This window comes from Agrobacterium rosae, assembly GCF_002915175.1.
Taxonomy (GTDB): domain Bacteria; phylum Pseudomonadota; class Alphaproteobacteria; order Rhizobiales; family Rhizobiaceae; genus Agrobacterium; species Agrobacterium rosae.
The window spans coordinates 1-56677 of sequence record NZ_NXEJ01000006.1; the positions used below are offsets into that span (position 1 = coordinate 1).

General features: G+C 56.5%; 58 protein-coding genes, 1 tRNA gene and 3 pseudogenes (1 of these 62 cut by a window edge). 29 read left to right on the forward strand and 33 right to left on the reverse strand.

The features are described from left to right. The 10 genes and pseudogenes from CPJ18_RS27630 to tssI form a co-directional block, all read right to left on the reverse strand. Positions 1-745: pseudogene (locus CPJ18_RS27630) on the reverse strand (integrase core domain-containing protein); the annotation flags it as partial. Between the two features lie 217 nt (positions 746-962). Continuing rightward, positions 963-1187 (reverse strand): hypothetical protein, encoded by a 225-nt coding sequence (locus CPJ18_RS27180; RefSeq protein WP_245445410.1) that lies wholly within the window; start codon positions 1185-1187, stop codon positions 963-965. Between the two features lie 20 nt (positions 1188-1207). Beyond that, a pseudogene (locus CPJ18_RS27450) lies at positions 1208-1507 on the reverse strand (toll/interleukin-1 receptor domain-containing protein); the annotation flags it as partial. Positions 1508-1714: 207 nt separating this feature from the next. Then, positions 1715-2287 carry a PIN domain-containing protein gene (locus CPJ18_RS11090; RefSeq protein WP_103658313.1) on the reverse strand — a complete coding sequence of 191 codons (573 nt, stop codon included), beginning with the start codon at positions 2285-2287 and terminating at the stop codon, positions 1715-1717. A gap of 330 nt (positions 2288-2617) precedes the next feature. Next, positions 2618-3337: a hypothetical protein gene (locus tag CPJ18_RS11100; RefSeq protein WP_146258675.1), complete on the reverse strand. Its 720-nt coding sequence runs from the start codon at positions 3335-3337 to the stop codon at positions 2618-2620. A 153-nt stretch (positions 3338-3490) separates the two neighbouring features. Next, the gene (locus tag CPJ18_RS11105) at positions 3491-4648 is read right to left on the reverse strand and encodes a hypothetical protein (RefSeq protein WP_103658319.1); all 1158 of its coding nucleotides are present in this window, start codon (positions 4646-4648) and stop codon (positions 3491-3493) included. A 102-nt stretch (positions 4649-4750) separates the two neighbouring features. After that, a complete protein-coding gene (locus CPJ18_RS26990; RefSeq protein ID WP_103658321.1) occupies positions 4751-5887 on the reverse strand; it encodes a hypothetical protein in 1137 nt (378 codons plus the stop codon). Between the two features lie 12 nt (positions 5888-5899). Further along, a complete protein-coding gene (locus CPJ18_RS26805) occupies positions 5900-7381 on the reverse strand; it encodes a DUF4150 domain-containing protein (RefSeq protein WP_167397882.1) in 1482 nt (493 codons plus the stop codon). Beyond that, on the reverse strand, positions 7378-8496 hold the full coding sequence (locus CPJ18_RS11120; RefSeq protein ID WP_103658323.1) for a DUF2169 family type VI secretion system accessory protein: 1119 nt from the start codon (positions 8494-8496) through the stop codon (positions 7378-7380). The genes CPJ18_RS26805 and CPJ18_RS11120 overlap by 4 nt, the downstream gene beginning before the upstream one ends. 129 nt (positions 8497-8625) lie before the next feature. After that, positions 8626-10847 (reverse strand): annotated as a pseudogene (gene tssI, locus CPJ18_RS11125) (type VI secretion system tip protein TssI/VgrG); the annotation flags it as partial. 195 nt (positions 10848-11042) lie between these two features. Here tssI and CPJ18_RS11130 point away from each other — a divergent pair. Next, on the forward strand, positions 11043-11990 hold the full coding sequence (locus tag CPJ18_RS11130) for a hypothetical protein (protein ID WP_146258676.1): 948 nt from the start codon (positions 11043-11045) through the stop codon (positions 11988-11990). Between the two features lie 33 nt (positions 11991-12023). Here the strand turns inward: CPJ18_RS11130 and CPJ18_RS11135 are convergent, their stop codons facing one another. The 4 genes from CPJ18_RS11135 to CPJ18_RS11150 form a co-directional block, all read right to left on the reverse strand. After that, a complete protein-coding gene (locus CPJ18_RS11135; RefSeq protein ID WP_103658325.1) occupies positions 12024-12647 on the reverse strand; it encodes a histidine phosphatase family protein in 624 nt (207 codons plus the stop codon). Between the two features lie 72 nt (positions 12648-12719). Continuing rightward, positions 12720-13151, reverse strand: a complete 432-nt coding sequence (locus tag CPJ18_RS11140; protein WP_103658327.1) for a type II toxin-antitoxin system VapC family toxin — start codon at positions 13149-13151, stop codon at positions 12720-12722. A gap of 6 nt (positions 13152-13157) precedes the next feature. Beyond that, the gene (locus tag CPJ18_RS11145) at positions 13158-13553 is read right to left on the reverse strand and encodes a hypothetical protein (RefSeq protein ID WP_146258677.1); all 396 of its coding nucleotides are present in this window, start codon (positions 13551-13553) and stop codon (positions 13158-13160) included. 87 nt (positions 13554-13640) lie between these two features. Then, positions 13641-14246, reverse strand: coding sequence for a hypothetical protein (locus CPJ18_RS11150; RefSeq protein ID WP_146258678.1), 606 nt, complete (start codon positions 14244-14246; stop codon positions 13641-13643). Between the two features lie 366 nt (positions 14247-14612). Here CPJ18_RS11150 and CPJ18_RS26995 point away from each other — a divergent pair, with 366 nt between their 5' ends. Next, a complete protein-coding gene (locus CPJ18_RS26995; RefSeq protein ID WP_197710899.1) occupies positions 14613-15134 on the forward strand; it encodes a kinase in 522 nt (173 codons plus the stop codon). A gap of 276 nt (positions 15135-15410) precedes the next feature. On the opposite strand, the gene CPJ18_RS11160 is transcribed toward CPJ18_RS26995, so the two are convergent. Continuing rightward, positions 15411-15878, reverse strand: a complete 468-nt coding sequence (locus tag CPJ18_RS11160) for a recombinase family protein (RefSeq protein WP_320188293.1) — start codon at positions 15876-15878, stop codon at positions 15411-15413. Positions 15879-16499: 621 nt separating this feature from the next. Between CPJ18_RS11160 and CPJ18_RS11175 the strand changes: the two genes are divergently transcribed. The 3 genes from CPJ18_RS11175 to CPJ18_RS11190 all read left to right on the forward strand — a co-directional run bounded on the left by CPJ18_RS11175 (position 16500) and on the right by CPJ18_RS11190 (position 17734). Continuing rightward, positions 16500-16847 carry a glycoside hydrolase family protein gene (locus CPJ18_RS11175; RefSeq protein WP_407026459.1) on the forward strand — a complete coding sequence of 116 codons (348 nt, stop codon included), beginning with the start codon at positions 16500-16502 and terminating at the stop codon, positions 16845-16847. Continuing rightward, positions 16844-17224 carry a hypothetical protein gene (locus CPJ18_RS27190; protein WP_245445392.1) on the forward strand — a complete coding sequence of 127 codons (381 nt, stop codon included), beginning with the start codon at positions 16844-16846 and terminating at the stop codon, positions 17222-17224. Before CPJ18_RS11175 ends, CPJ18_RS27190 begins: the two co-directional genes overlap by 4 nt. A 219-nt stretch (positions 17225-17443) precedes the next feature. After that, on the forward strand, positions 17444-17734 hold the full coding sequence (locus CPJ18_RS11190; RefSeq protein WP_103658340.1) for a hypothetical protein: 291 nt from the start codon (positions 17444-17446) through the stop codon (positions 17732-17734). A gap of 414 nt (positions 17735-18148) precedes the next feature. On the opposite strand, the gene CPJ18_RS11200 is transcribed toward CPJ18_RS11190, so the two are convergent. Further along, positions 18149-18223 (reverse strand) — tRNA-Thr (locus tag CPJ18_RS11200). 153 nt (positions 18224-18376) lie between these two features. On the opposite strand from CPJ18_RS11200, the gene CPJ18_RS11205 reads away from it, so the two are divergent. From CPJ18_RS11205 to yacG, 9 genes are all read left to right on the forward strand, one after another. After that, positions 18377-18601 carry a hypothetical protein gene (locus tag CPJ18_RS11205; protein WP_103658343.1) on the forward strand — a complete coding sequence of 75 codons (225 nt, stop codon included), beginning with the start codon at positions 18377-18379 and terminating at the stop codon, positions 18599-18601. A gap of 181 nt (positions 18602-18782) precedes the next feature. Beyond that, positions 18783-20075: a UDP-N-acetylglucosamine 1-carboxyvinyltransferase gene (murA, locus tag CPJ18_RS11210; protein ID WP_103658345.1), complete on the forward strand. Its 1293-nt coding sequence runs from the start codon at positions 18783-18785 to the stop codon at positions 20073-20075. Positions 20076-20185: 110 nt separating this feature from the next. Further along, the gene (locus tag CPJ18_RS11215; RefSeq protein ID WP_103585020.1) at positions 20186-20623 is read left to right on the forward strand and encodes a DUF2948 family protein; all 438 of its coding nucleotides are present in this window, start codon (positions 20186-20188) and stop codon (positions 20621-20623) included. Positions 20624-20776: 153 nt separating this feature from the next. Continuing rightward, positions 20777-22075, forward strand: a complete 1299-nt coding sequence (gene hisD, locus CPJ18_RS11220) for a histidinol dehydrogenase (protein ID WP_103658347.1) — start codon at positions 20777-20779, stop codon at positions 22073-22075. Between the two features lie 4 nt (positions 22076-22079). Then, entirely contained in the window at positions 22080-22553 is a 474-nt protein-coding gene (locus CPJ18_RS11225; RefSeq protein ID WP_077101676.1) for a UPF0262 family protein, read from the forward strand. Between the two features lie 2 nt (positions 22554-22555). Then, positions 22556-23035 carry an arsenate-mycothiol transferase ArsC gene (locus CPJ18_RS11230; RefSeq protein ID WP_245445393.1) on the forward strand — a complete coding sequence of 160 codons (480 nt, stop codon included), beginning with the start codon at positions 22556-22558 and terminating at the stop codon, positions 23033-23035. 105 nt (positions 23036-23140) lie between these two features. Next, positions 23141-23359 (forward strand): translation initiation factor IF-1, encoded by a 219-nt coding sequence (gene infA, locus CPJ18_RS11235; protein ID WP_027673809.1) that lies wholly within the window; start codon positions 23141-23143, stop codon positions 23357-23359. Positions 23360-23389: 30 nt separating this feature from the next. Further along, positions 23390-24013, forward strand: a complete 624-nt coding sequence (locus CPJ18_RS11240) for a Maf-like protein (RefSeq protein ID WP_103658349.1) — start codon at positions 23390-23392, stop codon at positions 24011-24013. 4 nt (positions 24014-24017) lie between these two features. Further along, positions 24018-24248, forward strand: a complete 231-nt coding sequence (yacG, locus tag CPJ18_RS11245) for a DNA gyrase inhibitor YacG (protein ID WP_103658351.1) — start codon at positions 24018-24020, stop codon at positions 24246-24248. Positions 24249-24347: 99 nt separating this feature from the next. Here yacG and CPJ18_RS11250 read toward each other — a convergent pair whose 3' ends face one another. Further along, complete coding sequence (locus tag CPJ18_RS11250; protein WP_103658353.1) at positions 24348-26525, reverse strand: DUF1217 domain-containing protein; 2178 nt, start codon at positions 26523-26525, stop codon at positions 24348-24350. A gap of 283 nt (positions 26526-26808) precedes the next feature. Here CPJ18_RS11250 and flhA point away from each other — a divergent pair, with 283 nt between their 5' ends. Genes flhA through CPJ18_RS11280 form a run of 6 tightly spaced genes read left to right on the forward strand, consistent with a single transcriptional unit; the run spans position 26809 to position 31576 of the window. Then, the gene (flhA, locus tag CPJ18_RS11255) at positions 26809-28899 is read left to right on the forward strand and encodes a flagellar biosynthesis protein FlhA (RefSeq protein ID WP_077118747.1); all 2091 of its coding nucleotides are present in this window, start codon (positions 26809-26811) and stop codon (positions 28897-28899) included. Next, on the forward strand, positions 28896-29648 hold the full coding sequence (gene fliR / locus CPJ18_RS11260; RefSeq protein WP_077101687.1) for a flagellar biosynthetic protein FliR: 753 nt from the start codon (positions 28896-28898) through the stop codon (positions 29646-29648). Before flhA ends, fliR begins: the two co-directional genes overlap by 4 nt. 9 nt (positions 29649-29657) lie before the next feature. Further along, positions 29658-30065 (forward strand): hypothetical protein, encoded by a 408-nt coding sequence (locus CPJ18_RS11265; protein WP_077101689.1) that lies wholly within the window; start codon positions 29658-29660, stop codon positions 30063-30065. Positions 30066-30105: 40 nt separating this feature from the next. Then, positions 30106-30660, forward strand: a complete 555-nt coding sequence (locus CPJ18_RS11270; RefSeq protein ID WP_077101691.1) for a rod-binding protein — start codon at positions 30106-30108, stop codon at positions 30658-30660. Positions 30661-30680: 20 nt separating this feature from the next. Continuing rightward, positions 30681-31046 carry a hypothetical protein gene (locus CPJ18_RS11275; RefSeq protein WP_067648636.1) on the forward strand — a complete coding sequence of 122 codons (366 nt, stop codon included), beginning with the start codon at positions 30681-30683 and terminating at the stop codon, positions 31044-31046. After that, positions 31043-31576, forward strand: coding sequence for a hypothetical protein (locus tag CPJ18_RS11280; protein WP_103658355.1), 534 nt, complete (start codon positions 31043-31045; stop codon positions 31574-31576). Before CPJ18_RS11275 ends, CPJ18_RS11280 begins: the two co-directional genes overlap by 4 nt. A 164-nt stretch (positions 31577-31740) precedes the next feature. Here the strand turns inward: CPJ18_RS11280 and fliP are convergent, their stop codons facing one another. From fliP to flgB, 10 genes are all read right to left on the reverse strand, one after another. Beyond that, entirely contained in the window at positions 31741-32478 is a 738-nt protein-coding gene (fliP, locus tag CPJ18_RS11285; protein WP_103585012.1) for a flagellar type III secretion system pore protein FliP, read from the reverse strand. Further along, complete coding sequence (locus tag CPJ18_RS11290) at positions 32475-33008, reverse strand: flagellar basal body-associated FliL family protein (protein ID WP_103658357.1); 534 nt, start codon at positions 33006-33008, stop codon at positions 32475-32477. The genes fliP and CPJ18_RS11290 overlap by 4 nt, the downstream gene beginning before the upstream one ends. A gap of 69 nt (positions 33009-33077) precedes the next feature. Next, entirely contained in the window at positions 33078-33803 is a 726-nt protein-coding gene (gene flgH / locus CPJ18_RS11295; RefSeq protein WP_103658359.1) for a flagellar basal body L-ring protein FlgH, read from the reverse strand. Then, positions 33800-34330, reverse strand: coding sequence for a MotE family protein (locus tag CPJ18_RS11300; protein ID WP_103658361.1), 531 nt, complete (start codon positions 34328-34330; stop codon positions 33800-33802). Before CPJ18_RS11300 ends, flgH begins: the two co-directional genes overlap by 4 nt. Further along, positions 34327-35415, reverse strand: a complete 1089-nt coding sequence (locus CPJ18_RS11305) for a flagellar basal body P-ring protein FlgI (RefSeq protein WP_103659070.1) — start codon at positions 35413-35415, stop codon at positions 34327-34329. Before CPJ18_RS11305 ends, CPJ18_RS11300 begins: the two co-directional genes overlap by 4 nt. Before the next feature lie 32 nt (positions 35416-35447). After that, positions 35448-35936 carry a flagellar basal body P-ring formation chaperone FlgA gene (gene flgA / locus CPJ18_RS11310; protein ID WP_245445394.1) on the reverse strand — a complete coding sequence of 163 codons (489 nt, stop codon included), beginning with the start codon at positions 35934-35936 and terminating at the stop codon, positions 35448-35450. Positions 35937-35953: 17 nt separating this feature from the next. Continuing rightward, a complete protein-coding gene (gene flgG / locus CPJ18_RS11315; RefSeq protein WP_077118757.1) occupies positions 35954-36742 on the reverse strand; it encodes a flagellar basal-body rod protein FlgG in 789 nt (262 codons plus the stop codon). An 18-nt stretch (positions 36743-36760) separates the two neighbouring features. Continuing rightward, positions 36761-37105 carry a flagellar hook-basal body complex protein FliE gene (fliE, locus tag CPJ18_RS11320; RefSeq protein ID WP_077118759.1) on the reverse strand — a complete coding sequence of 115 codons (345 nt, stop codon included), beginning with the start codon at positions 37103-37105 and terminating at the stop codon, positions 36761-36763. A gap of 2 nt (positions 37106-37107) precedes the next feature. Then, a complete protein-coding gene (gene flgC, locus CPJ18_RS11325; protein ID WP_077101711.1) occupies positions 37108-37521 on the reverse strand; it encodes a flagellar basal body rod protein FlgC in 414 nt (137 codons plus the stop codon). Next, positions 37522-37911: a flagellar basal body rod protein FlgB gene (gene flgB, locus CPJ18_RS11330; protein WP_077101713.1), complete on the reverse strand. Its 390-nt coding sequence runs from the start codon at positions 37909-37911 to the stop codon at positions 37522-37524. 229 nt (positions 37912-38140) lie between these two features. Here flgB and CPJ18_RS11335 point away from each other — a divergent pair, with 229 nt between their 5' ends. Together CPJ18_RS11335 and folD are read left to right on the forward strand one after the other, a co-directional pair. Further along, the gene (locus CPJ18_RS11335; protein WP_146258679.1) at positions 38141-39904 is read left to right on the forward strand and encodes a GumC domain-containing protein; all 1764 of its coding nucleotides are present in this window, start codon (positions 38141-38143) and stop codon (positions 39902-39904) included. A gap of 82 nt (positions 39905-39986) precedes the next feature. Next, on the forward strand, positions 39987-40886 hold the full coding sequence (gene folD / locus CPJ18_RS11340) for a bifunctional methylenetetrahydrofolate dehydrogenase/methenyltetrahydrofolate cyclohydrolase FolD (protein WP_103658365.1): 900 nt from the start codon (positions 39987-39989) through the stop codon (positions 40884-40886). Between the two features lie 5 nt (positions 40887-40891). Here the strand turns inward: folD and CPJ18_RS11345 are convergent, their stop codons facing one another. Continuing rightward, positions 40892-41914, reverse strand: coding sequence for a LacI family DNA-binding transcriptional regulator (locus tag CPJ18_RS11345; protein ID WP_103658367.1), 1023 nt, complete (start codon positions 41912-41914; stop codon positions 40892-40894). A gap of 281 nt (positions 41915-42195) precedes the next feature. On the opposite strand from CPJ18_RS11345, the gene CPJ18_RS11350 reads away from it, so the two are divergent. From CPJ18_RS11350 to CPJ18_RS11375, 6 genes are all read left to right on the forward strand, one after another. Further along, entirely contained in the window at positions 42196-43557 is a 1362-nt protein-coding gene (locus CPJ18_RS11350; RefSeq protein ID WP_103658369.1) for an ABC transporter substrate-binding protein, read from the forward strand. A 114-nt stretch (positions 43558-43671) separates the two neighbouring features. After that, the gene (locus CPJ18_RS11355) at positions 43672-44685 is read left to right on the forward strand and encodes a carbohydrate ABC transporter permease (protein WP_077101720.1); all 1014 of its coding nucleotides are present in this window, start codon (positions 43672-43674) and stop codon (positions 44683-44685) included. 1 nt (position 44686) lies between these two features. Further along, on the forward strand, positions 44687-45847 hold the full coding sequence (locus CPJ18_RS11360) for a carbohydrate ABC transporter permease (RefSeq protein ID WP_103658371.1): 1161 nt from the start codon (positions 44687-44689) through the stop codon (positions 45845-45847). 6 nt (positions 45848-45853) lie between these two features. After that, complete coding sequence (gene bglA, locus CPJ18_RS11365) at positions 45854-47530, forward strand: beta-galactosidase BglA (RefSeq protein ID WP_188348514.1); 1677 nt, start codon at positions 45854-45856, stop codon at positions 47528-47530. Positions 47531-47550: 20 nt separating this feature from the next. Then, complete coding sequence (locus CPJ18_RS11370; RefSeq protein WP_103659073.1) at positions 47551-48639, forward strand: ABC transporter ATP-binding protein; 1089 nt, start codon at positions 47551-47553, stop codon at positions 48637-48639. Between the two features lie 300 nt (positions 48640-48939). Next, entirely contained in the window at positions 48940-49296 is a 357-nt protein-coding gene (locus CPJ18_RS11375) for a hypothetical protein (RefSeq protein ID WP_103659074.1), read from the forward strand. A 64-nt stretch (positions 49297-49360) separates the two neighbouring features. Here CPJ18_RS11375 and edd read toward each other — a convergent pair whose 3' ends face one another. From edd to CPJ18_RS11400, 5 genes are all read right to left on the reverse strand, one after another. After that, positions 49361-51178: a phosphogluconate dehydratase gene (gene edd, locus CPJ18_RS11380; RefSeq protein ID WP_103658373.1), complete on the reverse strand. Its 1818-nt coding sequence runs from the start codon at positions 51176-51178 to the stop codon at positions 49361-49363. A gap of 87 nt (positions 51179-51265) precedes the next feature. Continuing rightward, positions 51266-51964 carry a 6-phosphogluconolactonase gene (gene pgl / locus CPJ18_RS11385; protein WP_103659075.1) on the reverse strand — a complete coding sequence of 233 codons (699 nt, stop codon included), beginning with the start codon at positions 51962-51964 and terminating at the stop codon, positions 51266-51268. A gap of 10 nt (positions 51965-51974) precedes the next feature. Further along, positions 51975-53450, reverse strand: coding sequence for a glucose-6-phosphate dehydrogenase (zwf, locus tag CPJ18_RS11390; protein ID WP_077101730.1), 1476 nt, complete (start codon positions 53448-53450; stop codon positions 51975-51977). 155 nt (positions 53451-53605) lie between these two features. Beyond that, on the reverse strand, positions 53606-54892 hold the full coding sequence (locus CPJ18_RS11395) for an NAD(P)/FAD-dependent oxidoreductase (protein WP_103658375.1): 1287 nt from the start codon (positions 54890-54892) through the stop codon (positions 53606-53608). Between the two features lie 10 nt (positions 54893-54902). Then, positions 54903-56339, reverse strand: coding sequence for a glutamine synthetase family protein (locus CPJ18_RS11400; protein ID WP_077118782.1), 1437 nt, complete (start codon positions 56337-56339; stop codon positions 54903-54905). A 128-nt stretch (positions 56340-56467) separates the two neighbouring features. Between CPJ18_RS11400 and CPJ18_RS11405 the strand changes: the two genes are divergently transcribed. Further along, positions 56468-56677, forward strand: partial view of a BaiN/RdsA family NAD(P)/FAD-dependent oxidoreductase gene (locus CPJ18_RS11405; RefSeq protein WP_103658377.1) — the 5' end (the start) only. Its footprint extends 975 nt past the window's final position; the window shows 210 of its 1185 coding nt (coding positions 1-210); the start codon lies at positions 56468-56470; its stop codon lies off the right edge, out of view.

Consider the following 56677-nt stretch of genomic DNA (forward strand, 5'->3'; position numbering starts at 1 on the left):
AGGTGTCATCCAGCCGAGCCCAGAGTGTGGTCGATGTTCGTTGTAATCTCCTCGCCAGGCTGAAAGCGAAGATCGAGCATGGGTCAGTGGCGAGAAGAGGGTCTCATTCAGGAACTCGTCTCGTAGCCGTCCATTGAAGCTTTCGATAAGCAACTTCCTGAGGCAGAGCGAGCGTGGTCTCGACATCGACCCGGGTCCCACCCTCGCCCAGCTCGACAGTCAGCGTAGACGTCGCGCCTGATGAAATGGTCGACGGCTGTTCAAACGCTCGTTCAAAGATCTCTGCCGCGTTCAAAATTGCGGCATCGACCTCCTGGCGCTTTCTAGTTATCCGGTGACCATGCAATGAAATAAACTGTGCTGACGCGCCGGAGACGGCTTTCTCCAGCCAATCTGCGGCCTCGCAAAGTGACGTAACAATAGCGTCGCGGTCTGGAAATGCCGCTATAGCCGTGGCGATGGAAGTATCAGCAGCTCGCAAGGCCTCCGCAGCCTAAGCGCCAAGGCTTGGTGTATCGGCGACGAGAGCCAGGCATTCTCTTGTGCAATCATCGACGATCGTAAGCACCCGGAACCTGCGGCCATCGGTGAGCTGATCTGACACGAAGTCCAGCGACCAGCGATCATTGGCAGCCGTCGGGATCAACATCGGCGCTCGGGTGCCTATCGCCCGCTTACGCCCGCCACGCTTGCGTACCGTCAGCTTCTCTTCCCGATAGAGCCGGAAGAGTTTCTTGTGGTTCACAAGATGGTCGGCTGCCACTCCGGTAGATGTCGCAGACCGCGAAGATGATGATCCGCGCGAACTCGTCCATGAAGACGCTCACGTGGGCCTCGGCGTCGTAGTCGCCCTTCTCGTGAACGGACGCGAAGGTCCGTCCGTCGAGGAATTGTGTGATCAGCGGACCGATAATACCGAACAGCCTCTCGATAAAAGGACGACGCGCTGGATCGCCCGCGGGCTAGCGCACAATCGTTACTCCGATCGACTGAGCGCCCGTGATAAAGTGGTCGGAGACCTGCGCGGCACCGTTGTCCATCGACGCGAGATCGGGTTTGACGCAGGCCGACCAGTCGGTCTCCGCGCCGACCATCCGCGACAGATCGGTCTTGTCGACCATGGCCATGCGCAGCACGCCGGCGATCGCCTCCGCCGAAGGGGTCGGCGTGATCTTGATGCCGAGCACGTACCTAGCCAGTCACACGGCTCCAGGATAACAGGAACTATGTGAAGTTCACCGACCTCCGCCCGCCGTAATGCTTCTTGAAACTCTTTTTCGTAACAATAGTTGGATGCCAGATAGTCCGGGCTGACGAGAGCGATAAAAAGATCGCTTGTCTCAAGCGCGGTCATCACGGAATCATTCAGTTTCGCGCCGGGAACGATCCGGTGGTCAGTCCAGGTTTCGATGTCGCCATCGTGCTGTAATAGAGACATATGCTTGTGGAGCCTATCGAGATACCGCTCGTCGGCATGCGAGTACGAAATGAATGCGGTTAGGGCCAAGGCAGATTTCCTCCCATACGGAATCGGACCCCAATTTAGAATTGAATAATATTCTAAGTAAACTGGTTTTTCGTCGGCGTGCGAAAGGGAATACAGTGTATGGAAGCCAACAGTATCGCTGTCTCAAACCATTCCGTCATCTTCCAACCTATGGCGTTGACGGCGACCTGCCGTTGAGACCTCAGATAGACTATCCAAAACCACGGACTATTTCAGAAATCTAAAATCGCGACCGCCTGAATCGGTGTCAGTCCGATTTCTTTTGGGCGGTGTTGGCGCCAACGACGACGGGCAATTGACGTACCAGACATTCTCAATCGGCTGGTAAAGCCCCGGAAGGGGAAAGTACCCGCTGATCGACATGAAATCTCTGATGTTCATCGTCGCGATGGGCATCTGGTGCGCGATGGAAAGTGCTGCGAAATGCAGATCGTGTCCCAGCTTGTCTTTCTTTTGCTCCGGAGGCTGTTTGTAGAAATGCCTGAGCGGTCCGATTGTCGTCATCTCCGCATATAATGACGCGGCCGTTGGCGTGAAGTCTGCGAACCGAAAATCGACCGATAGAATGTCCTCTATCCAGGCATGAAGTCTCGCCGCTTTCTGTGGATCGTGTCTCTGCGCGAGATGGGCACCTCGTCTCAACTCTGTTATAGCGGGGTACGAGAGTGCCAGTGATTTCGCCCCGACGGTTTGCATCCAGGTCCGCAGGCCCGGTGGTGGACGCTGCAGGCCGGCGTTGCTAAGTATATTAGTACCCATTAAATAAACTAGGTCAGCCATGGTGGACCTCGGGGAAACGAATCACGAGAGCCTAGCCGGTTGTGACCGGTATTCGTTAAAATCCATGGCTTCAAAAGTTACGAGTCAAAAATCGGAGGTCGAGGTGGATGGCGGGTAATTGGACGATCGAAGAAGCGAGCGCGGACCTGGTTTCACTGTTGGAGGCGGCGCGAGCGGCGACGCAGTATACATCATGGACGGTGACGATAGCTTTAGCGTGTCGATCGTGCGCAGTGGCCGTTCTCTCGAGAACCTGCTCGACAACGAGGGCCCATTTAAACCCGAAGACATCGAGGACATCTGACACGCCGGAACGGCCATCGACAATTCTTATAGGTAGGACAGCATTATGTCCGGGCTGGGAAGTCGAGGGGTTCTGGGACTGTAGCATTCAAGTGCAGAGCAGGCATTCTGGAAACTCTGTTCGTCTTGATATTCGTCCCTCATCGTTTTCAGGTCCGCTTCGGTCATGGGGTGGTGCATCCGGTTCCACACATCCGATCCCAATCGCCAAACAAGCCGCTTCTGATCGGGAGAGAGGCTCGCGGACGCGTGTTTCCAAAAACGGCAAAGTCGAAGCCTCTCGGCACCGACGCTGAGCGTCGTGAAAAACTCGGCTTTAGATGACAGGTCCGCAGTCGCGTATCGACCGAAGCATTCCTCGTCCCATTTGCTTAGCGGAGACGCGAGACGCTTGTCTAGTTTTTGGCCAAAGACGTCGTTTCGCAACGCCGCACGATAGTCCAAAGCGAGATTGTCGCCCCACGGAGTGGTGGATGGATGCGAGCGGAGGCTGTTCGCGAGATCGGGCCAAGTTCGTTCCCAAGCGTCGAGCTCACCTAAAACGGTATCGGAGTCGCATGGAAATCGGATGCCCCATTGCTCGAATTCGATACGAACCCGCCGCCCAAGCCTGGCATCGATCCTATGCAATGCCTGGTTCCACAGAGCGTACGAAGCACTCGGATCGAGATCGCTCTCCATCATGGTGTTTCGCAGCTCGGTTTTCAGCGCAGAATAATCCGCGCTCCGGAAGGCGATTTCTTTCATCAAGTCATCACTGATGACATCCATGCTCGGCAAGACTATCAGGTTCCGCCAAGCCAAACTTTCAGGTGGCCTTATATTCAACGCTGTGCGCGAAACAGTGAACGAGGTCGGCACTCTAGGCGCACCTCCAAACCAACCTCGTACAGCCGTCAATCATTTAAGATCGCATTTGAATGGACGCGCCGTCAACTCTCCGGGGATGACGTACTCTTTCCATTCGCCGTCAACGAAACTGAAAATACGGTTGCCATAGTCGAAAACATGCAGCCTGTTCTCTCTGGCAAAAATCGAGGATGGCTGAACTCGATTACTGGCAAGCTTGAGCTTCACCTTCGGAGTGAAGGTCTTTGCCAAGTGTCCGTCGAAGCGGAACAACTCGGAATCGGCCGTGAGGACAAGCTCACTGTTGAAATGCGCTGCGTCAGAATAGTTTTTCTCACGGTCTGGCAGTGACGAAACTTCTACAAAGCCGCTCTCAGGCGTGCCGAGCATCACCAAACCGTCGGAGCCGACAATGTAGTCGTTACCATTGCCGTCGGAGGTAAGGCCCGACAACCAGGCATAGGCTGGCAGAGATTGCGCAATACGTTGCGGCAGTTCATGGCGTTTCCATTTGCCAGGCACACCTGTAAACAGGAAGTTCAAGACGGGGTAGGAAGACTGCTCGGCCTGTAGCTTCTTTTGTAGTTCAAAACGTTCGTCCCCAGACATGTCTTCGCGGTAGAGAGGATGGCCCGGATAGAGATTGAACGACCGAGGGCTGGGCCTTTGGGTTGCGATCAGGTAAACAACACCCGCGTCGTTCGCGCCGAGAATGGACCATTCGCTCTCCGAGTAGGGATGTCGCACTTCCAGTTCAGGCACCACATCATTCCAGACATCGTCTCTTCCGACTTTAAGGAACCCGTCGCTTCCAGCTACTAGCCATTGCTCTCCGTAAGGCAATATCGAATTGAAATCTATTTCCGGCGCGTCTTCTGATGCGGCAAGGGTTCCGGGAATTACTGTGTGTTTAGAGCCTTCTGGTCCGACCAAATAGATGTCACCCTGAAGACTGATCGTGACGTAAGACGGCGGGGCGTCGGCTTCAGTCGACCGTAACGCTCTGATATCGCGCAATTCCCTGCGGACATCCGATCTTGAGAAGGTTTGCTCCACAGTGTCTCGAGTGAGAATGATCGTGTACGGGTCATCCCACCGCGGTCCGCCGACTAAAACCGCGAAGTGACGGTCGATGTCCGACATTGCGGCATGATAAAGTTTCGGCTCCCATTTCCCGTACAGTTCTTCGAAATCTTCGTCGTCGTTCATGTGTCGTTCGACCAGAGTTTAAAAATCAGGATCGTTGCATTCGCTACAGAGCCGGGAATACCGGGAGTGCCTACCGTCGAAAACGAAGGTATCTCTCCGCGGTCATTTTCTAATGCCCTTAAATTCCCGTTCCAGCAATTCAGGGGGGATTTGTATCTCAGTCCATTCGCGTCCGTCGAATGTTTGAACACCGTGTTTTGAGTCGAAATAGAAGAGAATGTTGTCCACCGCCTGTACCTTCACGGGGTTTGGCACATTGTTGTTGATGGCTGGGTCGAGATTGGGTTTGAGTGGTGACAGCATATGTCCATCAAACCAGTGCAAAGCGTAATCCGATGCGATGACCATTTTGTCCCTGAACTTTGTGATCGATCTCAAACTCTCGCTGTTGCCTTTGAACGATACATCTTCAAAGCCATATTCCGCATTGCCCATAAGGATGACCCCGTTGTCGCCAACGGCCCAGACCCTGTCCTTGTTTTCAATGAAAATATCCGACAGCGTCGCTGGCTCGGGGTAGTATTTCCCACCGCGTGGCGCAGCAACGATACGCCATTCGTCGCCGTTCCAATGATAAAGTCGGCCCTCGTAGACACGGGATGGACCCTCCGCTGCTTCGCGGATGGCTATTGCCTCTTCATTTCGCCCCTCTTCGAAAAGCTTCCTCCTCCGGTTTTCTTCCTCCTCGGTCAAAGGTCTGTTCGTACTTGTTGGAGAGTAAGTGACACTCATGTAGATGTCGTCTTCCGAGAGGCCAGTCAGGCGCCCGAATATCAGGTAGTCGTATGTCGCTGGAGTTTCAGGAAGCTTCTCCCGTTGAAACCATTCGATGTTCTCATCAGCCAGCCTGTAAAGCTGCGAGTGGTATCCCATGACGAACAACGCGCTATCAATCTGCGCAATCGCGTTTACGTATCCGAGGTCGGTCGCGTCCTCTGAGTAAACACCCGCTCCTTTGATCTTCGTATAGGTCGAATCTCTTCCCATATGTAGCGTGTAAAGATCGCCTTCATCGCTCAATGCATGAATGACGGGCCTGCCGTCTTCACCCAATCCGCCAGTCAAACCATCGATCTTGCGTGGTACATCCGAGCGGCTCCAAGGTTGCTCCAACTTTCCCTCATACGTCAGGATGTACGAATACATATCCTCGTTGTCCTTCCCGCTGAACACGATACAGAACGTATCGGAATTCAGCGCCAGGGCTTTGTCCATTCTAAGTGGATCATAGGATTTCATGGTTTCCTCGCTTCAATATTTTCCAGCCTTGAGAACGTCTATGACATCCCGTCCGCCCGGCAGTTTAGGAGGCATCATTGTGGTACGACCCGGCTGCAAGTCGTTCGCGCCGACCTGAATATCAGCAGCATCTTTTGCCATTTTACGACATTTTTCCGGGAGGTCTCTAACTCTGTCCAGCGCCTTGTGCGCCTCATCTCTGATTTTTCCGAGTGGAGCAGTGCCGGTGGGATTATAGTTTAAGCCTAATCTCGCCAACGCCGGATTTAGGGATTTATGAACCGCATCCTCGTCGGTGCGATGCATCGCCTTCGTCAGGCAAATAGCTTGGCCTTTATTATATGTAGGCGATCGTGGAATTCGGTTTTCGGTCGAATCTTTGTCCGCCGCGTATTCTGGCGCATTCCCGACACGGTATACCATGTCTGGTATAATATGGTGAGCCTCGCCAGGGCATATCATGTTCACAAATTTGTATTCGCCGACGACGCAGGGCCAATCGTCTTTCTCGTCGGTATAGACACGCACACCGTTTTCCAGTGCCTTCGCTAGCTTTCTATTTCTCTCGATTTTGATCGACGCCTCGAGATATTCCTTCTCTTTGTCCAGATACTCTTCATCTACTGCGGAAAAAGGAAATTCATAATAATCCCGATAATACGAAGCGATTCTTTCCTTAGTTTGGTCGTAGAGTGCAGTCTCAGTCGGCCCCATTGGCACTATGCCTTCAAGGATTTCTTTGGCCCGCTTGTTTGCTATGATGGCGTTATCGAGATCGGGTGTGCCGCCGCTCGTGATGATCGAAAGGGGGCCTGCGACTTTCCCAAGGACTTTTCCGAACATTCCAAGGCGGCGCATAATAACTGAGCCGCTTTTTGTCGGCGTCGGTACCCCAGTTGGAATGGATGGAGGCTTCGGCGACGCTTTCCGCAAAGCTTCACGCAAAATTTCTTGAGCTTCCGGACTGCTGGAGTCGAGCGCGAGTTGCACTGGCTTTGCAACGAGTGACCCCGGAACCGGATCATCGTCCTTCGGAGGATCGTAGGTCTGGGTGCTGCGGACGAAAACCGCTTCGCCTTCGGTGTTCCTGTTGTTCATGTAAAAACGGTCGAGGTGACGAATGACGTGCGAACCTTCGGCTCGGACCTGATCGGCGTGACCGATAGGCTCACAGACGTTCTCTACTGTGCCGGACTTTCGGCCCTTTCTGATACCCGGCGCGTCGCCATGCACGTGCGTCGTGCAGGAGCGCATCACCATGGCTTTCTTGCGCGTGAAGCGGACCGACGGTGTGTAGTTCTTGTCATGACCGCAGAAATCTACGACCGGGTACGGAATGGGCACCACTGAGGAACCGACGGGGGTCAAGCATACATCCGGTGCCAGAGATACAATCCGGGCCTCGTCGATGTCGCGCAAGCCCTCACGTGGTGTATTCGTTGTCCAAGGCTCGGGATATTGTGGCTCGCCAGCATAGTCACGAGGGATGCTCATGCCATCTCTCCCTCATTGACCGTGGCAGTCTCGACTTCCGGCGGCTTTAACCGGACACGCGTCAAAGTGAGGGTCGTCTCACCTGCGTCTGGTAAAGGAAACCTCGCTCGCCAGGTCAGCAGGACCCGCCCATCGTCGCGCCAGTCGAACTGGACACCATCGAGTTCGAGTACGTGCCAGTCGTCTCGATCCTCGCGAACGCAGTGAACCCCGAGCGTGAGACCGGGCAGCTTGCCTCGGGCGACCGAGTGGTGCGGATGCAGGTTTGAGAGCTCATATGCTTCATCACCCCGAAGATACGGAGCTGCTATCAAGTCGGGATGTGCGGATTGCCAGAAGCGACGATCGAAATCGCGCGGCAAGAGAGGGTGACGTTTTTCCACCCAGTCGTCGTCGTAGGTTCCCGCATGTTGCTGCCGCGAACGCCACCACGGCGACATGAGACCCAGCCCTTGAGGCTCTGGCGTTTGCCGCCAGTCCAGCGGCTCATCGGGTACGGTGATCTGAGGCGCGGGTACAGGGCGGGTGTCGGATGGCATATCGACGTTGACGATGCCGCACCCGAGCGGGTTCCTGCGTTCAACGTCAAAAGGCGTCTCCGTTTCGGTATCACCAGTGCCGGGGATCGCTCCGCCATAGGCGTTGCGCCAGCAGACACTTACGCTCCTTGCTGGTTCGGGTTTCGTCAGCGTCCAGTCTGCGATAACGCGTTTTGGCTCCTTTGCGGAAAACCCGGCCCACTTCTCCTTGATCACAGGTTCCCAGAAGCGTGGCCCAGAAACATCGATCTCCTTGAACACCAGTCCCAGCTTCAACGATGCTCGCCAGGACTGCTCAGGCTCTCCCGAGGGAGACCAGGCATTCCCGAGAAACGTGACGTCAGTTCCAGGTTTGTCGGGGCTGAGATCGCTCTGGCGAAGAAGGACGGTTTGATGTGGATCGCCCTCGTAGGCGTCCTCCCACTGGAAGCTTTCCTGCTCCTCGGCGATCTCGAGAATACCGTCCTGAACATGCATGAATGTCGCGCGGACGGAGACGACACAATCCAGTTCGCCCTCGGTGTCGAACTGACGAAAGGCCATGGCGGGAAACGGAAGTCGATTATCAAGCTCCACGGGCCAGCCCCCCTTATCAATTCAAATCGATCGGCTTGCCGCGAAGCTGGAAATGATCCGTCGCCACGAAATTGAACGTCTTGCCGAGGATGATGACTTCGCCGTTGGACTTCATGATGAACTTGGAANGCCACGAAATTGAACGTCTTGCCGAGGATGATGACTTCGCCGTTGGACTTCATGATGAACTTGGAATCGCCGCACTCGATGACGAACTCCTCACCGACCGCGATCTTCTTGAACTTGCCGACGCTTTCCAGCGAAGTCTGACCGACATTCGTGATCTTGCTGACTCCGATCTGTTCAGCATGCGCGACACCCACGCTGTCCGACTTGAAGGTGCTGACAATGGTGTTCATGATGCCGGGGAGCGGGAAGAGACCGGAAGCATCGGTGCCGACACCCGTACCTGAGCCCGCAAGCGCCGTACCCGCATCTGCGCGGGGGCTTGGACCAGAGACGACACCCTCGCGTGACGACATGCCGCCAGCGCCGAGGAAGCCGAGTGCCGAAGACGCCAGCGTGGTTGCGAAGGCTGCCACACCAGGCCCGCCGCCGCCCGCGATTTGGGCAGCCTGTGACAGCAGTCCGGCGGTGTGACCCGATAGTGCCTGAACACCCGCCATAGCCATCATCGCCATCGGTCCAGTGCCGCCAACAACGGTGTTCACCGATCCACCGATCTCATGCTTCTGGTTGCCGGACACTTCAACGGCACGGTTACCTCCAACGGAGGCCACCTCATGGCGGTCAATGCGCTTGGTGCGGTCGTTGAGAACGCGGGTGGTCTGATCCTTCTGGGCATGGAAGAACTGGTTTTCCTTGCCTGCTTCATCCTCGAAGGTGATTTCGTTGAAGCCGTCGCCCTTATGGGTATTGGATCGCAGGACCATGCGGGTCTTGTTTGCGGGAAGGTCGTAGGGCACCGAATTTTTTGGATTGTTCACGACACCCGTCACCAGCGGACGATCTGGATCGCCATCCACAAAGGCCACCATCACTTCCATGCCAATGCGTGGAATGACCTGCGCACCCCATGTTCCGCCACCCCATGCCTGACTGACCCGCACCCAGCACGTATCGGTTCCGTCCTTCTTCGCCTTGCGGTCCCATGGGAACCACAGCTTGATGCGGCCATATTGATCGGGGTGGATTTCCTCGCCCTCGGGACCCGCGACGATGGCGACCTGCGTGCCCTCGATTTTCGGGCGCTTGGTCGTCCGGTGCGGGGTCAGCGGTACGCGGGCGGGGATGGCTTCGAAAGTGTTGCGGTATTCGGGCTCGTTGCTGTTGGTCTCATAGGAGCGATCCACGATGGTGTGGCTCGCTTTGATGATCACATGCTCTTCGTATTCGTGCTCGGGATGAGCCACCTCATAGGGCGTAAAGCGACGACCGGCTTCGAGAATACGGGACGTCGATGCGCCGAAGACGCGATCATGGTCTGCCTCTGACGATTGGGAGCGCAGCTTCTGGGCACGCTCTGCTTCTTCCACCGTCTTGATGCGGGCGGGGTACTCGTACAGCTCGCGCTTTGTCGCATCCGGCATCTGCACAAGTGATGGCGTCATATTGCCTGGCACCATGCCGGGTGTTTCGAAATTCCAGTCTGCACCGGCGCGCTGGCCGGGCACATAGGAAAAGCGGCGAGCCCAGTCATTGATGTGGTTGCGATCCGACGAACCCTGTGCCAATCTCACTTTGCCTTCACCCTGAGCGGAAGGCGATGGTCCAAGCCATCCATTGGCGGTATCGGCCACATGCAGCTTGTGAGAGCCGTCCTCGTGGCTAAACCAGTAGAACAACCCATCTTCCTCTAAGCGTCTGAGAAGATACGATAAATCGTCTTCGTTATATTGGACGCTATAGCCCTGCGCAGGCGGCGGCGACATGACACCAGACGTATCAGGGGCTGGAATGCCGTGTTCGGAAAATAGCGTCTCAACGATGTCGACCGAGGTCTTGTCCATCCAGATTCGGCAGTCTGAACGACGCGACAACAACCACATCTGCGGGCGGATGGTCATGGCGTAGGAGCGTAGACCGCGAGTAATCGGCGGTCCCTCGTGCAGGTCGGTCACGAGACCGTTGAAGGGACGACGGACACCGCTGCCATCCTCACCGTCACCCTGTTGCACCTCCACCGAGACATCGATCAGACGGCCGATCAGCTCCTCCGGCTTCACCGATTCCTTCTTGGCGCGGACATTCAGCTGTATCTCGAAGAGTTGCGACACGCCTTCGTTGATGACCATCCGCTCCGGCAGTAACTGATCCTCGCCGAGCGGCGACTTGACCTTGAGAACACGGCTAGCCTGGATGAACTCGGACGACGATGGCTGGTCGGTCATGGGGAACCCCGGTGATCGGATTGGATAAAATATCAATCAGCTGTCAAAATCTGCACGGAATGCAATCAATCATTGTGGCAAAAGGATGGAATTGCGACCTTATTTGCAACCGAAGGCCTATAATATTCACTTGGCATCCCAAACTCGCCTTAATCTGCCGCCTAATCTGAGGGAAAGACGGGTGAGGTCACATTCATGGCGCTAGTGAATACGGACAGTGGTGTAACAAAGAAACGTAGGAAGGCTCACAGCCCCGGGACAAAACACGATGCCGAAGGTTATGGACTCTCGCGCGAGGAGGCCAACGAACGTCGCGGCGCGGGTTGGTGGGTGAACCTTAGACGGCGCGGTCACAAGATTGTGCGGCTCTTCAAGGACAGCATCTATGGGTCGAATGACGCTGCGTATAAAGCCGCACGCGCCTATCGCGATGCGATCATCGAAGCCATACCTCCCGCCACCAATCACGAGCAGGCCGTTCTCCTGCGCAAGAACAACCAGAGCGGTATTTCTGGCGTGCGCCGGATCGAGAGCCGCGAGGGCGACGCGTGGCAGGCGACACTGATGACCAATGACGGTCAGAAGCGCGAGAACTTTACCGTGTCGAAGTTCGGTGAACTTGCAGCCAAATCCATGGCCATCGCCCAACGCCGCAAATGGCTGGCCGATCTGCCCGTGACGCATCTTGCTTATGCCCATCACGCAGCCGAAGTGGCGCAGGAGCATTTTGCCGACGATCTCATACCCGTCAGCGACGTCATGCCGGAATCCCATCTCACGGCTGACGAGATCGAAGCCCGCATCCAGTCGATCAACGATGACTTCGATAAAGCCCGTCCGAAGCGGCTCCGGGTCCGGATTAAATATTATCACGGTAGCAGGCTCTCGGTATTCGTGTCCGATGCAGGAAAGCCTGCCAAGCGCAAGCTCGTGCAGATCAACACAAGAAGGATGGAAAAGCTGGAGGTTCTGACCGAGGCAAAAGCAAAGGTCGAAGCTGCCATTGCGGAGTTCTACGATCGCGACACCGCGAAGTGGTTCATGGGCGCGCACGGCAATGCCCTGCTAGCTGAAGACGCGTTTCATGTCCGGGAAGGCTTCAACGTACTCGTGATGGTCGAAGCAAAAAAATCTGCCGTATAACTGATAGAACTGGATATTCGATGACTGCCTCTCTCATTGAGCGAGGTGGGAAACGTCGGCCAGCCGGATCATCGCCCGATTCCGGAAGAAGTCGTCTTGCCTAAGGTGGGTGACACTGCAACTGGGCGCAGCGAAGTAAATAAAACTGCAGGCCGCGATAGGTATCCTCATCCAGGCTGCCACCACCAGGCTTAGGGTAAAGCCGTGAGTGACGATGATCTGAGTTCGACAGCCACGCTGTGAAATCGCGTCCAGGAACGGATAAACGCGGTTTGCGACATCACGCCGAGACTCCGCTCCCTCAATGTTTCCATGATGATCCAACCGGTCATCATCCGGTGCAGGTTCATAGCGGGCATCAAGCCATTCCTGCGGTCTGCCTTCCGCCACGCCGTAGCTGATCTCCCGTAGTGATTTCGTCGTCGTGACGGGTCTTTCGAAGAGGTTTGCGATGATATCGGCAGTTTGCGAGGCTCGTTTGAGGTCGGAGGAATAAATCTCAACCTCTTTGTCGCCGATGGCGCTTAACAGAGCCGCAGCGACGAACAATGCGTCCTGCTGGCCCTTTTCGGTCAACCCGGTATCGAACCAGCCTCCCACCTTTTTCTCGATATGGTGGACAGATTGAGCATGGGTGACAACGAATAAGTCTTTCATTGATAGCTCCGAGACGGAAAAAACAATCAGGTTGAAAATATTCCCACGTCATCCGCCCGCTTCTTCACGCGCTCAGACGGCATACGGATCGACTATCTTCAATTCGGGAAGCTCGGAATGGTAGGGCTGTGCTTGTTCGACGAGTACGAGCTTCCTCTCGATGGCCGTGGCCACGACCATCCTCTCCAAGTCCGAAAGATGCCGCATACCGTCGTCGTCGACCTGGAGGTCCAGCGCGGACAGTTTCGCCCAGATAGACGCAGCGGGTTCGCCGAACACCTCGACCGTGGAATGGGTTCTCGCCATCGACAGAACACGGCGGAAGAGGCGGTCGAGCTGGTCGCGACCTTCGGTGACGCCCGTCTCGCGGATCGCCCCGTCAACGACCCCCAAGGAGACGACACTTAGGTAAACTCCGCCCCTCGGAACGCCGTCCGCGAATTCCTTGACTTCAGGCACCCCGCACAGAAGGTCCATGAGCGTTTGCGTGGAAAGGAGATACATGTGTAGTCACATACGCGATGCGGGAAGCTGGACGCGCGCCTTTTCAGGCCGCCTCAGTCGCGGCTGGTCGTTGCCCGCCTTCACCTTGACCCGACGTCCGAGAGGAGCAAAGCCAACCTCGTCGAGCGCGGAGCCGAAGGACATGTTCCTGCCCGAAGACGTGATCAGTGCCGCTAGGTCCTTGAGGGAGATGACGACCGCCATGTCCTCGGTCTTCTTTCCGATGACCTGCATGTCGCCGCCGCGAACCCGACCCAAGACTTTGGTGAAGGTGTCGCGTGCCGCTTTTACGGTCAACGATCCACCGGCCGCGACGGTCAGTGCCTGCTCCAGTTCCTTGAGAACGTCCGTCTCGTCACCGTCGCCGATTTCCGAAAGCTGTCTTACGAGACGCCTGTTCATTGTGTTTACTCCGATTTCGGCCTCGGTGGCCACTTTCGTGTAATATGTGGCCACTCTGCGAGAACGGCAAGAGGGCGGCGAGAGTATTCAGCGTCCGAGTACGTCGTTAAGGACCACGTGGGGCTTCCCAGGACGATAGGGCCCGCAGGGCGAGTAGACATTCATGATCGCGGAAGCGGGAATGGGCCGCATCAACGCGAAGGCGTTGTGGAACATCAACTTGTCCGAAGCCTTGATTAGGTTTCTGTTGCAGTAGTGGAACTCGACGACCTCCGGGTCCGCGACCATCAGGTCGGCCAGCGCGATCTTGCATTTTGGGTCCTGACTGGCCCATGCGCGTCGCGCGTACAACAACCCCTTTTCACCGTAGATGTCAGCGACGGCAGCCGGAAGTCCCTTGAAATCCTGGTTTGCCTGGAAAAGGTCGTAGGCATAATCAACGCCGTCAATGAGGACGTCCGACTTCTCTGCGTCGAACTCGACGATGATTGGATTTCTTGTGTCGGACTGTGAATTGAATTTGCAGGCGTAATGAAGCGCTCCTTCCAATGTGCCGCATGCCAATACCGGGTCGAACCTGAAGCGCTCGCCCCGCGTGTCGTTCAAAGTGAGATCGTCCTTGTTCAGAAGTCCCGGGTCCGGACGCCATCGCAGGAATCTTCCTTTTGACGTATTCGAGGCAAGGCCCTCCATGCGTATATCCTGCATTACCCCGATCGCAGCCGCGCTATCGACCGTTAGTCCCCTGTAAAAACGCATCTCTATATCCTCTGATCCAGGCGATAAGCACGAGAGAGTTCCGACGTCGCCCCCAGATCGACGAACACTTCACTCATTCCTTCTGCCAAGGTTCTGGCTTTACGAACCAATTATTTTAACCCTGTGGCATCTGATCCATAACGACGAAAAATTGTCGCAAAATTCAGTAGTAAAAAGCATACTTATGCGACTGAATTTTGCAACAATCTGGTGGATCAGCTTTCGCCGCTATTTTGACGTCACGGGGTTGTCAAAGGCATCAGGCACCAACGGAGTGAGTGACCAATGGAGAACAGGAGTTTGGAATCGTTTGGCGATACCCAGACCCGGCTCATCCTCATTCGAGGGAACTCGGGAACCGGGAAATCTGCGCTTGCGCTGGCGATTAGAAATAGTCTTCCCCGTGGTGTCGCAATTGTCGGACAAGATTTGCTCCGACGGAATGTCCTGCACGTCCTCGACACGAAACCATCGCTGGCAGCCGACTATATAGAGATTTCCGCGCGATTCGCTCTTGATCGCGGGCTCCATGTGGTCGTCGAAGGTATCTTGCGCGAGGATATTTACGGCGAGATGCTGAGACGGATGATTTCCGGCCATCGAGGCGTTACACGCTGCTATCGCTACAAAATCTCGTTCCAAGAAACACTCAACAGGCACATGACAAAACCCAATGCCGCCGAATTTGGTGAGAATGAAATGCGGCAATGGTGGCGAGACGACGATGAACTGGTTGGTGTTGAGGAAACGATTATTGGTCCTGATCAGCTATTGGTAGATACAGTTGCAATGGTTATCGACGACTGTGGCTGGCGACCTTAGGAATCGCGTAGCACCCCCACAAGATGAACTGGGCGTAGCGCAAGTCCGCCAGCCAAACGTGCAAGTTAGGTTTCCACCCAGCCAAGCTGATTGTCCGTCGTCGAAGGTTGTTCGGCTTCATGCTCCGTCACCATTCGAATCGCGCGGGCACGGACTGCAGGAGAGAGTTGGTTCGTCGTTTTGCTTGTCATAGACGCTAATTCTCAAGAGCCGGGGTTTTCGGCAAATCCAGTGCAGTTCAGACCGTACGGAGACAAGGCCATTTGCATTTTGCATTTAAGCCAGCCGCGAAACCCCTCTTAGGACGGTTCGAGGGTGGACCTTGTAAGCTTCAGCTACATCGCGCACCGACGCGCCGCTGCTCAGGGATGCACGGATTTTCTCGCATTCACCAGGACTAAGTGACGGTTTGCGCCCAGGCAGTTTACCTCTGGCTTTTGCCGCCGCTAGACCTGCCATTGTCCGTTCACGGATCAAGGACTTCTCGAACTGTGCGATGGCCGCGAAAATGTGGAATATCAACTGGCCGCCCGCCGATGCCGTATCGATGCTCTCCGTCAGCGATATGAACCCAATCCCGCGGCGTTTGAGAGTTTCGACCGTTGAAATCAGGTGGATGATAGACCGTCCCAGACGGTCGAGTCGCCATACAACAAGGACATCGCCGCGCCGGAGAGCTTTCAACATGGACGATAGACCGTCACGTTGCAGTTGCCCTCCCGAGACACCGTTGTCCTCGAAAATTCGGTCACACCCCGCGACCGTAGCGCGTTTAGCTGCAAATCCAGATGCTGATCAACCGTCGAAACGCGCGCATAACCGATCCTTGCCATATCGCCGATGAAGCCTTCCATTCCACATGTCTGCGTCACGACTTGACAGAAAGGAACGGTTTTGTCACGACACACCAAAGGTTGTCGTCCTACGCGTAAGCGCCTTTCATTGTTTAATTCATGGCCTGATCTGGAACCCGGATGTCTGCTCCGCGAAACCGTTCGTTTCTGTCCACCTGGACCAACCGTTGAAACCGAATGTCTCGTTCGCCGATCTGTCGAGGCGGCTGACAGACACCTGGCTGGGAAGGTCATCGGGATCAATATCACCGCATGAGGTCTGCCGTTCAGTTGCTGACTTTCTTCGAATCAACATGGCGTTGGTCGTCGTCCACACGGAGAAAGCACCTATCGACTGGCATGTGGAATTTATACGGCGGTACGGAATTCCCACGGGCTTGATCGATGTCGGGGTCTTACAAAAGGCTGTCCGCCTATGCGATGTTCCCGTAAGCGCCTTGCTTAACCGGAGCGGATTTCAGGCGGCTTCCTGCAATTCGCGCACGGCCTGGTCGTTGGCACGGGCAAGGGCATTGGCCCTGGAATGACGAAAACGAGGGCGGAGTGCAAGGGTATGCTGCTCCGCCGCGTTCATGATGACTTCTACCAAGTCATCGTGCAGTGCTCTCCGAACCTTTCGAAAGCCCCCGTCAGCGTTCGCGCCTCGATGATCTCTGGATCTTACAATTTCGGTGTGGGTGCCTGGTGCAAATCTACGGCGAAGGCCCGCATCGAGGCCGGCCAGTGGCGGGCTGCATGCGAAGCCCAGACGGCATTCAACCGCGCCGGCGGGCAGATCGTGCGAGGCCTGGTCAATCGACGTGAGATGGGGGACGCGCAGCGCATCGGTGAAGCCGAGCTTTGCGTGAGCGTCCTATGAGCTTCCTCCTCACAACGACGCTCGGGCGGGTGATCTCCGCCTGCATTCTTCTCCTTATCGCTTTTGTTGGTTTCCGGATCTGGCTGGCCGCGCACGATGACGCTCTGCTGAGTGGTTATGTGCTGCTTTCAGAAAAGACAGCCGCTGAAGCGAAGGTCACCGAGCTTGAGCGACAGCGCAATGCCGCCGCCCAGGCTCTCGAAGAATATCGGAAGCGCGCCACGGTCGATGCGCTGACGCAACAGAAGCTCGAAGCTCAACTCGAACAGGCGATCAAAGATGACAATCAGAATATTGATGATGGCGATTACCGGTGGAGCGATGCTGATCGTCTCTGGCTGTGCCGGCAAAGAGGCGCGCCTGATTGCGGCCGCTAACACACGGGGCAAGGCTGCGGCCGACGTGAACCTGCCGGATCTGCCCGAAGAGTGCCGTCAGAAGATGGGGCGCGTGGTGCCGAAGTATGGAGCAGAGAAGCCTCCCAATACACAGCTTCGGTGGGAGATCTCTGCCGACGCCGTCGATAGTAGGACGGGTCGCTGCGCTGGTTTTTATGACGGCGTCAAGACGCGTTTGAGTCGGCAGGAGACCAGGTGATGCAACAGGGCTATCAGGGGCCGGGAATGTGGGTGCGTATTCAGCACCGCTTCGGCCCGCGCATGATGGAATGGTTCATGGCCCTGCATATGGGGTTGTTCGGGTGGGTTCTTCTTCTGCCCTCGCAGACATTCAATCAGCCGGCGTTCATGGGCTTTAATGAAATCATGCCATCAGAGGATGCGCTAGGCTGGGTCATGTTCATTGTCGGATGTCTGCGCATTCTCGGTCTCGTCATTAACGGCTCCAGAAAGAAGGTAACGCCGCAGATAATCGCTTCATTGCGTTAACCAAGAGCCTGTCACGCTCTGCATCGAGAGCTGCCACTTGATGTGGTTTGGCATTCTCGTAGTTAACGCGTGCCGCCGCTTCGCGCTTTTTCCGAGCCTTTATATTGGAGGTCAGATGCTTTCCCCATCACAGCACCTTGCCGTTATGGATCGTGCGAGCGCGCTTTGCAGCCTCTATTGCGTCGATATTACAAAGCCCAAACCGCTCTTTAAGCGCTGGGATAATTTTACTGCCGCACTGAATTCTGTTCTCATTTAGCCAAACCGCAGCTTCTCGGAGCTTGGTGGCCGTAGAACGTGCAGTGAACGCGGTTCCCGGATTTTCCCCGTATTTTGTTGGGGATTGCCGGTTTGTTCCTGTTTGTGATGCTGGGGAGAGGGGAGGGAATAGCGCTGAAAGTTCAACGTTTTCAATGGTGCTGCGAAAGAGGATTGAACTCTCGACCTCTCCCTTACCAAGGGAGTGCTCTACCACTGAGCTACCGCAGCATCTAATGTCGAAGCATCCGCTTCACATCAAGTTGGGGCCTATTGCCATAGGTTTATGACGAGCGCAAGCCGCAATGTGCGACTTCGTCATTCCACGGTGTAAAAACCAGCGGGGGCTGTTGAAAAGGCCGGAATTCGGCTAGAGATACGCCCATGAACGATGATGACGATCTTTTAGAGGATAAGCTGGCGGCTTCCTTCGGGCAAAACGGGCCGGGCGACAGGGCGAAAAGGGCTGAAGCGGAGCGTAAGGCGCGAGCGGCCAAGAAGCTGCGCGAAAACCTTGCCCGACGCAAACAGCAGGCGCGTGCGCGACGTGCCGGGGAAGCAGACGAAACAATTGGTTTGCCTGCCGCAAAAACGGACGAATCGTGCTGACAAGAAACATTCAGCGGAAATTGAAATGGAGCCGAGTTTCATCTACTGCATGATCTCATTGGATTATGCGGCGGAGCCGCTCTTTCGGACATTTTCAGACCGGATATCATCGACGCACAGTCCGTTTGGACAGTCTGTCGCAAGCACTCAGGAAAGGCGGGCGCAAAGCCCGTAGGGACGTATGGATCGCATCAGAATTACCGGCGGGAACGAACTCAACGGCATCATCCCGATTTCGGGCGCTAAAAACGCGGCCTTGCCGCTGATGATCGCTTCACTGCTGACGAGCGACACTCTGACGCTTGAAAACGTGCCGCACCTCGCAGACGTCGAGCAACTTATCCGTATCCTCGGTAATCACGGCGTCGATATTTCCGTCAATGGTCGTCGTGAAAGCCAGGGCGAGAGCTATTCCCGTACCGTGCATTTTACGTGCCGCACCATCGTCGATACCACGGCACCTTACGAACTGGTGTCGAAGATGCGCGCCAGCTTCTGGGTCATCGGTCCGCTTCTGGCCCGTAACGGCCAGGCGCGTGTCTCCTTGCCGGGCGGTTGCGCCATCGGTACGCGTCCGGTCGATCTCTTCATCGAGGGTCTGGAGGCACTCGGTGCCACCATGGAAATCGATAGCGGTTACATCAATGCAACGGCTCCATCTGGCGGCCTGATCGGCGCGACCTACACATTCCCGAAAGTTTCGGTTGGCGCCACTCATGTGATGCTGATGGCAGCATCGCTGGCACGCGGCACAACGGTCATTCACAATGCGGCGCGTGAGCCTGAGGTCGTTGACCTTGCCCAGTGCCTGAGCGTCATGGGCGCGAAGATCGAAGGTGCCGGTACCTCCACGATTACCATTGAGGGCGTTACATCATTGTCCGGCGCACGCCACCGCGTCCTTCCAGACCGCATCGAAACCGGCACCTACGCCATGGCAGTTGCCATGACGGGTGGCGATGTTCTGCTGGAAGGTACACGGGCTTCGCTGCTCGACAACGCGCTTGATACGCTGAAGCTTGCCGGTGCGACCATCACCGAAACGGAAACGGGCCTGCGCGTCGTGCGCAACGGCAACGGCATTCACCCCGTTGATGTCGTCACCGAGCCGTTCCCCGGCTTCCCGACTGACCTCCAGGCGCAGTTCATGGCACTAATGACGCGGGCGCAGGGCGTTTCGCACATCACCGAGACGATCTTTGAAAACCGCTTCATGCACGTCCAGGAACTGGCGCGTCTGGGTGCAAAGATTTCGCTTTCGGGCCAAATGGCCCGCATCGAAGGTGTGTCGCGCCTGAAGGGTGCGCCGGTGATGGCGACCGATTTGCGCGCCTCCGTTTCCCTCGTCATTGCAGGTCTTGTGGCGGAGGGCGAAACGGTGGTTTCGCGTGTCTATCACCTCGACCGTGGCTTCGAGCGTCTGGAAGAAAAGCTCAACCGTTGCGGTGCGCAGGTCGAGCGCGTCAGCGACTAATACTCATTGCTCATCGAAGCCCGCTGGTTGTAGAGCGGGCTTCGACTGCCTATCTCCAAGTCACGATTGGAAATAAGCGGCTCTGTCCGCACAAAGAGGACATAGACACGATGAGTGGCCTTAAATTGATGGCGCTGGATAGCGAAGACCTCTCCGTCATTTCAACGCATATGCAGGACAGCGTTTTCAAGCTGAAAGACGTTTCTTTCGATTCCAAGCATGGTCAATTCCTGCTGTCTGCAAACCGTTTCGTTTGGGAAAAAGGTGCAAAGAAGGGCGAATCGCTTGAGCGATGCCGCACCGTCTTTGCGTTAAAACGTGTTGGAAACGCGCGTTCCCATGGGTTTGATCGCGATAACAAAGAGCAGGTTCTGTCTTTACTGGCGGTACGCTTTACGCAAAACGGCGAAGGCCCCGAGGGTACGGTGGAGCTGACGCTTTCCGGCGGCGGTGCCATTGCGGTTGATGTCGAGTGCATCGAAGCTCAAATGGCAGATGTCAGCGGTGGTTGGGAAACCGCGTCGAAACCGCATCACCCGGAAGCCTGACCTTGTAAGCAAGACTCACCTTATAACATTGGCGGACAGGGAATTGCCTTGCCCGCCTGTTTTAATTTATGCCACATACCCAAAGCGCAGTGCATATGCGCAGCAAGCATTTTCGCCCCTTCCGGTGGACGGGGCCTTGAAAGGGTAAGTGACGTGGCAATCTGGCTGGAGCAGGCTTCTCAAGATTTTGAACAGGCTTTCGCAGCGTTCCTGACGACGAAGAGAGAAGTATCCGAAGACGTCAATGTCGTGGTGCGTGACATCATCGATGATGTCCGCAAGCGCGGCGATGAGGCGCTGGCCCATTATTCACTCAAATTCGATGGCCTCGATTTCACCAAGACCTCCATGCGCGTCACGGCACAGGAAATCGACGCGGCGATTGCGCAGGTCGATCCCAGCGTTCTGGATGCCTTGAAGTTTGCCGCAGCGCGCATCGAAAAACATCACGCACGGCAGATGCCGAAAGACGATATCTATGAAGACGATATCGGCGTTGGCCTCGGCTCGCGCTGGACGGCGATCGAGGCGGTCGGGCTTTACGTGCCCGGCGGTACGGCAAGCTATCCTAGTTCAGTGCTGATGAATGCTGTTCCAGCCAAAGTGGCAGGTGTGGAGCGTGTCGTGATGGTTGTGCCTGCCAATGGCGGTACGATCAACCCGGCAGTGCTGGCAGCAGCGCGCATCGCCGGTGTCGAGGAAATCTACCGCATCGGTGGTGCGCAGGCCGTAGCGGCGCTGGCCTATGGCACGCAGACCATTGCACCGGTCGCCAAGATCGTTGGTCCCGGTAATGCCTATGTGGCGGCGGCCAAGCGGCATGTCTTCGGGACTGTCGGCATCGATATGATTGCCGGGCCATCGGAAGTGCTTGTCATTGCCGACAAGAACAACAATCCCGAATGGCTGGCTGCAGACCTTCTGGCGCAGGCTGAACATGACGAAGGTGCGCAGTCCATTCTGATCACCGACGATGCCGAGTTGGGCAGAGCGGTGGAGCAGGCGGTCGAGCGCCAGTTGAAGCTGCTGTCGCGCTCAAAGACGGCGACGGCCAGCTGGCGGGATTTCGGAGCGATCATTCTGGTCGAGGACCTTGCCGCATCCGTTCCTCTCGCCAACCGTATTGCCGCCGAGCATTTGGAACTGGCAGTGGATGACCCTGACGCCTTGATGGCAGGCATTCGTAATGCGGGGGCCATTTTCGTTGGCCGCCATACTCCGGAAGTCATCGGTGATTATGTCGGCGGCTCCAACCACGTTCTGCCGACGGCGCGCTCTGCACGTTTCTCGTCCGGCCTGTCGGTGCTGGATTTCGTCAAGCGCACGTCGATCCTGCGACTGGGGCCGGAACAGTTGCGCAAGCTTGCGCCCGCCGCCATTACGCTCGCCCATTCCGAGGGGCTGGACGCGCATGCGCGCTCAGTCGCCATCCGTCTCAATCTGGAAGGGTAGGGAGATGGACCCAAGCACTTTCAGGCTCTGCGATGTGGTTCTGGACGAGAGCATCGGCCGGTCCACGCCTGACGTGGAGCATGAACGTGCCGTCGCCATCTTCGATCTGATCGAGGAAAACAGTTTCGAGCCGATCGGTCACGCGGGCGGCCCCTATAAGCTCAATATCTCTCTGGTCGATACCAAGCTGGTATTTTCGATCAAGACCGAAGACGAGCAGGCAGTCGCGACCCACATCCTGTCGCTGACGCCGTTCAGGCGGATTATCAAAGACTACTTCATGATTTGCGAGAGCTATTATGAGGCGATACGCTCTTCGACACCGAGCCAGATCGAAGCGATCGACATGGGCCGACGCGGTATCCACAATGATGGCTCGCAGACGCTGATGGACCGGTTGTCCGGTAAGATCAAGGTGGACTTCGACACGGCACGGCGGCTGTTCACACTTGTCTGTGTGCTGTATTGGCGGGGGTAGGCATGCAGGATCCTGCGGGTGTCGACTTGAAACAAAAGGTGCCGCGCGCCATATTGTTCATGTGCGGAATGAACGCCATTCGCTCTCCCATGGCAGAAGTCATCGCCAAGCAGCTGGTCGCTCCGGGCATCTACATTCAATCGGCGGGCGTGCGCGCAGGTGAGCGCGACCCTTTCGTGGATGCCGTGCTGGATGAGGCCGGGTTGGCGCTAAGCAAACACAAGCCGCGCACCATGGACGAGATCGAGGACGATTTCTTTGATCTTATCATTACCTTGACACCCGAGGCACACCACAAAGCGCTTGAACTGACGAGATCCAATTCTCTCGATGTGGTTTACTGGCCGACCATGGACCCGACTGTCGCAACCGGCACCCGGGACCAGATTCTGGAAGCCTACCGAGAGGTGCGAGAGCACCTGACAAAGCTGATTTCGGAGCGTCTGCCACAGCGTGCCAAACCGTTTTCCGAGACACTTTAAAACGATTGACAATTTAGGTTCACAAATGTGCGGCGATTGTGTAGTTTCCGCGCAATTTTCCCGGCCTGTTCTGGCTGGCATTATCAACAGGAAGAAAAACACTATATGACAAAAGAAGAAGTCCTTGAGTTTCCGGGCGTTGTTACCGAACTTTTGCCGAACGCGACCTTTCGCGTGAAGCTGGAAAACGAACACGAAATCATCGCCCACACCGCTGGCCGCATGCGCAAGAACCGTATTCGCGTTCTGGCAGGTGACAAGGTGCTGGTCGAAATGACGCCTTATGACCTGACAAAGGGTCGCATCACTTACCGTTTCAAATAATCGTCCGGCAGATCGGACGACTGGCAGAGCATGACAGACGCAAAACAAAAGCTGATTCTGGCTTCCGGGTCGCCACGCCGTCTTGAGCTGTTGCATCAGGTTGGCATCGAGCCCGCACGGCTAATGCCGATGGACATCGACGAGACGCCTGCACGGCTGGAGCATCCCCGTACTCTGTGCCGTCGTCTTTCCTCGCAGAAGGCCCAAGCTGCCTACAAAGCAGTGAAGGGTGAGCTTGCGTGGAAGGGTGCCTATGTGCTGGGCTCCGATACCGTCGTGGCCGTCGGCCGCCGTATCGTCGGCAAGGCTGAGTACATCGAGGATGCGTCTGCTGCTTTGCATTTGCTATCGGGCCGCAGCCACTGGGTCTATACGGGCATCTGCCTCGTAACTCCCAGCGGAAAGGTGCGCCAGAAGGTCGTAGAGACCAAAGTGCGCTTCAAACGCCTCTCCCAGCAGGAGATAGACAGCTACATCGCGTCTGGGCAATGGCGTGGAAAGGCGGGTGCCTACGGTATTCAGGGCATTGCCGGCTGCTTCGTGCAGAAGCTGACCGGGTCCTACACGAATGTCGTTGGTCTTCCGCTCTATGAAACGGTATCGCTTCTGGCCGGAGAAGGTTTTGAGGTCGCGCCCGCTTGGCCGGAAGGTTGATCCCATGACAGATGAATCCAGTAAATCTACCGTCACTCCGCTGCGCAAGGCCCAGCCATGCCCGGAATGCAAACGGCCGTCCTCGCGTGAGGATTATCCCTTCTGCTCGGATCGCTGCCGCTCTCTGGACCTCTCGCGCTGGCTGAAAGGCTCCTACGCCATTCCCGTGGCTGACGATGAGAGCAATGCGGATGAAGAGGGCGTCGCAAGGCGCGCAGAAGACGACGAATATTAGGCGTCACCCAGATCATTTTATAGCACATATAAAAGGCCCGAAAATTTCCTGGATTTCGGGCCTTTTCGTTGCGCAGTCAGAATTGGGTTGAAAGGCTCGTCACCCTGCCTTCAACTGGGCAACCGCCAGAAGCGTATCCGCGCTGATCGACGTGCTGCCATTTAAAATAGACAGGCTCGATGAGGTCGTGCTGTTTTGAACATCGTACAGTGAGGTATACCGCTTGAGGACCTTGGTAATATAATCAGGATCCTGAAGCTTCGATATGTCGATATTGGACGTTACGAGTTTCGCTTGTTTTTCCACATCCATATTGCCGATCGAGTCCGGCAAGCTGAAGGCGGTCTTGACGAATTGGAACAGTGCGTCATCACTCAAGAAGCCATAGGCACTTGAAATTGTCGGAGCCATTCGCTCGAAATACAGAGCAAGCCGGACGCCTTGGTTGGATTCACCCTGGTCCTCTTCCAGTGTCTGCCGGATATAATGGTTGGTGGTTTCCAGAACGGCACCACGCTGCTGCCCACCACTCACCGCGTCAGACGTGAGGTTGCCTTCGGCATTAAAATTGAAAGATGCTACGATTTCGGCAAACTTGTTGTCTGAGAGAGAATTCACATAGCTCTTAGGATCCGATAAATCGGATGAGAACATTTTCTTGAGTTCGCCGGACACCATAGTTTTTGGATCTACGCCGTTTGCTTCAAGAATGTAGTTCGTCAAACGGCTGTCAGAGAGCAAATCCTTCACCGAAGTGACGGTTTTCATTTGCTCCTTGTAATACTCCGTTTCCTTATCCGCTTTGTCGATTGCGGCTTCTTTGGCCTTGCCGGTCAGGCCTCTTACTTTGGCGCTTTCGTAGTCCGACGCATATCGGTCGGTCATGCTTTCCGATTGGGCGAGAACCGGTGCCTTCAACCCGCCATCGGTGGTAAAGTTGAACGCCTTGTTGAGCTCAACGAAACGGTCGTCCTTCAAAGAATTGACGTAGCTTTTCTTGTCGGTCACATCGCTTGTCAAAACACGTTTGAGTTCGGATTGGCTGACCTCATCAGGATCGATCCCGAACGCCCTCAGCGCTACGTCCCAAACTTCTGTGACGCTGTCATTCTTTTTGTCGTCGTCTTTTTTGTTGGAAACAAAAAAGTCATCCAGGCTCGTGAATCCGGCAACGCGCGTTTCGTAATTCGAAACCGCATCGTCAACTGCCGTTGACTGCTCTTTCACAAAGGCCGTCTTGTAGAGCTTGTTTATATCGGTGGTCTGAGTGGTTGTCTGCGCGGTATTCCCGTCAGCTAAAGTGCCATCAGTTTCGAAATTGAAATAATCCAGCAGCTTCGTGTTGCCGTAGGTCGTCGCAAAATTCTCGCTGGACATCAGGCTTGCAACACTGCTGGCCATAATCGTCGGGTTGAGATCAAACGCTGTTTTAACGTAATCCAACATCCTGGTATCAGCCACCAAATCCTTCGCGGTGGTCACCGTCGCGATGTTCTTTTCCCAGTAGCGTTTGTTGGCATCGGCCAGAGTATCAGACGGAAACGTCGACTTGTTGTAGATGTAGTCGAGCTTCAAATCTTCTGTCTGGTCTGTGGTCTGTATACTGCCGTCAACGCTGCCATCCGTATTAAAATTGAAGGCTTCGGCGAGCTTCTTCCACGCAGGGTTCTTGGCCTGATTGGCAACACTGTCCGGGTCGTCGAGATCGCTTGTCAAAACCTGTTTCAGATAGCTTTTAGAGACGTAGTCGGAATCGAGGCCAACCGCGTCGAGCATATAGGTGCGAAGCCGCGAGTTGTTAACCAGGCTATCGAGATCAGTGACTTTCCCGATCTGAGCGGCAAAATAGGTTGATTCGGTTTTGAGCGATGTTTCTTCTGCCGTAAACGAGGCCTTGTAAGCATCGGTCAGGCTGCCAGCCTGCGCGGAGTTCTGGGCAGTCTTCTTATCGCCTGCGAAGTTGAAAACTTCGGCAAATTGCAGATATCGCTTATCCGTCATCGAATTGGCGAAGCTGGTACTGTCGTTGAGATCGCTTTCCAGGACCTTTCGCATGAAGGCTTTGCCGTAGGTCATAGCCTCCAGGCCATAGGCCTTCATGGCATAGGAATAGAGCTTATAGTCGCCTAGAAACTCATCGACCGTGGTGACCTTGCCAATATTTTCCTCGTAATACGCAGTATCTCGCGCAACCGTTGACTGGTTTGCGACCGACGACAACGAGGACTTTAGGTCTCGGTTGACGCTGAGATAGCTTGTATAGGTGGAAATCGCCATAGATAGCCTTGCAAAGTTTGGCCTTGGTCATCGGCCAGCGTGCACGCCATCATCGCGCGAATAATGCTTCCTTTATATTACAAAAATAGTCTGAACCAAAGCCTAAATATTGACGAGTAATCACTGGCGGACGGAAACGCGGCCAATGCGATTTCGTCCACTCTCGCGCAAGCTTGATCCAATAATGCTGCGACGTCGATCTGTGTCCAATCGGTCGGCACGGCTTTTTCATGACGGGATAGCCGGGACGCTTCTGCAGTTCTCATGAAGAGATGGAGTTAGAATGGCGACGCCTCCGAGCATATTGCCCCTTCCAAAGGCCGCACCAGGTGGCCGCGACGTCGGGTTTGCTGTGGGCATCGTGTCCATCCTCTGTATCCTCTTCCTGCCGATCCCGGTCTTCCTCATCGATATGGGCCTGGCATTTTCAATTGCCTTTTCCGTCCTCATCCTGATGGTGTCCTTGTGGATCCAGCGACCACTGGATTTCTCGTCTTTCCCGACCATCCTTCTGATTTCGACCATGATCCGTCTGGCGCTGAACATTGCGACGACGCGTGTCATTCTGTCTCACGGCAATCAGGGCCATGAAGCCGCCGGTGGCGTGATCGCCGGCTTCTCGACTCTGGTGATGTCGGGCGACTTCGTCATCGGTCTGATCGTCTTCCTCATCCTCATCGTGGTGAACTTCATCGTCATCACCAAGGGTGCGACGCGTATCGCGGAAGTCGGTGCCCGCTTCACCCTCGATGCCATTCCCGGCAAGCAGATGTCGATCGACGCCGACTTGTCCGCCGGTATCATCAACGAGAAAGAAGCCCAGCTACGTCGTCGTGAGCTGGAGGAAGAAAGCGCTTTCTACGGTGCCATGGACGGTGCGTCCAAGTTCGTTCGTGGTGACGCGGTCGCAGGACTGATGATCACGGCCATCAACATTTGCGGCGGCATCATCATCGGCGTCTTCCGCCACGGCATGCCGATTGGCGAAGCTGCCGACGTGTTCGTAAAGCTCTCCGTTGGTGACGGTATCGTTTCGCAGGTACCGGCTCTGATCGTCTCGCTGGCAGCCGGTCTTATCATTACCCGTGGCGGCACGCAGGGTTCCACGGACACCGCCGTCATCAATCAGTTGAGCGGATATCCGAAAGCCCTGTCTGTGGCCGCGGGCCTGATGTTCGTTCTCTCGCTCGTTCCGGGCTTGCCGTTAGTACCATTCATGTTCCTCGGTCTGCTGCTGGCATTCGGCGCATGGTTCATTCCACGGCAGCTGGCGCAGGTGAAGGACGCAGAGCGCGCTGCCGAACAACAGCAGACGGACAAAGCCCAGGAAGCGGAAAAAGATACCGTCAAGAACTCCCTGCGCACGACCGAGATCGAGCTTGCCCTCGGCAAGCAGGTGTCTCCAAGGCTGCTCGGCGCGCATCAGGAACTTGGTTTCCGGGTGGGCAAGATGCGCAAGAAGTTCGCCACCCAGTACGGTTTTGTCGTTCCGGAAATCAAGGTCACGGACGATATCGCCATTCCCGACAAGTCCTACCAGATCAGAATCCACGGCACGACGGTCGCGGCAAGCACGCTGCGGGTTGGCGAAGTTCTCGTCATCACCGGCAAGGGTCGCAGACCGTCCGTTCCCGGCGACGATGTGCGGGAACCAGCGTTCGGCATGCCAGCCGTTTCGGTTCTGGAAAACTTCGTGGAAGACCTCAAGCGCGAAGGCTTCCACCCCATCGATAATATTTCGGCCTTGTTGACCCACGTCAGCGAAGTCATCCGCAATAATCTACCGATGCTGCTGTCCTACAAGGACGTCAAGGTTCTCATCGACAGGCTTGATCCGGAATACAAGAAGCTGGCCGATGAAATCTGCTCGTCGCACATGTCTTACTCCGGCTTGCAGGCCATCCTGAAACTGCTGCTGGCAGAGCGCGTTTCCATCCGCAACCTCCACCTCATTCTGGAAGCCGTAGCCGAGCTCGCGCCGCATCTTCGCAGAACTGAGCAGATCGTCGAACACGTCCGTATCCGCATGGCGCAGCAAATCTGTGGCGATCTTTCGGACAACGGTGTTCTGCGCGTATTGAGATTGGGAACGAAGTGGGATGTCGTCTTCCAGCAGGCCCTCAAGCGCGATCCGAAGGGCGAAGTGATCGAATTCGATATCGATCCGCGCCAGGTCGAAGAGTTCTCCAACGAAGCGAGCAAAGTAATCCGTGAATACATGGATGTCGGTCTGCCATTCGTACTTGTTACTTTGCCTGAAACCCGGTCTTATGTCCGTATGATTACGGAACGCCTCTTCAGCACGCTGCCGGTGCTGTCACATGTCGAATTGGCCAAGGGCACGGAAATAAAGATACTCGGCTCGATCTCATGATCTCAGACCCGCAGGGAACGGTTATGGCACTCTTTCTGGCGTTTTGCCGGATTGGTGCCTGCTTGATGGTGATGCCGGGATTTTCTTCGGCGCGCCTTCCCATGCAGATACGCTTGTTGCTTGCCATGGCCCTCTCGATGGCCATTTTGCCGTTATTATGGGACACGATCTATCCCTTGGTGAAAACCGACACGATCACCTATCTCAAATTCATTTTCTTTGAATCGCTGGTGGGTGCCACCTTCGGCATGATCGCCCATCTCTATGTGCTGGGCATGCAGTTTGCCGCGACGGCCATCGGCACCGCGATTTCCTTCACAGGTCCGCCAGTCCAGGACGCGCTCGAAGACACATCGGAAAACCAGCTTTCAAGCATGTTGTCCTATGGCGTTCTGTTGCTCCTGTTCATTCTCGATTTCCACCATGTCGTCTTCCGTGCCATCGTGGACTCATACGCATCCATCCCCTTGGGCGGTGCGATGAGTGTGCAAAGAATGCTGATCTCGCTGACGGATACGCTGGTCGCCTCCATGAATATCGCTCTTCGCGTCGCCAGCCCGTTCATTCTCTATGGCTTTCTGTTCAATGTGGCGATCGGCCTCATTAACAAGCTCGCCCCGCAAATACCGGTCTACTTCATATCGACCCCTTACGCGTTGGGTGGGGGGCTGTTGTTGCTCTATTTCGGCATCGCGGCGCTGGTGAACCAGTTCGCGAGCGGGTTTTTCCGCGTTTTTGCAAATATGTGAGGAACGGAAATGGATGATTCGAAATCCAAAAAGCTCAACAGACTGGCCAAGGTTCAAGGGCATCTCAAGAAGATGGCTGAAAACGAGTTGGCGATCACCACTCGCGAACGCAACGAGATCGCAGAAAAGATCGACGCTCTGAGCGGGTATCTGACGTCGCTCGACCCGATGCACCAGCAGATGCTCAAGCATTACGCCACCCGCCATGGAAAACTGATGTCCCGCGACGTCCGCCTCGAGTCGATCGAGAAGGCGCAGGAGCAGCAGGTCATGAAAGAGACGAAGAAGGGCGAACGTCTGGAGGACAAACGAGATGCAGCGCGCGCGGACGAGTTGCGTGTTCGCGAAGATAACAGCGTCTACGAGCTGATCGATCTCCATATGAGCCTGAAAGACTCCAGCCTCCAGCAAGGTTAGGACGGTATCGTCATCCGATAAAACGGAAAAGGATGACGACGTGGCCATTTCTCCTCCAAGCGATCTTGTGCTTGATGTTGTGAATGCAGCCGACCCGACACAGGTCATGGCGGCTAGAGAAAAACTGCGCTCGGTGAGCGCCTCGCACGAAGCGTCGGTGCTGACTGCCAGCAATGCCGGCTTTGAATCGGCTATTAACAGCATCGACACGGCCGCCGGGAAGGCGGGCGTCGGCAACATTCACCATGTGAAGAGCGACGAGAAGATTCCTGAAACCTATCGCAAGTTCGAGGCCAGTGTTCTGTCGACCATGCTCCAGAACATGATGCCGAAGGAAAGCGAAGACGTTTACGGCAAGGGTTCCGCCGGTGATTTCTGGAAAAGCATGATGGCTGAACAAATGGCAGATGCCGTTTCCAAGCGCGGCGGCATCGGCATTGCCGAACAGGCCTACAATCAAGCCATGCAGAAGGTGCGAAATGCTGAAGCGCCCACCAAGATGAACGAGGACGACAAGAGCCTCGCCGTCAGCATGGTGACGGACTTCCAGCGGCGTACTTTTTCTGTAGCTGAACCAAACAAGACTGAAACTTAAGCGGCGGAGCGCTGAAGATTATGGAAATTGTAAACAACGACTATAGAACGCAGGCCATTCTCGGCCGCCTCGAAACGGTGATCGACAACGAAAACCAGCGGATTGGAAAAGATCCGGAATTCGATTTCAAACTGTCGAACGCGCATAAGAGCCGTTGCCTGTATGAGCTCAGCATGTTGCTGCGCGACGTTGACGGTGCGAAGATCGCCGCTGCTCACAAACGTCAAATTCTTGATATCAAGGCCAAACTGGCCATCAATACCCGCCGCGTCGAAGCCAACCTTCACGCCGTCAGGGCCGTGGTCGATCTTTTGAAGACTGCTGCCAGACGCGCCGAAGATGACGGCACCTACTCGCTGGAACAGTTCGCAAGCGGGGCGCAATGATCAAGCTTATAGCGACAGGGATCTGGATTCTCGTCGTAACACTCGGCGGCGTCTATGCCGCCGTGACCTTCGGTAACAAGGGTGCAAACCCTGCTGCCGAAGCCGTCCACCCACCGCATTTCGTTCAAAGCGAAACCGTGACGTTGCCCGTGGTGGTCGATGGTAAGGTTTCGGGCTACTTCATTCTTCGCGCCAGCCTTCAGGTGGATGAAGATGCGCTGAAGGAAGTGAATGTCCCCGTGCCGACATTCCTGACGGATGAGCTCTACACGTTGCTGGTGGGAGACAAACTGGTGGACGTAAAGACCGCCGACAAATTCGATGTGAACGGCTTCAAGGCGAAAATCAAGGATGGCCTGAATGCCCGCCTTGAAAAGCCGTTGGTCAAACAAGTCCTCATCGAGCAGATGGATTTCATCTCCAAAGAAGAAATCGAAGCGAGGGATCCAAACAAGAAACCTCAGCAGATCGTCGTCAACACCGATCCGCCACCGCCAAAACCAACCGCTGCGGCCAGCTCTGGCCACTGAAGATTTGATACCATCCAAACCGCTCGAACTGTCCCAGTTCGGGCGGTTTTCGTTTGCGTAACGTGGGCAGCTCAGACCGTCAGCGATAGGTCGAGCCCCGACCTATCGCAATATGAATTTAAGCAGGCAAGTTGGGATGATCTGTTTCGGTCAGAATGAAACGTTCAATAGAACGATCTGACCAGAGAGCCGACGAGCAGATTCCAGCCATCGATCAGGACGAAGAAGAGAATCTTGAAGGGCAGCGAGATCGAGGTCGGTGGCAGCATCATCATACCCATTGCCATCGTGATGGTTGCCACGACCATGTCGATCACGAGAAATGGCAGGATGATGAGGAAGCCGATTTCGAAGCCGCGACGGATTTCCGACAGCATGAAGGCCGGGATGAGGACCCGATATTGCGGCACGGTGCCGTTCATCGTTTGCTGACCTCGTTCGTTTGCCAGATCGACAAACAGGGCAAGATCCTTCGGGCGTGTGTTGTTCACCATGAAACCGCGAAACGGTTCAGCGGCGCGCTCGAGCGCAACCGCCTCGGTGATCTGGCTTTGCAGAAGCGGCTGAATGCCGTCCTGCCAGGAGCGTTCGAAGGTTGGTGCCATGACATAAAAGGTCATGAACATCGCCATGCTGGTCAGGATCATGGTGGAGGGGGTGGTTCCCAGACCCATGCCGGACCGCAAGATGGAAAACGCAATGATGAACCGCGGAAAGCTCGTCACCATGATGAGGATGCCGGGGGCGATCGACAGGATGGTTAGCAGCCCGAAGGTGCGAATGATCCACGCCGCCGCAGAACCATCGAGCGGCAGATTCAGCAAATCAGCCGGCGACTGTTGTGCGAATGCAAGCCCCGGAGTGAGGGCGAGAACAAGCAGAAGGATAATTTTTCGAATCATTCGATCACAAAGGTTCTGAAGAGAACCTTGGATACGCGCCCTTTTGATCTGAGGTCAACGATTTCTCTCAGGTCATCCCTAAGATATTGAAAGCCGCGTGGGCCCTGAAGCTGCTGCAAGGAAACGGTTCTGAGATAAGTCAGCATTTCCTGATGCAAGTCCTGGGCGAGCGACGTATCGCCCGGGCCCGTAAACTGCAAGGCAAGTTCAAGCCGTATCCACTTATCCGTGGGGTAACCGAGGTTGGTCACGATCGGGTCGAGCGCAATCAGGCTGGGTGCGGCGGCACCGGCTGCGCCATGCTCACCGCCAGCCGCTGGTGCGGCCTTGCCACCCTCTGCGGCAGCTGGCGCATGTTCCGCTGCGGCTGGCGCTGGCGTCGCGGCGGCGGGAGCCGCAGGCACGAGCAATGTGTTGCCCACGAACCATCCGCCACCAAGCCCCAGCAACGAGAGCACCGCAATGGCACCGGCGGTTACGACGATCGACGGCTTCTTTGGGGCAGCAGGTTCGGTTGTCGTGAGGCTCATGATCGTTTCTTACGTCTGTCTGCGAGATCAACCCGTGCGGAATGCGGCGGGCCGTATGCTTGGTTCATGTCAGATCGGCGAGAACAGATCCACCACCTGCTGGCCGACCGGCGGCTGCTGAATTTCCGTGATGCGACCACGGCCACCGTAGGAGATGCGAGCTTCGGCAATCTTCTCGTAGGAAATCGTATTCTGGGAGTTGACGTCCTGCGGCCGCACGATACCAGCCACGTTGAGAATACGGACTTCGTGGTTGACGCGCACTTCCTGTGATCCGCTGATCAAAAGGTTGCCGTTTTCCAGAATGCCGGTCACGACAGCGGCAACGAGCAGCGTCAGTTTTTCGGCACGGCTGATGGAGCCCTTACCGTTGGACTCGCTGGTATTGTCGAAGCTCAGGGACGAATCGGCCTGTGGCTTCCAGCCAAGAATTTCGGCGTTCGCCTTCCAGCCCGTGTCGCGATTGTTCTTCTTGGTGCGGTCGGTCTCGTTGTCAAACGTTGCCTTGTCGTTGATCTGGATGTTGACCGTCAGAATGTCACCGATGTTCAGCGCACGCGCATCCTTGAACAGGGCCGCCTTGCTGTCGCTCCACAGAGAATAGCCGCTGGCGGCATGCAATGGTTGCTTCGGGTACGACGCCAGTTGCGGTGCCTGACTAAATTGCAGTCCGCTGCCGATCGGGCTCATGGCCGGCGCGTTACCGATTTCCTTCAGCGTCTGGTTCTGTGTGATGCTGGAGCAGCCAGTCAGAACACTTGCGGCTAAAAGGACAAGAATGAGCGCTTTGTTCATGACGGATCTCTTGATGTTGTTTTGTCGGTCGCGCTTGACATGATCGATGCAACGATGGCGGCCTTCTTGGCATCCATTTCGGCAAGGATCAGGCCCGACTGGCGAGGCGGCAGCTTCATGATGATCGCAGCGGCAAGGGCAGGGTTGACCTCTGCCAGCTGCGGAGCAGCGGCATCCGCCTTCATCGTTTTGTAGACATTGACGAGATTTGCCTCGGCCTGCTGCATGAAGTCGTTGCGGCGTTTCAACCAGTCTTCGTACTCTGCCTTGCGCGCTTCCATGACGGCGATACGGTTGTCGACGTCCTGTTGCAGCTTTTCGAGGTCCTGCTTTTGCAGGACATAGCGCTGGTCACGCGCCTGATCGATGACATTGGTGCAATATTGCTGGATTTCCTGGCCGCTCGTATCACCGGATGTCACCCGCACCTGCTCCTGTGCGCGTGCGGATGGAAGCGCCGCGACCATAACGAAGATGGCAAGCAGCGTGCGGCGGGGCGTTAGGATTTCAGAGATATTGACCATCATTGCAACACCAGTTCTGCTTGCAGCGCGCCGGCTGACTTTATGCCTTGAAGGATGGCGATGATGCCGTCCGGCTTGACGCCGATATTGTTCAGCCCTGCGACCAGCGAGCGCAGGTTTGGCCCGTTGAGAATGGCAACGGGGCCGCCGGTCTGCTGCGCAGCAATGTCGGTCTGCGGCTGAACGGCGGTTTCGCCGCGTGAGAACGGTTGTGGCTGAATGACCTGTGGCGTTTCGGTGACCTGCACGGTGAGCGTGCCGTAGCTGACGGCAACCTGCGAAATGCGGACGTCGGCACCGATGACGATTGTCCCCGTCCGTTCGTTGATGACGACCTTTGCTGGCGTATCGGTCTCGACGGAGAGGTTTTCAATGCTCGCCATCAGGCGGGTAAGGTCAGCGGTGCGCGGCTTCTGGATGAAGACGACCTGACTGTCGCGGGCCTCGGCAATCGGCTCGCCAAAGGCGGTGCGGGCATAGCCGTTGATAGCGTCGGCAATGCGCGTGGATGTCGAAAAATCGGGATTGCGCAGTTGCAGGACCAGATTGACCGAATCCTTGAACTGCGAGGGGAGTTCACGTTCGATGATCGCGCCGCTTGGAACGCGTCCGGCCGTGGTCACGCCCTGTGTCAACTGCGCAGCCTGACCTTCTGCATTAAAGCCGGAGACAATGACCGAACCCTGCGCCACCGCATAAATCTGGCCATCGGCACCCGACATGGAGGTCATGATGAGCGTGCCGCCGCGCAGAGACGACGCATCACCCAGCGAGCTGACATTGACGTCGAGCCGGCTGCCCGGACTTGCAAATGGCGGCAGATTGGCTGTGACCATGACGGCGGCGACGTTTTTCGAGCCGGACTGGTTGCCTTGCATGGAGATGCCGAGATTCTGCAACATCGCCCGCATTGACTGTTCGGTAAAGGGCGAAGAACGCATGCTATCGCCGGACCCTTGAAGGCCGACGACAAGACCGTAACCGATCAGCTGGTTTTCACGACCCGCCTGCAGGGAGGCTATGTCTTTGACCCGTGCGTTGAACTGGGAATAGGCCGCGGGTGCCGTCACTAAGAACGTGGCGATCATCACCGTGGCAGCTATCAGGCCCTGACGAAAACTCATTTCTGGAAAACCTCCACAGTCCCGTCTTGCAGGGCCGTTCCGCTGATCGTGACGCCGGTGTCGCGGTTGCGAACGCGCACAACCTCACCCGCCATGCCATCTTCAATGGCCGTGCCGGATGCAGAAAGGTTCATGCCGCCCACGCTGTAGACGATCCTGATAGTTGCTCCACGCTGGACCGCGAAAGGATCGCGAAGATCGCCGACCTGGATGGTGCGGCCGGCAACCAGCGTCCGCTTGGAAACCTTGCCCACGACGGCTTGCGTGGCGTCTGCGTAGCCCGGTGAAAGATTGGGATTTGTTACCAGAACTTCCGTCACACGGTCGCGGGTGATGACGTCGCCGGGGAAAATCGTGCTTGTTGGAACAACGGCGTGTTTCTGCTGCGAGAAAGCAGCCTGCGGCGCGTACGTCACCAGGCTGACTATGAGCGCCAGCGCCATCTTGCAGAGACTGCCAGGCACGATTTTCGGGCGGAACTTCATGTTACCCTACCTTTGCGTTACTTCAGGTTCTGACTGACGATCGTCGCCATTTCGTCTGCGGTGGTGATGACCTTCGAGTTCATTTCATAGGCGCGCTGCGCGGAAATGAGGTCGGTGATCTCCTTGACGGAATCGACGTTCGAGCTTTCGAGGTAGCCCTGCTTGATATAGCCGAAGCCAGTGGACTGCGGTGCTGCTTCAACAGGGTTTCCGGAAGCCTCTGTCTGCGAGAACAGGTTGTCGCCGAGTGGCTTCAAGCCCGCTTCGTTGGCGAAGTTGCTAAGGTTCAGCTGGCCGAGTTCGGTCAGGTTGGTGGCGGTGCCGATACGGGCCGATACGATACCATCCGTGCTGATCGTGACTTCTGTCGCGTCTGTCGGAATGGTGATGTTCGGCTGAACACCGTAACCGTCGATCGTCACCAGTCGACCGTTGGAATCCTTGTTGAGAGCGCCAGCACGCGTATAAAGCGTCGTGCCATCGGGACCATCAACCTGCAACCAGCCCTTGCCGACGATCGCGACATCGAGATCGTTGCTGGTCTGGGAAATTTCACCCTGAATGTGGAGCTTGCGGACGGCAGATGTCTGTACACCCAGACCGATATTGGCACCTTCCGGAACCACGGACTGGTTCGCACGGTTCATCACACCCTGTGCACGCTCTGTCTGGTACAAAAGGTCGGTAAACTCGGCGCGGCCGCGCTTGAACGCAGTGGTGTTGATGTTCGCGATGTTGTTCGCGATGACCTCAAGGTTTGTCTGCTGGGCATCCATGCCCGTCGCTGCAATGGCTAGTGCTCTCATTTTTTATATCCTTAAGCGTCAAATCTGCATTTTCACGATGTCGAGATAGGCCGAGACGATCTTGTCGCGTAGAGCCACGGCGGTCTTGAGGGTCTGGTCCGCCTGCATGACGGCATCCACCACTTCACGCGTATTGGCTTTGCCCTGAATACCGGCGAAGGACATGGCTTCACCCTTCTTGAGGGACTCAACGGCATCCATCGCCACGCCGCCCATTACGCTTGCGAAGCTGGGGCCGGTTGCGGCCGTTGCTGCGGTTGAAACTGCGTTTTCGGCAAGCGAACCCAGGCCGGATGTGACCTCTTTCAGTCCGTCTGTTGCGGCTGATGTCAGCGACTTCAAGCTGCTAATGGAATCAATCATCTTTAAGCTTTCAATAGGTCGATTGTGGAGGCGACCATGTCGCGTGTCTGTTTGATGACCTGCAAATTGGCGTCATAACCGCGGTTTGCTTCGCGAAGGTCGGCCATCTCGATCAGCATGTTCACATTGGGAAGCTTGACCATGCCTTTTTCGTCGGCGGCCGGGCTGTCAGGATCGTATTCCTGCGTAAAGTCGGAGCGATCGACACCCAGCTTCTTGACCTCGACAAGGTTGGTCTGGCTGGCGCGATCGAGCTCGTTCGCAAAGGTTATTGTCTTGCGGCGATAGGGGTCTGCACCGGGCGTGTCGCCTGTGGTACGCGAGTTCGCAATGTTTTCAGAAACGATACGCAGACGCGTAGCCTGCGCCTCCATTCCGTTTCCTGCAATTTTCATCGAGGATTTTAAAGGATCCATTTACTTGCCCACCGCTGTCAGCATCATGCTGTGAAAAGAGCGAACGAGTTGCGCGTTCAGTTCGAACTGCCCCTTGATTTCGCCCGTCTTGGCCATTTCCTTCGAAAGAGAAACTGTGTTGCCCGATTCCTGAACGCCGATTTCGTTGGTCAGGTCAGCGTCTTCCAAGGCAACCTTGCCGCCGCCTGCCACTGCCAGCTCCATATGGGCGGCATTGGTGCGTGCCATCTGCATGCCGACCGACTGCAATTCAGAATCGAACGGCACGACGTCCTTTGCGCGGAACTTCGGCGTGCTGGCGTTTGCAATGTTACCTGCGACGACTTCTTGACGGACAGAAAGCCATTCGGCCTGCCGGGATGCCAGCGCAAACAGCTGAATCGGCTGCATGACAATTCTCCGTGTTTAACTTGATCCTGTTTTAGGGCGACAATCTTGCGCGGGACTTGCGGACGATGGCTTTCTGCCAGGCTGTCCAGGCCCCACGCTTTGGTCGCCGTTAACCATTTGTTTGCCTTGTCGCTTTAGGCTTCGTTTATATTTACACCAGCGGATTTTCCGGTCTGGGCGTATGTAACCCTATGGGTTTGCGATGGTTTTTGAGATCGACAGATTTGTGATGCCGAATCGGGACGCGCTTCGCGAGAAGCTCGCTGCTGCGTCGTGGCGACGATATCTGCTCTCGGCGGGCCTCGTGCTTTCCCTGACGGCATCGGGCTTTTTTCTGCCGACGATGCTTTTGGAACCCGGCCTGCAGGGTTACGTGTCTCAAGCCCGCGTCAAAGTCTCCAATCCTCACGCCACCGCCGCTGGCGTGCAGCGAATGACATCGCAGCTTGGTGAAAGTCTCCTGTCGCCGATGGCGCTAGGCCTCATGGTCTCCGACCTGAAGCTTCAACCTCAAGACCTCACAGGCATGCAGACGCCGGGGCATCTCGCGGTTTTTCTGGATCTGCTTGCAGGTGGAGGAAAAAACGCCGATGTGCTGGTCGGGGCAACGGAAACGGCACTAAAAAACGCGGTGTCCATCTCGTCTGCACCTTCGAGCAATGAGATCGAGATCGACGTCACCGCGGCCACCCCCGAAGCATCGCAGCGCATTGCGGATTATTTCGCCGCTCGCATCGTCAAGAACATCGGTGCCGAGCAACGCGACCCGGAACTTCAGGCTGTCGAGCGGGCGCGTGTTGCGCTGGATAGCGCCGAGGCCGCGTTGACCGGTTTCCAGATGCGGCATGGCAATGACGCCGTTTCCCGCATTCAAGGCTTGCAGCAGAAAATTCGTGAAGACGAAGCAACCGCCGCAACTCTCAGCGCCAAGAGCACAGAGCTTGCTGATGGCATTTCGGCCGCCACGTCCATGAAGGTGGCTGATGTTCTCAACGGAAACCTGCCGGCTATGGCCGCGTTTGCACCGCTGGAGACGATCCGCCAGAACTATACCGCCGCCAAACTCGCACTGGCCGAAGTCAGCGTCGATCACGGACCGAAACATCCGCGCACGATCGCTGCACAGGCAACCGTGGATGCGGCAAGAGCGACAGCCATGCCCAGCCTTCGCCGGGCGCTGGAAGCTTTGAAGCAGGAGCAGATCACTGTCACAGAAGCACTGGAAATGCGGGCTACCAATCGCGCCGAACTGGATAGTCAGTTGCAGGCCCTAGGCGATGCTCCCGCAGACCTCGCGCGGTTGGAAGCCGCCCTTGAAAAGGCACGCACGGATTACATCATCTCAAGCGACGCCGCAGGCACATTCTCCAGCGCACCGCGCGTCAGCGCCGCTCTTGCGTTGACGGCTGAGCCGGGCGTTGCCAATTACGACAGCTTTACTGCAAATGCGATGTCTATCGCAGGCGGCGCTGCCGGATTGCTGATTTCGCTTTTCGCCTTGAGCTTCCGCCGCAAGGAAGAAGCGAACGAAGCTGCCGAACTGCCTGCTGTCATCGAGCCCGAAACGGCCTTGGACACGCAAGTCGCTCAGATGCCGTCTCCAGAGACGATTGAAATAGAGCCCGGTATTTTCGATGACCTGTCCGTGGAAGATTCAGCGACGCCAGAGCCGGTCATCGCTGAGATTGCGTCCCCGATCGTGGTCGAAGATGAACCCGAAACCGAAGTCGCTTACGACGAGGCCGCCAACGACATACCGCTTGATGAACGCGTACGGCAGGTCCTGATGCAAAACGCTATTGCCCGTCCATCACAGGAAAGGAACGTGCCGGTTTTCAAGCTTCCACCACTGTTGGCAGCGGCTCTGGCCGGTCAGGCAGACCATGCGCAGGCCGAAACCGAGGAGTTGCGGATACTGCGTCAGGAACTCGCTTTGCTGCGAACGCGCCTGCTGGAACATGCCCGCGAAGAACGCGACCGCAATCGCGCCTGACGCGCCGATTTTCAATCAAAATGCACTATGCTGCGCGACATTCCGGCGCTAGATAGCTATCTAGTTTCCAGGAGGCAGGCATATGGCAGTGGTGATCGACGGCAAGGCAAAAGCGGCATCTGTAATCGAGACTGTTCGCAAAGCGGCAGAAGATCTTGAGCAGCAGACAGGTGTGAAGCCCGGACTTGCGGTGGTGATCGTCGGTAATGACCCGGCCAGCCACGCCTATGTGAATTCCAAAAGTAAAACGGCCAAGGAGTGCGGCTTCAAGTCCGTCCAGCATACGCTGCCGGAAGAAACGACGCAGGCCGAACTGGAAGCCCTGGTCGCCACATTGAATGCCGATGCGTCCATTCACGGCATTCTCGTGCAACTGCCGCTGCCTGGGCATCTCAATTCCGATGTCGTCATCCAGTCCATTTTGCCGGAAAAAGATGTGGACGGCCTGAGCGTTCTCAACGCTGGAAAGCTTGCCACCGGTGACCTCGAGACAGGGTTGATCTCCTGCACACCTGCGGGCTCCATGCTTCTGGTGCGCAGCATTCATGGTGATGACCTTTCTGGCCTCAACGCCGTCGTCATCGGCCGTTCCAACCTGTTCGGCAAGCCCATGGGGCAATTGCTTTTGAATGCCAACGCGACAGTCACCATGGCGCATTCGCGGACCAAAGATCTGGCTGGGGTCTGCAAGACTGCCGATATTCTCGTTGCCGCCGTTGGTCGTCCGCAGATGGTCAAGGCCGATTGGGTTAAGCCCGGTGCGACCGTCATCGATGTCGGCATCAACCGTATTCCGGCTCCGGAAAAAGGCGAGGGCAAGTCCCGACTGGTCGGTGATGTCGCCTATGATGAGGCCAGCGCCGTTGCCGCGGCCATCACGCCTGTTCCCGGTGGCGTCGGCCCCATGACGATTGCGATGCTGATGGCAAACACGGTCATCGCAGCCCATCGCGCCCTGGGAAAAACTGCGCCGAAGTTCTAACCGGCTTAGCTTTGGACGGGGCCTGTCGATCCGCGCACGACAAGCTCTGCTTTCCACAATTCCTGCTGGGTGTCGGGCTGGCCGGACTTGATCTGGTTGATCAGCCGCTCGGCAATTCTCAAGCCGGCTGCCCGCAGGGACGACCGGGTCGTCGTCAACGGTACGGAAAAGTTGACCGGCTTCAGCAACGGCAACACATCGTCATGGGCGATCAGTGAGATATCTCTTCCCGGCTTCAGCCCTCGGTGATTGAGCGAACGGACGGCACCCAATGCCAGTGCCGTGGATGCACAGATGATCGCCGTCGGGCGATCGACGCGCGACAGCAACTGTTCCATTTTCAGGAATCCCGCTTCGTCGTTCATAATGCTGTGGCTGACATTGTCCTGACGCAGCGCATATCCCTGTTCCGTGAGGGCGGCCTCTACCCCCCGGTGACGGCGAAAGGTGAAATCATAACCTTCCGGGCCGTTCAGAAGGGCGATATTGCGATGGCCCAACTGCAACAGAAGCGACGTCGCATCGCGAAACGCAGTCTCATTGTCGACGTCTAAGAAAGGATAATCCGTCTCCACGCCCCAGGAACGGCCATGCACCATGAAGGGTATAGAAAGGCCCTTCATCATCTCGATGCGGGGGTCGTTCTTCTTCATATAGGCGAGGTAGATGCCGTCGACGCTGCCGCTGACTGCAAGCTCTTTCAGCGCATTTTCCTCATTGGCGGGATCTGTCGGCATGATGACAAGGTGGAAGCCGTTGCGGGCTGAGGCCTCTCCCAGGCCGCTGAGAAACTCGCCGAAATGCACATCGGATTGATAGTCGGGGCCGGTGGGCATGACCAGGCCGATGGAGCCCATCTTGCCGGTCGCGAGGCGTTGGGCTGCGACATTGGGCCGATAGCCGGTCTTCTGCGCGGCCTCGATGATCTTGCGACGGGTCTCGGCGTTGACTTCCGGATAGCCGTTGAGCGCGCGGCTGATTGTGGTCTGGGAAATGCCGAGGTGCTGCGACAGTTGTTTCAGGTTCATGTTTCGCAGCCCTCCATGGTTCCAGCGTCAGCTTGACGCATTGCTCCTCCAAGCGCCCAAACCGCTTTGGATGATAGCAACACTTGCCCTGCGCCACAATTGGAAAAGGCTGAGTTTCTTCACGCATAGTTTGCATGCTGCACTGCGGTGTATTCACCAAAGCGCTAAAGTTCAACCGGACACTTGACTCGGCTTCCATGTCAGTGAGATGAATAGGTAGCCAAAGCGCTTTGAGGATTTTCAAGGGCGAAAGCCTGTAATGTGATGGGAGGTAGGATCACATGAAAAAGACTTTCTGGACGACCGTGGCCATAGCCACGTTTTTGTCAGGTGCAGCCCTAGCGGCAGACCTGAAGTTCAAGCCGGGTGACGACGCGAAATTCAACTGGAAGAGCTACGAAGACTTCAAAACCGCCAATGCCAGCCTAAAAGGTGAAACGCTGACGATCTTCGGACCCTGGCGCGGCGAAGACGAGGCACTGTTCCAGTCGGTTCTGGCCTATTTTGCCGATGCGACGGGCGTGAACGTCCGCTATTCTTCTTCGGAAAACTACGAGCAGCAGATCGTTATCGATACGCAGGCCGGTTCTCCTCCCAATGTTGCCATTCTTCCGCAGCCCGGCCTTTTGGCCGACCTCGCTGCCAAGGGTCTTTTGACACCGCTTGGCGATGATACTGCGAAGTGGGTGAAGGATAATTATGGCGCAGGCCAGTCCTGGGTCGATCTGGGCATGTACCCCGGCAAGGATGGCCAGAAGGCTTATTTCGCCTTCCCGTTCAAGGCAGACGTGAAGTCGCTGGTCTGGTACGTGCCTGAAAACTTCGAAGAAGCAGGCTACGAGGTTCCCAAGAGTGTCGAAGACCTCGTCAAGCTCAGCGACCAGATTGTAAAGGACGGCGGCACGCCATGGTGCATCGGTCTCGGTTCTGGCGGTGCGACGGGTTGGCCCGGCACGGACTGGGTCGAAGACTTCATGCTGCGCACCCAGCCGCTGGATGTCTATCTGAAGTGGACGACGAACGAGGTGAAGTTCAACGACCCACGCGTCGTTGCCGCCATCGAGGAATTCGGCAAATTCGCCAAGAACGACAAATATGTCTCGGGTGGCGCAGCCGCCGTTGCCTCCACCGACTTCCGTGACAGCCCCAAGGGCCTCTTCGACATTCCGCCGAAGTGCTACCTGCATCGTCAGGCCTCGTTCATTCCATCCTTCTTCCCTGAGGGAACAAAGGTCGGAACGGATGTCGATTTCTTCTACATGCCGACATTTGCCTCCAAGCCTGAACTCGGCAAGCCGGTTCTCGGTGCCGGAACGCTCTTCACCATTACCAAGGATTCAAAGGCCGCCCGCGCGCTGGTCGAGTTCCTTAAGACGCCGATCGCGCATGAGGTGTGGATGGCGCAGTCAGGCTTCCTGACACCATACAAGGGCGTCAACCTCGACACCTATGCCAGCGAGCAGACCAAGCGTCAGGGTGAAATCCTCACAACCGCCACCAGCTTCGGTTTCGATGGCTCGGACCTGATGCCCGGCAAGATCGGTGCCGGCGCATTCTGGACCGGCATGGTCGATTTTGTCGGCGGCAAGTCTGCGCAGCAGGTTGGCGACGATATCCAGAAGGCCTGGGACGGCCTGAAATAATCACAAACTCCGCCCGGCAGTGCCAGTCACTGCCGGGCCGTTTCTCTACAAGTCTCTGCCATAACAGGATCATGCTGTCAGGCTGGGTATAAGAACGGAATACGGGGAGGGAATATCATGACCCAGATCGTGTCAGCGCTCGGCGTGATGATCGTCGGCGTTTTCGCCTGCGCCGCCTATTATTGGTTGTCGGACAAGGCGCTACAGCTCATTTTCCCGGTCAAAGACGGTGACGTGATCCACGCATCACGCAATCTGAACCGGCGTGCGGCCATCCGCCCCTGGCTTTTCGTCGGACCGGCGCTGCTGTTGCTGGTCGTCTATCTCGTCTACCCCGTCGTCGCCACCTTCATCTTGTCCTTCTATGATCGCACGGGTGCCAATTTCGTCGGCCTCAACAATTATCGTTGGGCATTTTTCGACGCCGGTTTCCGCCAGTCCATTTTCAACAACATCCTCTGGCTCGCCGTCGTACCCGCCGCCTGCACCTTCTTCGGTCTCGTCATTGCCGTCATGACGGACCGCATCTGGTGGGGCAATATCGCCAAGTCCATCGTCTTCATGCCCATGGCCATTTCCTTCGTCGGCGCATCGGTCATCTGGAAGTTCATCTACGAATATCGCGGTGAGGGGCAGGTGCAGATTGGCCTATTGAACGCCATCGTCGAATATTTCGGCGGCACCCCGGAAGTGTGGATTTCCATGCCCTTTTGGAACAACTTTTTCCTGATGGTCATCCTCATCTGGATCCAGACCGGCTTTGCCATGGTCATTCTGTCGGCCGCCCTGCGCGGCATTCCAGAAGAAACCGTCGAGGCCGCCGTGATCGATGGTGCTAATGGCTGGCAGATATTCTGGAAAATCCTCGTGCCGCAGATTTGGGGCACCATCGCCGTGGTCTGGACGACCATCACCATCCTCGTTCTCAAGGTCTTCGATATCGTGCTGACCATGACCAACGGTCAGTGGAACACCATGGTTCTGGCCAACCTCATGTTCGACTGGATGTTCCGTGGCGGCGGGGATAGCGGACGCAGCGCCGTCATCGCGCTCGTCATCATGGCGGCAGTGACGCCGATCATGATCTGGAACATCCGTCAGGCAAACCGTGAGATGGAGGGTCGCTGAGATGAACATAGCAACACGTCTTCGCCGCATCGGCCTGCCACGCCTTATCGTCCACATCAGCGTTCTCTTCGTCGTCCTGCTCTGGCTCTTGCCGACGCTCGGCATTCTCGTCAGTTCACTGCGAGATAAGGACCAGCTCGTCGTTTCCGGCTGGTGGACGGCATTTTCCAGCTCCAGCCAGACACAGGCCCTTCGCCTTGCTGATCCGGCGACACAGAAACAGGAAGGCGACCGTTTCGTCATCTCCGGCAACGTCTTCGAGAACGGCGCCGGTGGCAAGATTTCCGCCTTCGGTGTGCGAGTGCAGGACCCTGAAGCCTTTCCGGCAGGTGAGCCGGCTGATCTGGGTGAAGGCGAAAGCCTCGTCATCAATGAAGACGGCACCTATCAATACAGCAAGAATGCCAGCTTCGAAGGCTCGCGTGCCAAGCGTGTCTATCTGGCTGTCGCGACTCCACCCATCTTCACGCTCGATAATTACCGCACCGTCCTCAAGTCGGAAGGCATCGGCCAGTCCTTCGTCAATTCGCTGACGGTTGCCATTCCCGCGACCGTGATCCCGATTCTGATCGCAGCCTTTGCGGCCTACGCGCTGTCATGGATGAAGTTTACCGGTCGCTCGCTGATGATTGCCATGGTCGTCGGTCTGATCGTCGTGCCGTTGCAGATGTCGCTCATTCCGCTGTTGCAGCTCTATAACTGGATCGGCAACGTCTTTGGCGTGCCATCCAAGACCTATGCGGGCATCTGGCTGGCGCATACGGCCTTTGGCTTGCCGCTCGCCATCTATCTGCTGCGCAACTACATTGCCGGTCTGCCGAAGGAAATTATTGAAAGCGCCCGCGTCGATGGTGCCAGCGATTTCGAAATCTTCGTCAAGATCGTCCTGCCCTTGTCTTTCCCTGCACTCGCATCCTTCTCGATCTTCCAGTTCCTCTGGACATGGAACGACCTTCTGGTCGCCATGGTGTTCCTCGGCACGCAGAAGGACGAGCTGGTGCTGACGGGCGCACTGAACGCGCTGCTAGGTTCGCGCGGCGGCAACTGGGAAATCCTCACCGCATCGGCCTTCGTCACCATCATCGTGCCGCTCTGCGTTTTCTTCGCTCTCCAACGTTACCTTGTGCGCGGCCTGCTGACAGGCTCGGTCAAGGGAGGCTGATCCACAATGAATGCCCATACCACACAGGAAACTGCAATGACGTCTTCTGCTCTCGTGCGCGATAAGGATTGGTGGCGCGGTGCCGTGATCTACCAGATCTACCCGCGCTCCTATCAGGATTCCAACGGCGATGGCATCGGCGATCTCAAGGGCATCACCTCACGTCTGGAGCATATCGCCAAGCTCGGCGCAGACGCGATCTGGATTTCGCCCTTCTTCACGTCACCGATGAAGGATTTCGGCTATGACGTTTCCAACTACGTCGATGTTGATCCCATGTTCGGCACGCTGGCGGATTTCGATGGCCTGATTGCCGAAGCACACCGCCTTGGCATCCGCGTCATGATCGACCTCGTTCTGTCGCACACGTCCGATCAGCATCCATGGTTCGTCCAAAGCCGCTCCAGCCGCCAAAACCCCAAGGCGGACTGGTATGTGTGGAGCGACGGCAAGCCGGATGGCACGCCGCCCAACAATTGGCTGTCCATCTTCGGCGGTTCCGGCTGGCAGTGGGACCCGACGCGCATGCAATATTACATGCACAACTTCCTCACCTCGCAGCCGGACCTCAACCTGCACAATGAAGAGGTGCAGCAAGAGTTGCTGAACATCACCCGCTTCTGGCTGGAACGCGGCGTCGATGGTTTCCGTCTGGATACGATCAACTTCTATTTCCACGACAAGGAACTGCGCAACAACCCGGCGCTCGCACCGGAGCGCCGCAACGCGTCCACCGCGCCTGCCGTGAACCCCTATAATTTTCAGGAGCACATCTACGACAAGAACCGCCCGGAAAATATTGCCTTCCTGAAGCGCTTCCGCGCCGTGCTGGACGAGTTCCCTGATATTGCCGCCGTCGGCGAAGTGGGCGACAGCCAGCGCGGGCTCGAAATCGTCGGCGAATATACCTCCGGCGATGACAAGATGCAGATGTGCTACGCCTTCGAATTTCTGGCACCCGATGCGCTGACCCCGCAGCGCGTGGCCGATGTGCAGGCGGATTTTGCCCGCGCCGCACCCGAGGGATGGGCCTGCTGGGCTTTCTCCAACCATGATGTCGTGCGCCACGTGAGCCGCTGGGGCGATGTGGTGGAAGACAAAGACGCTTTCGCCAAGGTTCTCTCAGCCCTTTTGATGACACAGCGCGGATCTGTCTGCATCTATGAAGGTGAAGAGCTTGGCCTAACGGAAGCCGATATCGCTTTTGAAGATTTGCAGGACCCCTATGGCATTCAGTTCTGGCCGGAATTCAAAGGCCGTGACGGTTGCCGCACGCCCATGGTCTGGGATGCTGGCCATGCGCTGGCGGGCTTCTCGACAGCCGAAAAGGGTTGGCTTCCCATTCCGCCCGAACACAAGCAGCGCGCGGTCAGCGCCCAGCAGCGCGACGAGACATCGGTGCTTGAGCACTATCGCCGCTTCCTTGCCTTCCGCAAACAGCACCCGGCCTTTGCCAAGGGCAGCATCGAATTCCAGCCGGTCGAAGGCACGGTGTCGAGCTACACGCGCACACTCGGCAATGAAACCGTGCTGTGCCTGTTCAACCTGTCGGCAGAACCATCAGAGGCGACATTGCCGGATGGCAATTGGCAGGTTGTCGAAGGCCATGGCTTCTTTGCGCAATTGAGCGGCAACACTGTCCAGCTACCGGCATGGGGCGCATTTTTCGCCCGTTACGCCTGACATATAGGGAGGAACACCACATGACCGGCGTCATTCTCAAGGATATCCGCAAGGCTTACGGACAGGTCAAAGTCCTTCACGGTATCGATCTGGATATCAAGCAAGGTGAGTTCATCGTCTTCGTCGGTCCCTCCGGCTGCGGGAAATCCACGCTGCTGCGCATGATTGCGGGTCTGGAAGAGATCACTGGCGGTGAGATGTATATCGATGGCCAACTGGTCAACGAAATCCCGCCCTCACGGCGTGGCATCGCCATGGTGTTCCAGTCCTACGCGCTCTATCCGCATATGACTGTTTACGACAACATGGCCTTCGGTATGAAGATCGCCAAGGAAAACCGCCAAGAGATCGACCGTCGCGTGCGCGCCGCTGCCGACATTCTGCAACTGACGCAATATCTGGATCGCCTGCCCAAAGCACTCTCCGGCGGTCAGCGCCAGCGTGTCGCCATCGGTCGCGCCATCTGCCGCAACCCCAAGGTCTTCCTGTTCGATGAGCCCTTGTCGAACCTTGATGCCGCCCTTCGCGTCGCCACCCGCATAGAGATCGCCAAGCTCGGCGAGCAGATGGCGGATACGACGATGATCTACGTGACCCACGACCAGGTGGAAGCCATGACGCTGGCCGACCGTATCGTTGTGCTCAACGCCGGTCGCGTGGAGCAGGTGGGTGCGCCGCTGGAACTTTACGAAAATCCCGGCAATCTTTTCGTCGCCAAATTCATCGGTTCACCGGCGATGAACATCATCGCCGCTACGATGAAGGGAACAGGTGCCCAGACGGCCATCGAACTCTTGGGCGGCAAAACGCTTTCCGTGGATATCGCAACCCAGCCTGGAGAAGAAGGCAAGGCTGCGTCCTTCGGCGTTCGCCCGGAAGATTTGGCTGTTGTCACCGGTGACGACTATCTTTTCGAAGGCAAGGTTTCCATCGTTGAGGCGCTGGGCGAAGTCACTTTGCTCTATCTGGAAGCGCCCGCTGGGCAGGACCCGATCATCGTCAAAATCCCCGGTATTGCCCAGGCCAAAAAAGGTCAGGTTTTACGCTTCTCCGCACCGTCCCAAAAGCTGCATCTCTTTGACGCGGAAGGCCAGACATATCGCCGTTAAAAGGCGTATAGGAACGGCTTTTTAACCATAAAACGAAGCCGTTCAGCTGTGCCATAATGATTTCACATGCACTAAAATGATGTCAGATCAATGGGTTGTCTGAAGTCGGCTTGTACCATCGACCGGTGACAGCGGTTGCCGACTTCCAGATTTCGCATGTGTTTCATATCGAAACGGCGTGAGAAATTCTTAAGGACTTGTAGCTAGTCTTTATCCTTGAAAAATAACAAGAGGATCACGGCATTGAACGCCCGGGCGGACATCGGTAAACCCAGCTATCTCAGCAAGGAAGAATCTTTCATGTACGACCGCGAGGGGCGGTTCAAAATGGAAGATACGATGAATGCTGCGCGCATCGAATATACCGAAAAAGCCGTGATGAACATGGCCTCGCGCCGTTGCGATGTTCTCAAGATTTCGCAATCGGAAGCGGTGCTTGCGCTGATGACGCAATACAATCTGCCGAAGCAATTCTATCTGGATATTCCCGATGCGCGCATCACCAAGATTGGCTGCGTGCTAATGAAGGTCAACGCCAACAACACCATTCATGTCCGCTTTCTGCATATTCTCAGCAAGAAAGACATGGACCGCATTTTCGTGTTCAGCACACACCCTGCACACCGCGACCGCAAGCTCGATATTCGAGCTTGGTAAGGTAAAACAAACAAAAAAGCCGCGTTTCACCCGAAACGCGGCTTTTTTGTTGGTCTGTCATTCGTCAATGAAAGACGCTTGCACCCTGATCGGCCGGACCGACATTGCGGCGGAAGGGCGCAAACAATTCACGGCCCATGCCCCATTCATTATCGGAGAGATTTGCCGTTGCAGGCTCTCGGGCCGCAAGCTCAGCGGATGACACCAGAACCTCGATGGTGCCGGTGATGGCGTCGAGGCGGATCATGTCGCCTTCGCGGATGCGCGAAATCGGGCCGCAATCGACCGCTTCCGGCGTCATGTGAATAGCGGCTGGCACTTTGCCCGATGCGCCGGACATGCGCCCGTCCGTAACCAGTGCCACCTTGAAGCCGCGATCCTGCAACACGCCAAGCGGTGGCGTCAGTTGGTGCAGTTCCGGCATGCCATTGGCCTTCGGTCCCTGGAAACGGACGACGGCCACGAAGTCCCGGTTCAGCTTGCCCTCTTTGAAAGCGGTCTGAAGGCTCTGCTGGTCGTGGAAGATGATGGCTGGGGCCTCGATAACGTGACGCTCCGGCTTGACGGCAGAAATCTTGATGACGGCCTTGCCGAGATTGCCGGTCAGCATCTTCAGTCCGCCCGTTGGCTGGAAGGGCGTTTCGATGCTGGCCAGAACCTTCGGGTCATGGCTCACTTCCGGCGCAGATGTGCGGACCACCGCGCCGTTTTCATCCAGTGTCGGCTCGATCGTGTAGGCCTCAAGTCCCTGACCGAATACGGTGCGCACATCATCATGCACGAAGCCCTGTTTCAGAAGCTGCTTGATGAGGAAGCCCATGCCGCCGGCTGCGTGGAAGTGGTTCACATCCGCCAGACCGTTCGGGTAAACGCGCGCCAGAAGCGGAACCACGTCCGAAAGGTCGGAAATATCCTGCCATGTCAGCACGATGCCCGCTGCCCGCGCCATGGCGATGAGGTGCAGCGTGTGGTTGGTGGAGCCGCCCGTGGCATGCAGACCCACGACGCCGTTAACGACGGAACGCTCATCGATCATCTCGCCCGCAGGCGTAAATTCGTTGCCCTGCGCGGTAATGGCTAGCGCCCGCTTCGTCGCTTCGCGGGTCATCGCGTCGCGCAGCGGCGTATTGGGATTGATGAAGGAGGAACCGGGCATGTGAAAGCCCATGATTTCCATCAGCATCTGGTTGGAGTTGGCGGTGCCGTAGAAGGTGCAGGTGCCTGGGCCGTGGTAGGATTTGGATTCCGCTTCCAGCAATTCGGCGCGCCCGACCTTGCCTTCGGCATAAAGCTGGCGAATGCGCGACTTCTCGTCATTTGGTAGACCCGATGTCATCGGTCCAGCCGGAATGAAGATGGATGGCAGATGGCCGAAGGAAAGCGCTGCAATCACCAGACCCGGTACGATCTTGTCGCAGACACCAAGAAACACGGCTGCATCGAACATGTTGTGCGACAAGCCGATGCCCGCCGCCATTGCAATCGCATCACGCGAAAACAGCGATAGCTCCATGCCCGGCTGGCCCTGCGTCACGCCATCGCACATGGCCGGAACGGCACCTGCCACCTGCGCAATACCGCCCGCTTCCTTGGCGGCATCGCGGATCATGGCCGGGTAAACCTCAAAGGGCTGATGGGCCGAAAGCATGTCGTTATAGGCGGTAATGATGCCGAGATTTCCGACCCGGTCGCCGGCAAGGATGTCCTTGTCGGCGGGGGAACAGACCGCAAATCCGTGCGCCAGATTGGCGCAGGAGAGAACGGAGCGATGCACGCCCTTGGACACCTGAAGCCGAAGCCTTTCGAGATAAATCTCGCGGTAAGGTTTCGAGCGCTCGACGATACGGGCCGTGATAGCCTGAATACGAGGGTCGGCAGCCATGGGCGTTCATCCTGTCCTTCTGTAGATCATCGGCCAGACGCTTGGGAACGTCGGCCGGTGATCATGTTGCTGTTTCAAGCGCTGGGCTTACGGTGCCCAGTAGATATGCACAGGCGATTCCGCCCGGTTGAGAACGGCCCGGATGGGCATCTCTTCCTCGTCCAGATCGGACTTCGCCTTTTCGAGTGTTTCCTTTTTGGCAGCACCTTCAATGTGCAGCACCAGAAAACGGGCATCGTGAAGCGCGGAGAGATTGAACGTCAGACGTTCCTCGCCCGCCGTCTCGGCAGCCATCGGCAGCACTGCGCGCTCTTCATCCAGATCGAGTGCCTCTTCGAGATTGTCACCGCCGGGGAAGAACGAGGCGGTATGACCGTCCGTGCCCATGCCGAGAATGACAACGTCGAAGGGATCGCAGATGGCTTCCGTCTTGACGGTTGCTAGTGTCGCTGCGTCATCAGGCGTTGCGAAGAACTGGTAGAGCGGCACGAAATAGGCATGGGCCGCCGCATTTTGCAGCAGGTTGTCCGCAACCAACTTGTGGTTGGAGCGGTCACTTTCCGGCGGTACGAAACGTTCGTCCACCAGCGTCACGCTGATGTTCTTCCAGTCCAACTCATGTTTGGACAGCGCCTGAAAGAAAAGCTTCGGCGTCGAGCCGCCGGAAACGGCAATGCTTGCCGTTCCACGCTCGGAAATACCACGCTCCAGGCGCTCGGCGACATCCTTTGCCAGCGTCTGCGCCAGCTCCGGACCATTCGCGAAAATATGCTCTTGTGCGGTCATCGGCATATCCTCAGTCGGCTTCATGCCATGTGCGGCCATCGCGTTCGATCAGTGCAATCGAGCCGCTCGGCCCCCATGTGCCTGACGTGTAACCCTGAACGCCCTGGCTGACGGATTCCCAGCTTTTCAGAATGGGGTCGACCCACTTCCATGCTGCTTCCACTTCGTCGCGGCGCATGAACAGGGCCTGGTTGGAGCGGATGGTGTCCATCAACAGGCGTTCATAGGCATCGGGGCTGCGCACGTTGAAGGCTTGAGCAAAGCTCATATCCAGCGATACCTGACGCAGGCGCATGCCACCCGGACCCGGGTCCTTGATGAGAAGCGACTGCTTGACGCCTTCATCCGGCTGAAGGCGAATGACCAGCTTGTTGGCCTCGACCTTGCCCGCCGCATCATCGAAGATCGAATGCGGGATTTGCTTGAAGGTGACGACGATTTCTGACACGCGCGTCGCAAGACGCTTGCCGGTGCGGATGTAGAACGGCACGCCAGCCCAGCGCCAGTTGGCGATTTCGGCCTTGATGGCAACGAAGGTCTCGGTGTTGGAAACGCCGCCTTCCAGCTCTTCCAGATAGCCTTTGACCGGACCGCCAGCGGACGCGCCGGCACGGTACTGACCACGCACCGTCAGCTTCTCGACATTGGATTCATCGATCAGCTTCAGCGAGCGCAGAACCTTGACCTTCTCGTCACGCACGGCTTCCGCATCCATGGAGGAGGGGGGTTCCATGGCAACGAGGCATAATAGCTGAAGGATATGGTTCTGCACCATGTCGCGCAGCGCACCGGCCTTGTCGTAATATCCAGCGCGGCCTTCGAGACCGACGGATTCGGCGACGGTGATCTGCACATGGTCGATATGGGCAGAATTCCACAACGGCTCGTAGAGCGCATTGGCAAAGCGCAGCACCATCAGGTTCTGCACGGTTTCCTTGCCGAGATAATGGTCGATACGGAAGATCTGCTCTTCCTTGAAGACATTGCCCAGCGTGTCGTTGAGTTCCAGCGCAGAGGCCAGGTCACGGCCAATCGGCTTTTCCACGACGATGCGGGTGGATTTGGTGATCAGCTTGTGATCACGGATCTTGAAGGCGATGTCGCCGAAAATGCCGGGAGCAACGGCCAGATAAAACGCGCGAATGCGGTCCTTGCCTTCGTCCAGTAGCTTCTTCAGCTTGTCCCAGCCGCCATCAGACTTCGCATCGACGGGAATGTAGAACAGGCGGGCGCAGAATTTTGCGACCTGATCATCATCATACTCGCCCTTCTTCAGATGCTCCTTGAGGGCATCCTGTGCGAATTTACGGTATTCCTCATGGGTCATGACCGAACGGGAAGCGCCAATGATGCGTGTTGGTTCTGACAGCTGGTTTTCCACCTGGCGGTGGTAAAGGGCTGGCAGAAGCTTGCGCTCGGCCAGATCGCCAGTGCCGCCAAAGACGACGCAATCGAAGGGCTCTACTGGAATGATTTGACTGCTCATACCGATTCTCTCGATCTTTCCGTGTTGAGGGCATCCATAATCTAATCGATTTAAAAATGCCAGACGTGTTGTAAATAATTATGATTTTCTCTTATAAGGCATTGTTTTTACTCTTCTTAAGTATGCCTCACCAAGTAAATTCGATTTCCGCCTCGTTAGAACCTGTCCCTTAATGCGTACCACGAAAGTGCAAGGAAAAGCAGTGGCGCGCGCAGTGTTGTGCCGCCAGGAAAAGACGGTACGTCCAGAGACGAAAACTGTTCCAGCGCCTTGTCCTTGGCAACGACCATATCCGCATATAGCTTGCCGCAATAATTGGATAGCATCACGCCATGGCCGGAATAGCCGCCGATGGACATCACACCCGGCATAACCTCGCGCACGAAGGGCTGGCGATTGAGCGTTATGCCCACTGAACCGCCCCAGGCATGCGTCATCTCGATCGTGTTGAGGGCCGGATAGATTTCTGCGATCTGCTTGCGGATATGTTTGGAAATGTCACGCGGTGAATCCGCCGTATAGGCCTCGCGCCCGCCAAACAGCAGCCGGTTATCAGGTGTCTTGCGGAAGTAACGCACCACGAAACGGCTGTCGGCAATGGCTTCTTTTCCCGGAATGATAGTTGGAAAGTCATCCAGCGGCACGGTCGCACCGATGAAGGAGCGGATCGGCATGACATGCGCTGCCGTCACCGGTTCCAGATTGCCGATATGAGCGTTTGTGGCAATCAGCACGCGGTCCGCAGTGATGGTGCCAGAAGAGGTTTCGATCAGCGTTTTGCCGCCGGTCTGCGTGATGGATTTGGCAGGCGTCATCTCGAAAATCTGCGCGCCCGCAGCCTTGGCCGCTTTTGCCAGACCGACGATCAGCTTCAGAGGATGGATATGGCCGGTGCCGGTGTCGCGAACGCCGAAATGATAATGGTCGGACCCAAGCCGCTCCGCCGTTTCAGCCTTTTCCATGAAGGAAACATGGCTGTATTCATAGCGGCTGGTCATGGCCTCGACGCTTTTGCGATAGTCCTTTTCGTAGGATTTCTTGTGCAGGACATTCAATTGTCCGGGCAGAAACTCCATGTCGATGTCATGTTCGCGAGCAAAATCCAGCACATAGTGCTTGGCATGTTCGGCAATGTCGAACAGCGCCTTGGAGCGCTCAAAACCGATCTCTTTTTCAAGATCGTCCGGCCAAGCGCGTTGGCCGGTGCCGAACTGACCGCCATTGCGCCCCGATGCGCCATCCCCGACGCGATAGCCTTCGATAAGCACGACCGAAACGCCAGCCCTGGCAAGATTATAGGCGGCCTGCAAGCCCGTAAACCCTCCGCCGATGACGGCCACGTCCACAGTGCGCGAACCATCCATCGCCGGAAATTGCGGTCGTGCGCCGAGACTGTCCTGATACCAGGAAATGCCGGGCGCTATCGGGCTCTGCCATGTCATGTGCAAACCCTCATACGTTCAACAACAGGAACTCCCGCTCCCACGGGCTGATCACCTGCATGAAGGTCTCGAATTCGCCGCGCTTCAAACCGGCATAAAGGCCAACGAATTCATGGCCGAAAACACGCTCGAGTTCCGGTTCGCTTTCCAGCAAAGAAACGGCTTCTAGAAGTCCACGTGGCAACTCGATAGAGCCTTCGTTTGCCGTCTCATAGGTCGGCTCCGTCGGCTCGATATTGTTCATGATGCCGAGCCAGCCGCAGGCCAGCGATGCCGCAATGGCCAGATAGGGGTTGGCATCGGAACTGGGCAGGCGGTTTTCGACACGTCGTGCCGAAGGCCCTGATATCGGCACGCGGAAAGCCGTCGTGCGGTTGTCGTAACCCCAGGCATTGTTGACCGGGCAGGCCATATCAGGCGTCAGGCGGCGGTAAGAATTCACGTACGGTGCCAGCATCACCAGCGCATTCGGCACATAACGCTGCATGCCGCCGACAAACGCGAAGAATTCCTTCGACGGGCTACCATCCTTGTTGGAAAACACATTGTCGCCTGTCTCGATATCCACCACGGACTGGTGAATATGCATGGCCGAACCCGGCATGCCCTGCATGGGCTTGGCCATGAAGGTGGCATAGATGCCGTGTTTCAGCGCCGCCTCGCGGATGGTGCGTTTGAACAGGAACACCTGATCGGCAAGCTCGATGGGGTCGCCGTGGCGCAGGTTGATTTCCAACTGCGCCGGACCCTCTTCATGGATCAGCGTGTCGATTTCCAGACCCTGCTTTTCCGAGAAGTGATAGATATCGTCGATCAATTCATCGAATTCGTTGATGCCGGCAATCGAGTAGCTCTGCCCACCGACGATGGAGCGGCCCGAACGACCCTTTGGTGGATGCAGCGGATAATCCGGGTCATCATTCATGGCGACGAGATAGAACTCGATTTCCGGGGCTACGACCGGCTTCCAACCCTTGTCCTTGTAAAGATCGAGCACGTTGCGCAGCACGTTGCGCGGCGTGTAAGGAACGAACGCACCTTCCTGATCCACCACATCGCAGATAACCTGCGCGGTCGGGTCGCTTTCCCATGGCACGACGCAGAGCGTGGATAGATCGGGCACCAGCTTCAGGTCGCTATCGCGCGGCTCATAACGGAAGTTCGCGGTTTCATCCGGGTATTCGCCGGAAATCGTGTGACGATAAAGGGCCGAAGGCAGCGCCAGCGATGTATCGCCGGTGAATTTGGACGTCGGCATCATCTTGCCGCGAGGCACGCCCGCAAGATCGGGGGTGATGCACTCGATGTCTTCGATACCGCGGGCCTTGAGCCACTGCGCGGCTTCACGCCAGGAAGAGCAACCACGTGTCGGAGAGACATCGACTTGTATTTTTTTTGCCATGTTTGCCGGTTTTTTTGGACGGAGCATGGTTTTCTTGGGAGGCATAAATCACCGGCTGTGTGTTTCGATTGGGGCTATCATAGCCAGACTTTGTCATTTGGCAAAAGGGGCAGCGCCATTGACAACGGACCTGACTTCTAAAAGAGGAAGTACACTGAAACTAGGGAAACTCCATGACGGAAAAATGTAACGTGCTGATATTAGGCGCAGGGGCTGCTGGCATGATGTGTGCCATCCGTGCCGGTCAGCGCGGCCGTTCCGTCATTATCCTCGATCACGCCAAGGCACCGGGCGAGAAAATCCGCATTTCCGGCGGTGGGCGCTGCAATTTCACCAATGTCCATGCGGCCCCGAAAAACTATCTCTCCAGCAATCCGCATTTT

Coding starts and splice junctions, on each gene's coding strand:
- CPJ18_RS11090 (WP_103658313.1), bottom strand. CDS start 2,287: ATGGCTGACCTAGTTTATTTAATGGGTACTAATATACTTAGCAACGCC.
- CPJ18_RS11100 (WP_146258675.1), bottom strand. CDS start 3,337: ATGAAAGAAATCGCCTTCCGGAGCGCGGATTATTCTGCGCTGAAAACC.
- CPJ18_RS11105 (WP_103658319.1), bottom strand. CDS start 4,648: ATGAACGACGACGAAGATTTCGAAGAACTGTACGGGAAATGGGAGCCG.
- CPJ18_RS26990 (WP_103658321.1), bottom strand. CDS start 5,887: ATGAAATCCTATGATCCACTTAGAATGGACAAAGCCCTGGCGCTGAAT.
- CPJ18_RS26805 (WP_167397882.1), bottom strand. CDS start 7,381: ATGAGCATCCCTCGTGACTATGCTGGCGAGCCACAATATCCCGAGCCT.
- CPJ18_RS11130 (WP_146258676.1), top strand. CDS start 11,043: ATGGCGCTAGTGAATACGGACAGTGGTGTAACAAAGAAACGTAGGAAG.
- CPJ18_RS11135 (WP_103658325.1), bottom strand. CDS start 12,647: ATGAAAGACTTATTCGTTGTCACCCATGCTCAATCTGTCCACCATATC.
- CPJ18_RS11140 (WP_103658327.1), bottom strand. CDS start 13,151: ATGTATCTCCTTTCCACGCAAACGCTCATGGACCTTCTGTGCGGGGTG.
- CPJ18_RS11145 (WP_146258677.1), bottom strand. CDS start 13,553: ATGAACAGGCGTCTCGTAAGACAGCTTTCGGAAATCGGCGACGGTGAC.
- CPJ18_RS11150 (WP_146258678.1), bottom strand. CDS start 14,246: ATGGAGGGCCTTGCCTCGAATACGTCAAAAGGAAGATTCCTGCGATGG.
- CPJ18_RS27190 (WP_245445392.1), top strand. CDS start 16,844: ATGAGCTTCCTCCTCACAACGACGCTCGGGCGGGTGATCTCCGCCTGC.
- CPJ18_RS11190 (WP_103658340.1), top strand. CDS start 17,444: ATGCAACAGGGCTATCAGGGGCCGGGAATGTGGGTGCGTATTCAGCAC.
- CPJ18_RS11205 (WP_103658343.1), top strand. CDS start 18,377: ATGAACGATGATGACGATCTTTTAGAGGATAAGCTGGCGGCTTCCTTC.
- murA (WP_103658345.1), top strand. CDS start 18,783: ATGGATCGCATCAGAATTACCGGCGGGAACGAACTCAACGGCATCATC.
- CPJ18_RS11215 (WP_103585020.1), top strand. CDS start 20,186: ATGAGTGGCCTTAAATTGATGGCGCTGGATAGCGAAGACCTCTCCGTC.
- CPJ18_RS11225 (WP_077101676.1), top strand. CDS start 22,080: ATGGACCCAAGCACTTTCAGGCTCTGCGATGTGGTTCTGGACGAGAGC.
- CPJ18_RS11230 (WP_245445393.1), top strand. CDS start 22,556: ATGCAGGATCCTGCGGGTGTCGACTTGAAACAAAAGGTGCCGCGCGCC.
- infA (WP_027673809.1), top strand. CDS start 23,141: ATGACAAAAGAAGAAGTCCTTGAGTTTCCGGGCGTTGTTACCGAACTT.
- CPJ18_RS11240 (WP_103658349.1), top strand. CDS start 23,390: ATGACAGACGCAAAACAAAAGCTGATTCTGGCTTCCGGGTCGCCACGC.
- yacG (WP_103658351.1), top strand. CDS start 24,018: ATGACAGATGAATCCAGTAAATCTACCGTCACTCCGCTGCGCAAGGCC.
- CPJ18_RS11250 (WP_103658353.1), bottom strand. CDS start 26,525: ATGGCGATTTCCACCTATACAAGCTATCTCAGCGTCAACCGAGACCTA.
- flhA (WP_077118747.1), top strand. CDS start 26,809: ATGGCGACGCCTCCGAGCATATTGCCCCTTCCAAAGGCCGCACCAGGT.
- fliR (WP_077101687.1), top strand. CDS start 28,896: ATGATCTCAGACCCGCAGGGAACGGTTATGGCACTCTTTCTGGCGTTT.
- CPJ18_RS11265 (WP_077101689.1), top strand. CDS start 29,658: ATGGATGATTCGAAATCCAAAAAGCTCAACAGACTGGCCAAGGTTCAA.
- CPJ18_RS11275 (WP_067648636.1), top strand. CDS start 30,681: ATGGAAATTGTAAACAACGACTATAGAACGCAGGCCATTCTCGGCCGC.
- CPJ18_RS11280 (WP_103658355.1), top strand. CDS start 31,043: ATGATCAAGCTTATAGCGACAGGGATCTGGATTCTCGTCGTAACACTC.
- fliP (WP_103585012.1), bottom strand. CDS start 32,478: ATGATTCGAAAAATTATCCTTCTGCTTGTTCTCGCCCTCACTCCGGGG.
- CPJ18_RS11290 (WP_103658357.1), bottom strand. CDS start 33,008: ATGAGCCTCACGACAACCGAACCTGCTGCCCCAAAGAAGCCGTCGATC.
- flgH (WP_103658359.1), bottom strand. CDS start 33,803: ATGAACAAAGCGCTCATTCTTGTCCTTTTAGCCGCAAGTGTTCTGACT.
- CPJ18_RS11300 (WP_103658361.1), bottom strand. CDS start 34,330: ATGATGGTCAATATCTCTGAAATCCTAACGCCCCGCCGCACGCTGCTT.
- CPJ18_RS11305 (WP_103659070.1), bottom strand. CDS start 35,415: ATGATCGCCACGTTCTTAGTGACGGCACCCGCGGCCTATTCCCAGTTC.
- flgA (WP_245445394.1), bottom strand. CDS start 35,936: ATGAAGTTCCGCCCGAAAATCGTGCCTGGCAGTCTCTGCAAGATGGCG.
- flgG (WP_077118757.1), bottom strand. CDS start 36,742: ATGAGAGCACTAGCCATTGCAGCGACGGGCATGGATGCCCAGCAGACA.
- fliE (WP_077118759.1), bottom strand. CDS start 37,105: ATGATTGATTCCATTAGCAGCTTGAAGTCGCTGACATCAGCCGCAACA.
- flgC (WP_077101711.1), bottom strand. CDS start 37,521: ATGGATCCTTTAAAATCCTCGATGAAAATTGCAGGAAACGGAATGGAG.
- flgB (WP_077101713.1), bottom strand. CDS start 37,911: ATGCAGCCGATTCAGCTGTTTGCGCTGGCATCCCGGCAGGCCGAATGG.
- CPJ18_RS11335 (WP_146258679.1), top strand. CDS start 38,141: ATGCCGAATCGGGACGCGCTTCGCGAGAAGCTCGCTGCTGCGTCGTGG.
- folD (WP_103658365.1), top strand. CDS start 39,987: ATGGCAGTGGTGATCGACGGCAAGGCAAAAGCGGCATCTGTAATCGAG.
- CPJ18_RS11345 (WP_103658367.1), bottom strand. CDS start 41,914: ATGAACCTGAAACAACTGTCGCAGCACCTCGGCATTTCCCAGACCACA.
- CPJ18_RS11350 (WP_103658369.1), top strand. CDS start 42,196: ATGAAAAAGACTTTCTGGACGACCGTGGCCATAGCCACGTTTTTGTCA.
- CPJ18_RS11360 (WP_103658371.1), top strand. CDS start 44,687: ATGAACATAGCAACACGTCTTCGCCGCATCGGCCTGCCACGCCTTATC.
- bglA (WP_188348514.1), top strand. CDS start 45,854: ATGAATGCCCATACCACACAGGAAACTGCAATGACGTCTTCTGCTCTC.
- CPJ18_RS11370 (WP_103659073.1), top strand. CDS start 47,551: ATGACCGGCGTCATTCTCAAGGATATCCGCAAGGCTTACGGACAGGTC.
- CPJ18_RS11375 (WP_103659074.1), top strand. CDS start 48,940: ATGTACGACCGCGAGGGGCGGTTCAAAATGGAAGATACGATGAATGCT.
- edd (WP_103658373.1), bottom strand. CDS start 51,178: ATGGCTGCCGACCCTCGTATTCAGGCTATCACGGCCCGTATCGTCGAG.
- pgl (WP_103659075.1), bottom strand. CDS start 51,964: ATGACCGCACAAGAGCATATTTTCGCGAATGGTCCGGAGCTGGCGCAG.
- zwf (WP_077101730.1), bottom strand. CDS start 53,450: ATGAGCAGTCAAATCATTCCAGTAGAGCCCTTCGATTGCGTCGTCTTT.
- CPJ18_RS11395 (WP_103658375.1), bottom strand. CDS start 54,892: ATGACATGGCAGAGCCCGATAGCGCCCGGCATTTCCTGGTATCAGGAC.
- CPJ18_RS11400 (WP_077118782.1), bottom strand. CDS start 56,339: ATGCCTCCCAAGAAAACCATGCTCCGTCCAAAAAAACCGGCAAACATG.